We start from the raw sequence: 53,882 nt of genomic DNA on the forward strand, positions 1-53,882 counted from the left end.
ACATGACCATGGCGGTGAGCGGCACCAGCGCGAAGGTGGCGCGAAACAGAAAGTTGACCCGGTACACCAGGGTGTTCTGGATGCCCACTTGGAGCACCTGCCAGTACTTGCCCATCGGCGGGGATATTAGCGCGTTCGCCGCCGACCCCCAAAGCGGAAATCCACCTGCTTTGCGGTGTTTTCCCAGGGCAGTGCCGAGACAAGCAGGGGAGTAAATGTTGCAACTATGCACTGGTCAAGGAGACAGGAGGGGATTAGTTTTAAGGAGTTGGGAATATGAACAAGACGTCCAAGCCGCCGGCGGCGGCAGGTTCGGGTTCGCATTGTCTGTTGCAGGTGGTGGGTGAGGCCATGCAAAAGGATCCCACCATCGAGGCGGTGAAGGTGAATCGGGCCGATCACACGCTGGCGGTGGCGGGGATGGGCCAGGCCCCCAGCGAAGCCGCGGCGCGGCGGCTGACGGAGGAAGTGCAGCGGCTCCAGGAGCAGGAGGGCGATGCTTGTTGCCTGTTGCAAGAGCGGAGCGCCGATTGTCAGCAGTGTCGGGAGCCCCAGCCCGTGCTGCCGCCGCACCTGAAGGTGGAGCACCGCCCCGAGGAGACGATCGTGGCGCGGGTGACGTGTCCCACGGCGCCGCGGTTTTGGCGGTGGCGGCAATGGCCGCTGCCGCGGCTGGTGCCGCGGGAGGTGGAGCTGGCCGAGGAGATTGATGAATCGGAATGGCGGGGGCAGATGGTGGCGGCGGTGCTCTGCGGGCTGCTGGCGCTGGGGGGATACTTGATCCAGAGCCAGGGCTGGGCGGGTTCCTCCAGCGAGGCCGTGGGGGTGCTGCTGTACCTGCTGGCGTATGTGGCGGGCTCCTGGTTTAACGCGCACGAGGTATGGGAGCGGCTGCAAAAAGGGGTGCTGGATGTGCATTTTCTGATGCTCGCGGTGGCGGTGGGCAGCGCGGCCATTGGCCACTGGGGGGAGGGCGCGACGCTGCTGTTTCTTTTTTCCTTCTCCGGGGCGCTGGAGCATTACGCTCTGGGCCGCACGCAGCGGGAGATTCGCAGCCTGTTTCGCACCGCGCCGAAAACGGCGGTGGTGCTGGATGCCCAAGGGCGGGAGCAGACGGTGCCGGTGGAGCAATTGCAGGCCGGGCAGCGGCTGCTCATCAAACCTGGCGAGCAATTTCCGGTGGATGCCGAGGTGATCAAAGGCAGCACGGCGGCCGATGAATCCAATTTGACGGGCGAGGCCACGCCGGTGCCCAAGGCGGTGGGGGACACCGTGCTGGCGGGCACGCTGAATTTGTGGGGCGGGGTGGAGGTGACGGTGTTGCGGCCGGCCAGCCAGAGCGCGTTGCAAAAAATCATTGAACTGATCCAGCAGGCGCAACATCTCAAGGCGCCCTCGCAGCGGTTCACGGACAAATTCGGGACCGGTTACACCTATGCCGTGCTGGGGCTGTGTTTGGTGATGTTTTTCGTGTGGTGGCTGGGCCTGGGGCTGCCGCCCTTCAAGTCCGCCGGGGAAACGCGCAGCGCCTTTTACCGGGCGATGACGCTGCTGGTGGTGGCCTCGCCGTGCGCGCTGGTGTTGTCCATCCCCTCGGCGGTGCTGGCGGCCATTGCGTGGGCGGCGCGGCGGGGCATTCTGTTCCGGGGCGGCGCGGCGGTGGAGAATCTGGCGGGCATTCAGGTGGTGGCGCTGGACAAGACGGGCACTTTGACCACGGGGGAGCTGCGGGTGGATCGCATTGAGAGTTTTCCGCCCGGCCGCGAGGCGGAGGTGGCGCAACTGGCGTATTCGTTGGAGCGTCTCTCGCATCATCCGCTGGCGCGGGCGATCACGGCGCACGGCAAGCGGATGCAATTGCAGCCGCTGGAGCTGGAGGACTTCACCTCGCACACCGGGCTGGGGCTGCAGGCGCGGTTGAACGGTGTCGAGGTGCGGCTGGGCCGGCGCGAATGGCTGGCGGAGGGGCCGGCGGGCGCCATTGTGGCGCAGGCGCCACCCACCGACACCAGTCATTCGGAGGTGTGGGTTTGCCGGGATGGGCTGGTGGGGCGGATTTTGTTGCGGGACGACGTGCGTCCGGCGGCGCGGGAGGTGATTCGCCAGTTGCGGGCGGAGGGATTGCAGACGGTGGTATTGACGGGGGACCGGCAGGCGGCGGCGCGGCAGTTGCAGGAGGAGCTGGGTTTGGACGATGTGCGGGCCGAATTGAAGCCGGAGCAGAAAGTGGCGGCGATCGTGGAGCTGACCCGGCAGGGGCGGCGGGTGGCGATGGTGGGGGACGGGGTGAACGACGCGCCGAGCCTGGCGGCGGCGGATGTGGGCGTGGCGATGGGGGCGCGCGGTTCAGACGCCGCGCTGGAGCAGGCGGAGGTGGTGTTGATGCATGACCGGCTGGAGAATTTCCACACGGCTTATCAACTGAGCCGGCGGGCGCGGCAGGTGATCCGGCAAAATCTTATTATTTCGCTGGGGACGGTGGTGGTGCTGGTGGTGTGCGCGATATGGGGCACGATACCGCTGACGGTGGGCGTGGTGGGGCACGAGGGCAGCACGGTGATCGTGGTGCTCAACAGCCTGCGGTTGCTGCTGCAGCGCCAGCCCGGGGGCGCCGGTTTCGCCGGTCTAGAGCGGGCGCCGGGGAGGCGGGACGGGAGACGGTGAGCCTTACAACTGGAAGGCCTCGCGCAGGAGGGCCAGGCTGCGGGGCACGCCTTCATCCGCGGGGGCCTTGCCCTCGAATTCAATGGACACATAGCCGTGGTAGTGGACTTCGGCGAGAATGGCGGCGATGCGCCGGTAATCCAAATCCAGGGTGTACCACTCGCCGCCGCCGAAGTAAGTTTTGGCCTGGACAAAGACGGTGCGCGGGGCGATCTGGCGCAGTTTGTCGTAGGGGTCTTCGAGGAAGTTGCCGGTGTCCATGAGCGCGCCCAGCCAGGGAGAATCGAATTGCTGGAGGAGTCGCAACTGGCCGGCGGGGGTGCTGGTGAGGCCCCAGTGGTTTTCCAGGGCGAGGATGACGCCGTGCTGTTCGGCCTTGGGAAGGCACTGGGCGATGCACTCGGCGCACCATTTGAAGCCCTCCTCCTCGGTGTGGCCGGGAAGGATTGGCTCCACGCCCCGGGCCTTCATCAGGGCGTCAAAGTCCTGGATGGTGTTCCAGCGGCCGCTGTTGAGGCGGATGCAGGGCACGCCCAGCTCGGCGGCGATTTCAAGGCATTTGTGGGTGTGCTCCACCTGCTGCTTGAGGAAGGCGGGATCGGGGTCCACGAAATCCTGGTGAATGGAGAGCGCGATGAGCGCCACGCCATGCCGGAAGGCGTGGCGTTTGAGACGGCGCAAATAGGCGCGGTGCGCGGCGGTGAGCGGCTCGCGCTCGGGGATGTCCATCTGGCGGTGCAGGATGTCCACCGCCGGGGCGCCGAGGGCGCCGGCCTTTTCAATCACTGTTTCAATGGGGACCTTGGGCGTGCGAAAATGCCAGTAAGAATAACTGGAGATGCCCAGCTTGACTTTGGGGGCGGGGGGGGTGGGCGCGGCCGCGCGGGCGGCGGCGGTGGGGAGGGCGGCAGCGGCGGCCGCGAGGGCCGCGTGTTGCAGGAAGTTGCGGCGAGCCATGCCATGGGGAGCAGGGGTCATGTTCATGGGGGCATCTTATACCTGGGGCGGCGCTGAAGCAAATCTCCCGTTGTCCCGTCGAACGAGTTGAGGCAGTGTTAACCGGCAATGAATGGACAGGCGGACACCGTCGGTGGGTTGCGCCCCGTGGCCAGCCGCGCGCTGGCGATGGCGGCGGTGGTGTCGCTTTTGGTGCATCTGGTGCTGTATGGGGGCTACCGCATGGTGAAGGCGTGGCATTGGACGGGCTACGAGAAAGTCATGGCTGCTCTGACGCCCAAACCCTCCAACCTGCCGGCCGTGCTGATGAAATGGCTCATGCCCACGCCCAAACCGGAAGACAAGAAAACCACCCCCCGGCTGGAGGCGCGGGAGCTGGCCATCATCCTTCCCCGGCCGCCGCCGCAGGTGTTCGTGCCGGTGGATCCGCTGGCGGCCACGGCGGAGGAGCCGCCGAATGCGCGGTACTACAGCGATAAAAATTCGCGCGCGGCGAATCCCGAGATCAAGAGAGAATCCGACCAGCCCAACATTGACGGCCGGCAGACGCGCATCCCGCGGGCGGTGGACACCGAGCCCACGCGCCTGCAGCCGCAGCCGCAGCAGAATGTGCAGCCGCGGCCGCCGGACCGGCAGCCGGCGGAGGAGGCGCCGGAGGCCGAGCAGGCGCAACCATTGCAGCCGGCCACCGCGCCACCCTCCGAGCCGCGGCCGCCGGCGGAGCGCCAGCCGCCGGGGAATCTGGCCATGGCCCGGCCCACGGAGCGGGTGCTCCCCGCCGCGCCGCCCCGCCCGCCCGCCGAGCCGGGGCCGGAGCGGCCGGCCACGCCGCCGGCGCGGGCGCGCACGCTGGTGGAGGCGCGGGCGCGGATGCAGGACAACACGATTGCCGGACAGAAGATGAAACAGGAGGGCGGGGTGAAAAACCGGCTGTCCCTTTCAGCTCTGGATGCCCGGGCGACGCCCTTTGGGGCGTATGATGCGATGATCGTGGCGGCGGTGCAGCAGCGGTGGTACGACCTGCTGGAGCGGTCCCGGTATTCCGGGGATCGGCGGGGGATGGTGGTGGTGGATTTCCAACTGCACGCCTCGGGCCGGGTGAGCGATGTGGAGCTGGTGGAAAGCACGGTGGGGGATTTTTTGGCGTCCTTGTGCCAGATGGCCATCACGGATCCGGCGCCATATGCGAAGTGGCCGCCGGAAATGCAGCGGCTGTTTCAAGGAGGGGTGCGGAAGGTGCGATTCACCTTTTATTATGATTAGGGCAATTTGCTTGCGGCCACTGGCGCTTACCCTTAAGTAACAGGTGGGCGCGGGGGGCGGCGGGACGTCCTGCGCGGCCAGTTTGGAGATTCATGGAACTGATCTTTTTGGGATTGTTGTTGTTGACCTCGCTGGTGGGGGGGACGGTCATCGTTGAACGCGGGCTGGCCCTGCGGCGGAGCCGCGTGGTGCCGGCCGAGGTGGTGGCGGCGCTGCAGAACTGCCACGGCCCCCAAGATTTGGGGATGCTGTTGAAGATCTGCCAGCAAAAGCCCTCAAGCCTCAGCCGGCTGGTACAGGTGGCCGCGCAGCATCTGGAATGGCCCAAGGACGAAAACGCGGAGGCGGTGCAGACGCAGGCGCGGCAGGAGATTGTGGGGTTGGAGCGGGGGCTGGTGATTCTGGAAATCACCGTGGGCATAGCGCCGCTGCTGGGGCTGGTGGGGACGGTGTTTGGGTTGATGAGCCTCTTTGGGACGCTGGGCAGCAGTGAAATCATCCAGAGCACCGAGCTGGCCAAGGGCATTTCGGTCATTCTGACGGCCACGCTGCTGGGGCTGTTGATCGCCATTCCAGCGCTGATTGCGTGGAGTTACTACAATGCCAAAATCCAGGCCATGGCCGTGGAGATGGAAAGTTTGTGCACCGAGTTTTTGCGGCGGCAATACCTGCGCCGCGGTCCGGGTTGAGGCGTCATGCAATTCATCACCCATCGCCGCCGACACGCGCCCACGATCATCATCGTGGCGCTGATTGACATTTTGATCGTTCTGCTGATTTTCCTGATTGTGACCACCACGTTCAAAAACCAGCAGCCCTCGCTGCGGCTGACGCTGCCGGAATCCCGGCAGGCGCAGGCGGGGGTGTCGGAGTCCGGGACGGTGTTGCTGGTGGAGGTGGACAAGCAGGCGCCCTATTTGCGGTACAACGGGATGGCGGTGACCCTGGATCAGTTGCGCAAGGAGTTTGCCAGCCAGGCCGCGCGCCAGCCGCCGCCGGGGGTGGCGATTCGCGCGGATGCACTGGCGCCCTTCGAGCAGATCGTGCGCGTAATGGATGCGGCGCGTGAGGCGCGCCTGACCAATCTGAGCGCCCACGTGCGCAGCCCCTGAGGCCGGAGGTTAGAGGGGGGCCTGGTGCAGGATGGTCTTGGCCGTGTTCAACCACGGCATGGGAGGCGGGGCGTGGGTGTCCTCGAGCATCACCAGCGCCAGGAGCTCGCCATCGTGGCGCAGGGCGGAGGCGGTCAGGCGCAGATGGAGCTCCCGCACATGCCCATGGGCGCCCAGCAGTGCATGATGATTGCGCTGCACCACGGGCCGGCCGGCGAGCACCTCCTCCACGCTTTGCCTGACGGCGCATTTGGCACAGGCGGGCGCATGGCCGCAGCCCTCGGGATGCTCCCCGGCATGGACGCAGTGGAAGGCATCGCCATTCTGGCGGTAAAGCATGGCTTTGCGCTCGGTGCCGCTGAGGGTGGCGGCGGCGCGGTTGAGGTGAAGGATGCGCAGGCGCTCGTCCATGATCAGCAGGGCGTGGGGGAAACCCTCGAAGACTTCGCGGAAGAGGTCTGAGCGTACAAAAACCGGTTGCGACACTGGATTCATGTGGCCACTGGTTTATGGTTACGCTGCAATGTAACACAGCCGGAGACGAACTGCCAAATGGCCGGCCTTGCAGGGGCGTGGGGTCAGGGTTGCAGCCGGGCGCGGAAGAACTCGCGGGCCTGGCGGGGGGCATCATCCACCACCAGGACGGTGCCGGAGGGGTCCAGCAATTCCACGGCCGGGCCGTTGGTCCAGGTGCGCAGGTCAAGGGAACGCTCAATCAGGATGCGCTGGTCGGTTTCGCCCGCCATGAGAAACAGCCGCCGCACGGTGGCATTGGTGGGGGCGGTGACGGTGAAACGCACAAAGACGGGCGGGTTGGTGCGCGGGACAATTTGTGCCCGGAGGAGGGCGCCTTCGACGCCGGCGACGACGAGCTGGCCGGCCTGGGTGGCGGCGCCGAAAAGGGATTTCTGGGTGAGGGTGCCGACGTTGATCCAGGCGTGTCCGTTGGTGCTGGCCAGCACGGTGCCCTGGTTGCCGACGACATACCAGATGCCGCCGACGCGGGTGACATCATTCAACCAGGTGGTGACGCCGGTGGCCTGGGGGGTCCAGTTCAGGCCATTGGTGCTGAACAGGAGCAGCCCGCCCTGGCCCACGGCGGCGAGCCGGTCTTCCACCCAGCGGACGCGAAAAATCCAATTGGTCCGGCCGGTGGGCTGGGCGCTCCATTGAATGCCATCGGCGCTGGTCAACAGCGTGCCGCGATCGCCCACCACCACCCAGCCGCCAGGGTACGCCGCGGCGCCGGAGAGAAAGTGGGGGACGGGGGTGGCACGCTGTTGCCAGGTTTGGCCGCCATCGGGGCTGTGAAAGAGGACGCCGTTGCCGCCGGCCACGATGATTTCCTGGCCGCGGAGAGCGACGGCCTGCAGATCGTTGGTGGTCAAACGCTGGGGCAGTTCCCGCCAGAAAATGCCCAGGGTGGTGGCCGTGTTGGTCACCAGCCGCCCCTGCAGGTTGGTGGCCAGGATGTTGGTCAGGTAACCTTCGCTGAGGAGGACGGCGCCCTGGTTTCCGACGGCCACCAGGCGGTTGGAGGAGCCGGCGACGCCCAGCAGGATGGCGTTGGTGGCCGTGGGGGGCACGGCTTCCAGGCTCCATTGCACGCCGTCGCTGCTGGTGAGGATGGTGGCGCGGTCGCCCACGGCGGTGTAAATCTCGCCAGCCCGGCACAAATCCCACAACCAGTGGCGCGGCCCCGGGAAACGGTGAATCCAGCGCAGGGGCTGGTTGGCCTCGGCCACGCCCTCCACCATCATGCCCGAGCGGCCGGCCACGAGGTAGAGCGTGCCATCATGCACGGCGGAGTAATAAGTCCAGGCTGGCGCGGCATTGGATTTTCCGGGGCTGGTTTCATCGGTCCACGCGGCGAGGCCGCGCCGGTGCCGTAATTGACCCTGGCCGGCCGCCAGGAGCTCATTGGTGACGCCGGCAAGGGCAAACCAGGTGTTGGTGACGCCGGGCGAGGAGGCCACCTGCCATGAGGAGCCGTTGGCGCTGGTCAGCAGGACGCCCTGCTCGCCGGCGGCCACAAAGGTGTCATTGAGGAAGGCCACGCGGTTCAGGTGCTGGGTGACGCCGCTGGTTTCTCTTTTCCAGAGCCGGCCATTGTTGCTGGTGAGGATGGCGCCGTTTTCGCCGACCGCGACAAAGAGGTTTTTGCCGAAGGTGACGTGCCGGAGCCAGCCGGTGAAGCCGGCGGGGGGCGATTGCCGTGTCCAGGTGGCGCCGTCGCTGCTGAGGTACAAGGCGGCGTTGTCACCCACCAGCACCACGCCGTTGCCGGAAGCGGCGGCGCCCATGAGCCAGTCGGAGGTGCCAAGGTCCACGAGGCGGAAGTCGGCCAGGGAGTCGGCGTAGATGACCGTGCCGTTTTCGCCGGCGGCGATGAGGCGGTTGTTGAAGAAAGTGACAGCCAGCAGGGCCTTGTCGGTGCGGGTGTATTGCGGTTCCCAATAGACGAGGTCTTCGCTGGTGTAGAGCTGGCCGCGTTCGCCCACCTGCACGGTGAGGCCGAGGCCATAGGCCATGTCATAAACATGCGCGCCATGCGGCTGGGGCAGGGACCACCGCCAACGGGGGGCGAAGGGATCAGCGGCCCGGAGCGCAGGAGCTCCGGTTGTCAGGCACAGCAGCAACGCCGCCCTGCCCAGCCAGCGCATCAGCCGGCGGCAAAGTTCGCGCGAGCGGGTTGAACACCCGCAGGTTGCCCACGGGAGGGACAGCATAAACTGGGGCGGGACCAGGGCCTGCCACTGCCCTCAATTTAATGGAGGCCGGGTGATTACGCCAACGGCAAATGACGGCTGGTGGGAGAGGTGGGCAACGGCGTGGTGGGGAGGGCAAGCACAAACACCGTGCCGGCGGGGGAGGTGGAGACCAGCTCCAGGCGCGCGCCGAGGTGATTGGCCAGTTGTTTGCTGATGGCCAGGCCGATGCCCATGCCGCCGGGTTTGGTGGACACGCAGGGGGCAAAGACTTGGGGGCGCAGGTTTTCCGGCAGGCCGGGGCCTTGATCGCGCACTTCACACAGGACCTCTCCGCCCTGGCCGCGGAGGCGCAGCTCGACGAGCTGGCCGGGGGCGCTGGCCTGGATGGCGTTGCGCAAGAGGTTTTCCAGGATGAGGGCCACCAGGGCGGCCTCCCGGCTGGAGAGGCGGGCGTCCACGTCGTTGCGCAGGTGGAGTTTGACCTGGCCGGTGGTGAGCAGGGACTCCAGGCGGCAGCGGAGCAATTCCACCAGTTCTTGGAGGCGGGTCTCGCCCGCGGGGGAGACTTCGGCGTCCTGCTGCAGGAGGCGGGCGGTTTGCTGGATCATGTCCTGCAACTGGCGGGTGGTCTCCAGGGCGGCCTGCCAGGCGGGTTCACGGGAGGGATGTTTGCCGAGGGCGCCGCTGAGGAGGAGGTTGTGCAAGCCGTAGAGGGGACTCTTCAGGCCGTGGATCAAGTGGGCCGCCACGGCGCCGACAGCGGAAGTCTTGGCGGCGAGGGTCAGTTCCTGATTGGCGCGGGCGAGGCGTTCGGTCAAGGCCAGCAGGGTTTGATGCTGTTTTTGCAGGTGGCGCAGGGCGGTGCCTAGGCCGCCCAGGATCATCAGGGCGCCCACGGCCAGCACGACGGCGGTCTGGCTGGCCAGATGGCGGTCCTGCGCGCGGTATTTTTGCTGCAACGGGCGGCCATCGAGGTAGAACTGGGCCACGCCCAGCAGGACGGGCCGGTCCGGTTCAGCCAGGGGGATGAAAATCTCCAACAGAGGCGCCGGGGCGGGGCTGGCTGGAGTGTCGTTTTGCGGGATGAACAATGCTTCCAGGCGGGCGGCGTCGTAATAGCGGCTGAGAAATTGCAGGCGTTGGAGGGAGGCTAGCTCCTGCTCGGTGAGGCGGGTTTCCCGCACCGAAGGGGGAAAGGAGACGACAAACTGGCCGTTGGTGTCGAAGAGGCGGACGGCGAGCACGCCCTTGAGCTGGGAGGCGCGGAGCAGGACGGCCGCCTGTTCCGCTGGATCGGTCAGGGGGACGGGCGGTGGCTGGCCGGGGGTAAGGTTCTCGCGGTGCTCCATCCACACCACCGCCTGCAGAATCTCGGCGTCACGAGCGACCAACTGCTGGCGGAGGGATTGGCGCAACTGCCAGGTGACCAGCAGGGTGGCGGCGGCGAAAACGAGGAACACCGCGCCGGAAAGCAACCAGGCAAAATACCCGCGCTCCCACGCGCCGTTGCGCGGGCTGCTGACATTAACCGTTGGCTGGGTTGCGCTATGGTTATCGGCCTCGCCCCTCACCTTTGGCCTCATCCACTATTTTCCCCAAGTCGGCCTGCAGTTCACGTTTCATGTCCTGGGCGCGGTCCCTTTGTTCCTTCAGCAATTCGCGTTGGATTTCCCGCCAGCGTTCAAGACTTTCGCGCAGTTGTTCCCGCAGTTGTTCCCGCTGTTCGGGGGTGGCGGTTTGGTAGGCGCGGCGCACGGCTTCCTGTTCGCGCAGGAATTGCTCCCGTGCGGCCTGAAAGGCGGCGATCATTTCTTTGATGTCCGCCGGTTGGGTTTTGTCGGGACGCCCCTTGCGCTCGGGTTTTTCGGCGGGATTTTGCGGGGTGTTGCGGGGGATGACCACCGGCCGTTCCTGGAGCAATTTTTTCTCCTGGCCGGGGGGCACTTCGGGCGCGGCGGCGGGCACTCGTCCCTGACACAGGACGATAGCCGCAATCACCCACACGGCCATGCTGGAACCAGATTTCATGTTATCTTATGTGGCAGGCAGATGCGTTAGCAAAAGTTTCACTAATGCTAAAAGCAGTCTGAGTACCACATCCCCACCCACCAACCTAATTTCTTGGACATGCCCACGCAAGCCTTTCGTATCATTTTTTCAGCCCTATGAGACAGGGTAATGTGGAGCCATGGAGCCGCGATGGGCCGGACTTCATGCGGCCAGGACTGGGCCAGCCGGGGTCGAATCGGGCGATGGAGCCAGTGAACTCCCCCATGGCGGTTAAACAACCGGGGGAAAGTCACGGGCGGGCAAGGCATCCTTCGGCATCGCGGATATCGGACGTGTATCATTCCAAGACAAATCCAGCCACAAGCGGGACAGAGAAGGTCCGCGAGGTGCATATTTGCATTTTTTAGAAGACTGGCGGGAAGTTAAGTGAGGATTGAGAGCCAGGTGGAGGAGAAAGGAGTTTATTTGTAACCCATTGTTAAACAACAGGATATGAGTTTTTTGTGGCAAATTAAAAATCATTAGAGAAATATAACTTGACTTGGCATACTCATTGCTCTATTGAGGATAGGTACGTAGTTACCTAAAATCCTAGAGTCACAATGACCGCCAGCAGACCCATAGGTAGTTACCGCAAGCCTTTTTCGGCAGCCTTTACCTTGGCGGAGGTGTTGATTGCGATGTCCATATCGGTGCTCATCATGGGGAGCATTGTATATGGTTATCTGGGGACGGCCACGCGGGCGGAGTGGAATGCCTACTCGCTGGCGGCGCAGAGTTTGGCGCTGCAGCGGATCGAGCAGGCGCGCTCGTGCAAGTGGGATCCGGAGGCCAGCCCGGCGATTGATCAGTTGGTGGCTTCGAATTTCCCGCCGGAGGTGAACATCCTGGACATTCCGGTGTCGGGGACAAACATAGTGTATGCCACCAATTTCACCACGATCACGGAGGTGAGCAGTGATCCGCCCACCAAGTGCGTGGTGGTGCAGTGTGTGTGGAATTTCAAGGGGCGGCGGAATTACACCAACACGGTGGTGACCTACCGGGCCCCGGACAGTTGAGAGGTGGCTTGCCCATGAAAAGACGTTACTTCCAGCATTCCCTGCCGCGGTGGCGCCGCGCCTTCACGCTCACGGAGCTGATGGTGACGATGTCGCTGGTGATGATTGTGATGGCGGGGGTGATTTATGGGCATGTGGCGGGGTTGAAGTTGTACGGGCTGACCCGCGCCAAGCTGGGGGCCAGTGATGCGGCGCGTTCGGCGTTGAGCCGGCTGCTGGAGGAGATACGCTCGGCGCGGCGGGTGCAGGTGGGCATGGGGAGCGCCACCTCTTTCACGCAGATTGAGGAAGGATTCCCGCAGCGCGGCAATGCGTTGATGATTCATCCCACGCTGAACACCAACACGTGGGTGCGTTATTATGTGGATGCCGCCACGACGCGGCTGTTGCGGATAGACCATGACGATGCGCGGCCGCTGGTGATTGCGGAATACGTCACCAACAATCTGGTGTTCACGGCGCAGGATTATCAGGGCAACGTGCTGAGCAATTATTTCAATAACCGGGTGATTGCGGTGGACCTGCAGTTTTACCAGGTGCAATACCCGATTACGCCGATCGGCACGCCGGGGGCGTATTTTGATTATTATCGGCTGACCACCCGCGCCACGCGGCGCACGCTGGAATAAGGAGGATTTGTGAGACTGCCCCAAGCATCTTTGGTACGTCAGGACGGTTATGCGCTGGTCATGACGATGCTGTTTGGCGGGCTGGCCATGGTGGCGCTGTCGGGCGCCATGGAATGGAGCAGCACCAACTCGCGGTTGACGGCGCGGCACAATCAATACCAGGAGACACTGCTGGCGGCGGAGGCGGCCACGGAGAAGGTGTTGAGCCGGATGATCGTTGATTTCAAGCGGGGGGACGAGGCGCGGGTGTATAACAACCTGGAATTGTACCGGGGGATGGTGCCCAACGCGGCGGAGAATGCCGCCTGGTCGCGGTATTTGTTTGGGGATGTGAACGGGACACCCAACCGGATGACGGTGGAGAACACGCAGGCGTGGGGATTCACGCCGCTGCAGTCGCAATATCAGGGCTTGTACGGGCTGGCGGCCAGTTACCGGGTGCTGTGCAACGCGCGGCGGACGGATGCCTTGAATGACATCACGGTGGCGGTGGAGCAGAACGTGCAGGTGGCCACGATTCCGGTGTTTCAATTTGCGATTTTCTACGGGCTGACGATGGAGATCAGTTGCGGCCAGCCGTTCAATGTGACCGGCCGGGTGCATTCCAACCGGGATTTGTATGTATGCCCGGACAATGCCCTGACGTTCTGGACGGACGTGACCTCGGTGGGCAACATCCGGTGGGGCCGGGCGCCGGGGGACAGCCGGGGCGCGCCCAGCGGGACGGTGACGTATCGCGGGGCGCATGACTCCGGGGTGTCGAGCTTGAATCTGCCCATTGGGACGAACAATTCGCCGGAGGCGGTGCGGGCCATTCTGGAGGTGCCGCCCACGGGCGAGGATCCCAATTCGCTGATGGGCAAGCAACGGTTTTACAACAAAGCCGATCTGATTTTGACGGTGAGCGACACGGTGATCACCAACATCACCGGCGTCACCAGCAACCGGGTGGGGGGTGTGTGGCAGTTCACCACCAACTACTCCTTCACCACCAACATCATCCTGGCGGGCAAGACGGGGCCGTTGTCCCCCGGCGGGGCCGCCACGGTGGGGCCGTCGGTGTTGCAGACCTTTGTTAACGTGGCGCCGAACAATGCGGCCACCAACTCCTTTTACGACTCCCGCGAAGGGAAGCGGGTGCTGCCCATTGATATTGATGTGGGGCGGATGCGGACCAACACGGCGCTGACCTCGGCGCTGGGGCGGGACGTCACCATCATCTACGTGGAGGACAAACGGACGCGCAGTGTCAATCCGAGCACGCAACTGGGGGCGGTGCGGATGGTCAATGGCCGGACGCTGCCGACGCGCGGGCTGACGGTGGCGACGGACCGGCCGATGTACGTGCTGGGGCATTACAATGCGCCCAACACCTCGAACCTGGGCAGCACCAATACGGTGGGCACCGCGCCGGCGGCATTGCTGGGGGATGCGATCACCGTGCTTTCCACGGCGTGGCGGGATGACCGGAGCACCAGCAGCCTGGACAGCCGGCCGGCGGAGCATACCACGGTGAATGCGGCGTTTCTGGCCGGGATTGTGGAGACCCTCACCTACAACAGTTACAGCGGGGGGGTGGAGAATTTCCCGCGGTTTCTGGAGGACTGGAATCCGAGCAGCGGCAAGCGCACATTTACCTACAACGGTTCCATGGTGGTGTTGTTTCCCAGCCAGTATGCCACCGCGCGATGGGGGTTGTCCGGGGTGTATGATCCTCCGGCGCGGAACTGGGCCTTTGACTTGAATTTTATGGACGCCAAGAAGCTGCCACCGGGGACTCCTTCTGTGAGCACATTGATTCGCGGCTCATGGAAACTGGCCACGCCCAAGCGGCCAGGCTCTGCAGGATAAACCACACGACGATTCAACTGACCTCAGCCCTCGATATGAAAAAGTTTTATGCGCTGCTGGGCGCCGCGCTGGGAGCGGCAGTGTTGGCTCTCCCGGCGGCGGAGCCTGGCCCGGCGTTCCAGATTGTGACGGAGCAGACGGTCTGCCCGGAGTACGGCACGGTGATGTACCGGCGGGCCTTGTTGTGCGAAGGATTGCGGCTGGCATTTCAGCCGCCGGCCGGATGGAAAGCCTCGGCCGATGCCGGGCAGCGGGTGCTCTTATTGGAGTCCCCCACCGCGGATGCGCAGATTCGGCTGCGGCTGGTGCTGCCGCGGCGGGAAAACACCAATGCGCCGGCGGTGCTGCCGCCCGCGCCGGAGCTGAAGGCGGTGGTGGCGGGGATTGCCGCCGGGGCGGAAATCACGGCCGAGGGGGAATATCCGGCCGCCGGCCGGGTGGGCAAGAGCCTCGATTTCAATTTTGTGCAGGGGGCGCGCCGTTATCAGGGCCGGGTGGTGTGGGTGACGCTGCCGGAATGTCATTTGGAGCTGGTGTTGACGACGTCCAACAACCTGGCAAAAAAACATCCCTTTTTCATTGAGTTGTTGAATTCGCTGGAGGTCAGAAAACTGCAGGAACTCTCCCAGGTTAGCCGGTGATCGGCGCCTATCGGGGGCGGCGGGCGGAGTGCCGCTGAACTCCGGGGCAGCAAGGCCCCGGGCCAGGGAGGGGGGGGAGCGCAGGGTTTCCCGGGGTCAGCCGGGGGGCTGGCAAATTTCGTCGAGTTTGCCCAGCAAATCGCGCATTTGATACGGCTTGTTAAGGAAGCCGTGAATGGGGAAACCGGCGGCTTTTTTACGGGTTTCCTGGGCATCGTAGCCGCTGGAGAGCAGGATCCGGAGATTGGGATTGATTTTGCGCAGCTCGCGGCTGGTGGTCAGTCCGTCCATTTGGGGCATGGTAAGGTCCACGACGGCACACTGGATTTCCTGGGCATGGGTGGTCATTTGTTGGATGGCGGTGGGGCCGTCGGCAGCCATGAGGACACGGTAGCCGCCGCGTTGGATCAGGCGGGCGGCGGTGGCGAGCACGCTGGGCTCATCGTCCACAACCAAGATGGTGCCCTTGGGGGCAGGGGCCGGTTTGGTTGCCGGCACAGGCGCCGGGGTGGGGGCGGCTTCCAGGGGTGCCGGGCGGCTGCCGCGGCTGACGGGCAGGTACACGCGCACGGTGGCGCCGGCGCCGGGCTGGCTGTCCACGGTGATGGCGCCTTTAAGGCTGCGGACGAGGCCGAGAACGACGGCCATGCCGAGGCCGCGGCCATGGAATTTGGTGGTAAAGAAGGGATCAAAGAGCCGCTCCAGGACCTCAGGGGTCATGCCCTCGCCACTGTCCTGCACCTCCAGAAAGACATAGGGGCCGGGGGGCGGCCGCTCGATGGTGCGGGAGCGGGAGAGGAGGGCATCATCGCAGACGGTTTGACCGGTGCGGATGACGATTTGGCCGGGGCGTTGGCCGATGGCCTCGGCGGCGTTGGTGACGAGGTTGACGGTGATCTGGTGGACCTGGGTGGCGTCGGCCTGGACGAGGGGGAGATCATCCTCCAGCGCAAATTGCACATCAATGTGGCGGCCGATGGAGGCCCGGAGAAACATGGCCTGGTCCCGCATCAGATGGCTCAGATGCACTTCGGACATGGACAAGGGGGCGCGGCCGGTATAGGCGAGCATCTGGCGGGAGAGGGCGGCGGCGCGCTGGGTGGCCTCTTCGGCGTCCTTCAGGCATTGAGGGAGGACGGTGGCATCGGAGAGGCTGTCACGGGCCATGGTGATGTTGCCGAGGATGGCGGTGAGGATGTTGTTGAACTCGTGCGCGATGCCGCCGGCCAGGACGCCGAGGCTTTCAAGTTTTTGGGTTTGCAGGAGTTTGCGCTCCATGTGGAGGCGTTCCTGCTCGGCGAGTTTGCTGGCGGTGACATCACGGAAGGAGCTGAGGACGCGGGGGGAGGTGCTTTCGATGTCCAGCCACGTATGGGCCACGGCGAGCCAGACTTTGCGCCCGTCCCACAAGGTGAGCTCTTTTTCATAGAGGCCTTCCAGGGTGCGCTGGGCATAACGTTCCTGGTATTTTTCCAGCACGCGCGGGCCTATTTCGGGGGCGTATTGTTCGGCCAGGGAGTGATTAATCCATTCACTGCGCGGCTTGCCAAACATCTGGCAGAAGGCCTCGTTGACCATGAGGATGCGGCCCTGGTCATCAGTCAGGCGAAACCCTTCGCGGGCGCTTTCCCAAACGGCGCGGAAGAAGGACTCGGACTCGCGGAGGCGGTCGTGGGCCTGGCGGCGTTCAGTGGCATCCTGGAGCATGGCAAAGGCGCCGGCAAAGCGTCCCTGGCCGTCGAAGACGGGACTGGCGGAGACGTCCATCCAGCGCCAGCCGCCGTTGGCATGGCGGACCCAGCATTCGTAATGGCTGGAGCGTCCGAGGCGGCGCAGCTCCATCTGGCGATCGTGAAAGGGGTGGTCTTCCGGGCGGAGGAAGGATTTGACGGGGCGGCCGAGAATGTCTTCCGGGGTGTAACCGAGCATGTCGGCGATGCGGCGATTGACAAAGACGGTGCGTTCATCGGCATCCATGACCCAGATGCCCTCGTGGGCGGTCTCGACCATGCGGCGGAAGCGCTCCTCGCTCTGGCGGAGGGCCAGTTCGGTGGTGAGACGGGCCTGGTTGGCGAGGGCCAGGGCGACCTGGTCGGCCAGTTGCATGGCAAAGGCCCGTTCATCGGCCTCCCAGGCGCGTGATTCCCCAACGCTCTCACAGCAGAGGATGCCGGCCGTCTGGCCTTCCCGCCGGATGGCCACATCCAGGAGGGAGACGATGCCCAGGGGTTTGAAGTAGGTGTCCACGTAACCGGCCAGGCGGGGGTCGGTGAGGACATCGGGGGCGCAGACGTAGGCCTCGGTGCTCAGGGCCGCGACTTCGGGGGCAAACTCGGCCGGGCCGAAAACCGTTCCGCTGGTGTGGCGGTTGAAGCTGCGTTCATAGAGGTCGTGGCAGCGGAGCTCCCGGCCGGTGGGGTCAAGGAACCAGACACTGACCCGCTCCACTTCGAGCACGGCGGCACCGGTTTCAGTGATCAGGCGGGCGAGGTTTTCGAGGTTGCCCTCGGCCACGGCGGGGTGGGTGGCCAGGCGGCCGATGGCCTGCTGCTGGCGCTGCATGCGCTCGAGGGCGCGGCGCATTTGTTCCTCGGCGTGGCGTTTGTCCTGAAGGTAGCCCCATTCGCGCAAGGCGCGGTGAACCAGATGCGGGAGGTTGGCGAAGGTTTCGGGGGATTTGGCCAGGTAGTCCATGGCGCCGGCCTTGACGGCTTCCACGGCTTCGCGCTCGTTGCCGAAGGCGGTGAGGAGGACGACAGGGACGCGAAAGCCGCACTGGCCCAGGAGTTCATCGCCGAGGCCGTCAGGGAGGCGGCGATCGGCGATGATGAGGTCGGGCAGTTTTTTTTGGATTTGGAGGAGGGCTTCGCTGAGGGTGCTGGCGAAGGCCAGCTCGAAGTCCTCTCCCGCGGTGCGCAGGGCGCGGCGCATCAGCTCCGCATGGGCGGCATCATCTTCAACAATGAGAATACGGCGCGGCATGATGTGAAAGGGTCAAAGGCGGGCTGCCGGGCAGGCTTGGGGATGGCAAAAGCGGGTGGGGATCTCCTGCTGAACGAGGCGGCCCAGGTCAGGTGCAAGCAGTGGCCGCCGGCCGGGGGCGGTTTTGCGGCCAGCCCGAAGACCGGGGTAGTGAACGGACGCCTGTTGGATTGGAAACAAAGCCATAGACGCCTAGGGGGCGCGGGTCTCGGGCCAGGGATAGCGGTTGCAGCCGAGCCAGTAGCGTCCAAAAGTTTCCAGGAGGCCGCGAAAGGCGCCATAATCCAGCGGCTTGGCCAGGTAGCTGTTGGCGTGGCAATCGTAGGCCTGGAAGAGGTCGCGCTCGGCGTCGGACGTGGTCAGCACGACGACGGGGATGAGGTGCAGGTGGGGGTGCTGTTTGACCTGGCGCAGGACTTCGAGGCCATCGAGCTTGGGCAGGCGCAAATCCAGCAAAATTAAATGCGGGGGCGGGGGCGCCTTGGGCGGAGCAAACATGCCGCGGTGAAAGAGGTAGTCCAAGGCGGTCTCCCCATCGCGGAGGTGCACCAGCCGGTGGGCAGGATTGTGGCGGGCAAGATTGCGGCGGACCAGCTCGGCGTGGTCGGCGTTATCCTCCACCAACAGGATGAGGAGTGCTGGCGCTTTCATCACACATGGCTGTGCTGCTAGCAGGCTGCGGGGGCAAGCTTAGGGCTTTGGGGCCCAAAGTAAAGCAAAACCGGCTGCCGTGTCCGCGGCCCTCGCTTTCCACCCAGATGCGGCCGCCATGCATCTCGATGATGCGGCGCACAATGGCCAGACCCAGCCCGGTGCCGGGGCTGTCCTGATCCAGTTTGTTAAACAGGCCGAAGATGGTTTCCTGGTAGGGGCGCGGCACGCCGATGCCGTTGTCTTCCACGAAGAACACCGGCTCGCCGTTGTGAGACTGCCAGCCAACGAGGATGCGGGGGCGGAGTTGGGGGCCCATGAATTTGACGGCGTTTTCCAGGAGGTTGAGGTACACCTCGAAGAGGCGGCGGCGGTCACCCTGGACCACGGGCAAATCGGGCTGGATGAGCACCTCGACGCGCTTTTCGCGCACGGGGCTTTCCAGGAGGTTCAAGGCTTCGCGGGCCACCTGGGCCAGGGGCACTTCGGTGGGCGGGTAAAGAACGCGGCCCACGCGTGAGAGCTCGAGGAGGTCGTTGAGGAGCTCGCTCATTTTGTCTGTGGCGGCCATGACCCGCTGCAGGTCCTCGGCCAGATGCTCATAGCGGCGTTCCTCCAGGGCGCGAAGCAGCTCGCCGGCAAAGCCTTTGATGGTGACGAGGGGGCTTTTGAGGTCATGGGAGACGGTGTAAATGAACCGTTCCATTTCCTCGTTTTTGCGGCGCAGCTCAAGTTCTTGCGCCTTGCGCTGGGTGAGGTCCTCGGCCAGCCCCACGTAACCGCGCAACCGGCCCTGGGCATCGTGCAGGGCGGAGACACACAACCAGACGGGGACGCGGCGTCCGTCGCGGCAAAGATAGGTCCATTCCCGTTCATCAGTCTGGCCGCGCCGGGGCAGGCACCAGAAGACTTCCATGGTGGCCGGCACGGGCTGGCCGGTCAGGGTGGTGAGTTCTTCAGCCCGTTGTTTTAATTCCGCTGGATCGTGGAAAAGCAGCGGGGTACGGCGGCCGACGACTTCCGCGGCGGGGTAGCCGAGCAGGCGTTCGGCGGCGGGGTTGAAGGAGGTGATGGTGCCCTGGGCGTCCACGCTGATGATGGGGTGGGCGGCATTATCCAGGACGGCCTGGAGGAATTCGTTGGTTTTTTGGAGAGCACTTTGATGGCGGTCCAGGGCCAGGCGCATTTGCTCGAAGTGCGCGTCCAGCCGTTCCAATTCGTCCTTGGGAGCGGTTTCGGCGTCGGGTTGCAGGCCCAGTTGGCCGATGATGTGATCCACTTTGGCGGTGAGGGCTTCGACGGGCCGGGCCACGGCGCGGCGGACCTGGCGGGTTTGCCAGTACGTCAACCCCAGCAACAAGGCGCCCATGCCCACCAGACTAAGGGCGTATCCCCGGGCTTCGCGGTCCAGGAGCAGAGGGCGTGAATGAAGATGCAAACGGCCCACTTCCTGGCCGTCCACGCGAATGGCGCGGATCAGTTCCACCTCGCCGTTGGCCAGGTAAATGCCTTCGGTGGCGGAGCAGAGGGGCCGCGGGGGTGCCTGGACGTCCTGGCGGTAAACAGCCAGGAGCTGCCCCTCCGGGTCGGTGACAGTGGCCTCCAGCACCGGTGGGGCGGCCCGCAAGGCGCCCAACAGCTCGGTGATTTGGTTGGTGGCCCGCAGGGTGACGAGCGCGGGCAGGCTGGCGCCCAGGAGTTGGGCATACGGCTCCAGGGCGGCCTCCATCCGGCGCGGGGTGGTGTGGTGGTGCCACCACCACATGCCGGAGCCACTGGTCAACATGACCAGGCTGGCTCCCCACAGCACCAGCGTCAACTTTCGATTAATGCTTAACTTCTGCCCCACACAAGGCTCCCACTATTAGTATATACGATTGCCGGGCTTGAGTTATGCCTGGCCGCCTGCCGCGGAGGCAAAAGGTGTTTTCTTTGCGGCCCATGGCCTGGCCGGGGGGCAGAACACCCCACGGGTGGGCTTGGGTCTCGCAGCTCCCCAAGGCGGACAACATCCTCTGGCCTGTGTTTGCGCATGGCAAACTGCTCTGGCGGAGTCACCTTATCCATCCTCCCCATCCTGGCCGGCTGGGGGGAGGGGAAATCCGATGGCCCCGGCTTTCAGGGTAGCATAAATAAGACCGCTCCCCTTCCGCTGCAAGCTTGAAATTCGGGGCGGGCTTGGGGATGCTATGGCGTTTATGACGAGTGACGGCAATGCAGCGGCCGGGCCGGAGCGCGGTCCGGGCGACTTTATTCGGGAGATTGTGGCGGCCGATGTGGCGGCAGGACGGCACCAGCGGATCGTAACCCGCTTTCCGCCCGAGCCGAATGGGTATCTGCACATTGGCCATGCCAAGTCCATCTGCCTGAACTTTGGGATTGCGCGGGAGTTTGGCGGCGTGTGCCATCTGCGCATGGACGATACCAACCCCACCAAGGAGGAGGTGGAGTATGTGGAATCCATCCAGGCGGATGTGGACTGGCTGATCTCGGGGTGGGCGGATCATGTGTTGGGGTACAAGCGCAAGGGGGACACCTCCGGGCGCTCTGTGCTCAAGCAGACGGCCGAGGAGCCGCAGGCGTTGGAGCCGTTTTATGCTTCGGATTACTTTCAGCAGCTTTACGAGTACGCGCTGATCCTCATCCAAAAAGGTTTGGCTTATGTGTGTGATTTGACGCCGGAAGAGGTGGATGCCTACCGCGGCGCACCGGACCGGCCCGGCCGGGAAAGCCCCTATCGCAACCGGTCGGTGGCGGAAAATCTGGACTTGTTCCAGCGCATGAAGGCCGGGGAATTTCCCGATGGGAGCCGGACGTTGCGGGCCAAGATTGACATGAGCTCGCCCAACATCTGGCTGCGAGATCCGGTGCTGTACCGCATCCGCCATGCCGAGCATCATCATACCGGGGATCAATGGTGCATTTATCCGATGTATGATTATGCGCATTGTCTGAGCGACAGCATCGAGGGGATCACGCATTCCATCTGCACGCTGGAATTTGAGGTGCACCGCCCGTTGTACGACTGGATTTTGGAGCACCTGCCGGTGCCCCAGCCGCGGCCGCGGCAATACGAGTTTGCGCGACTGAATCTCAGTTACACGGTGATGAGCAAGCGCAAGCTGTTGCAACTGGTGCGGGATCGGCTGGTCAACGGCTGGGATGATCCGCGCCTGCCCACGCTGGCCGGGCTGCGGCGGCGCGGCATTACGCCGGCGGCCATTCGCAATTTTTGCCAGATGATTGGCGTCACCAAATACAACGGCCTGACAGATGTGGCGGTGCTGGAGCATGCCATTCGGGATGATCTCAACCGGGTGGCCCTGCGCCGGCTGGGGGTGCTGCGCCCTTTGAAGGTGGTGTTGACCAATTACCCCGCCGGCCAGACGGAGATGGTGGAGGCGGTGAACAATCCCGAAGATCCGGCCGCCGGCACGCGGCAGGTGCCCTTCTCCCGGGAGTTGTACATTGAGCAGGAGGATTTCATGGAAAACCCGCCGCCCAAATATTTCCGGCTCCAGCCGGGCGGCGAGGTGCGGTTGAAGTATGCTTACATCATTAAATGCGAGGAAGTCATCAAGGACGCCCAGGGGCGCGTGGTGGAGCTGCGGTGCACGGCGGATTTGGGCAGCAAGGCCGGCGGCCCCACCGCTGGGCGCAAGGTCAAGGCGGCCATTCACTGGGTGAGCGCCCCGCATGCCGTGCCTGCGGAAATGCGGTTGTATGACCGGCTTTTCACCGTGCCGGAGCCGGACGCAGCCGAGGGTGACTTCAAACAGTACCTGAATCCTGATTCGCTGCAGGTGGTGCAGGCGCAGTTGGAGCCGGCGATGGCCCAGGCCCGGCCGGAGGAGCGGTATCAACTGGAGCGGCTGGCGTATTTCTGCCTGGATGGGGACAGCGCGCCGGGCCGGCTGGTGTTCAACCGCATCATCACGCTCAAAGATACCTGGAGCAAAGAGTTGAAGAAAGGCGCCCGCTGAGGGGCGCCTGCCCGGCTCAGCAGGGGGCCGGGGAATGCGGGCGGCAGCCACGCCCGGCCGGAGGCGGGCGCGCCCCCGACGGGCCGCAAATGCGCGTTGCCCGCCGCCGGACCCGGCATTAGATTGAACGCCGGGTGTTACTGCGGGTCTTAAACATGCCATGACCAAACCGGCTTCCAGGCCCACCGAAACGAAGAAGCGGCGGCTGCCCAGGTCATTCAAGGACCTGACGCCCGCCAAGCACTTCAGCCCGCACAAATTTTTCCATGAAATGGTGTGGAAAGGCTGGCTGACGCGGCGGGTGGGGCATCACAAGCCGCCGGCTTTTCCCAAACTGCAGCCGGGGCAGATGGCGCTGACGTGGATTGGGCATGCCAGTTTTCTGGTGCAGTTTACGGACGTGAACCTGCTGATAGACCCCAATTTTGCCAACTGGCTGTTTGTGCTGAAACGCCTGAAGCGGGCGGGTTTGAAAATCAGCGATTTGCCGCGGGTGGATTTCGTGCTGATCACGCACGCGCATTTTGATCATTTTCACAAGTCCAGCCTGCGCAAGCTGCCTCCCACCAAGGTGGGCATCATGCCGTGGGGGGTGGGCCGGCTGGCGGAGGGGTTGCGGTTTGCGCGGGTGCTGGAGCTGGAATGGTGGGAGAGCTTCTGCAAAAACGATTTGAAGATTACCTTTGTGCCCGCGCGGCACTGGGGGGCGCGGATGCTGGGCGATGATCACCGCGGCTATGGCGGCTTTGTCATTGAACATCAGGGACGCTCTCTTTACCACGCCGGCGACAGCGCCTATTTCGAGGGCTTTACGGAGATTGGAAAACGCTGCCATCCGGAGATTGCGCTGCTGCCCATAGGGGCCTATTACCCGGAATCGTTCCGGCATGTGCACATGGGGCCGGATGACGCACTGCGGGTGTTCAAGGATTTGCGGGCCAAACTGATGATTCCCATGCACTACGGCACCTTCAAACTTTCTTTCGAGAGCATGGACGAGCCGCCCCGCTGGCTTAAGGAGCTGGCCCGCGACAACGGCTTGAGCCGGCACATCAAATTTCTGGAGGAAGGCGTGCCGGAGGTGTTCTAACCCCGCGGGCCAGCGGTGGCCAGAACGCGGAAACGGCCGCCGTGGAGGCCGCGATCGGGGAGGGGTGTGGCGGGAGCCGCTGGTTGACAGGGGGGCTTGCGCCCTTTAGCGTGAGGTCATGAATGTATTGCAAGAGTCCTTGTTGGAGCTGATTCGCCGCACCTCCGCGGAAGTGCCGGAGGATGTGCACCGGGCGATCATGGCGGCGCTGGAGCGGGAAAAACAGGGCACCATTGCCGCCTCGGCCATGCGCATCATTGAGCAGAACATCGAGCTGGCCAAACGCAAGTCGCAGCCGCTGTGCCAGGATACCGGCAGCGTGTTGTTTTATGTGGATTGCCCGGTGGGCTATGACCAGTTGGCGTTTGCCGAGGCGGCGCGGGCGGCGGTCAAGGAGGCCACGAAAAAAGGGTACTTGCGGCAGAACTCCGTGGACGCCATCACCGGCAAGAACGACGGCACCAATTTGGGGCCGGGCGCGCCGACGCTGCACTTTCATCAGCATCGGCAGCCGGAGGTGGTGGTGCGTCTGATGCTCAAGGGCGGTGGCTGCGAGAATGTGGGCGCGCAATACTCGCTGCCCGATGAAAGCATCCAGGCCAACCGGGACCTGGAAGGCTGCAAGCGGGCCGTGCTGGATGCCGTGCTCCAGGCCCAGGGCAAGGGCTGCGGGCCGGGGGTGCTGGGGGTGTGCATTGGCGGGGACCGGGCGACAGGCTATGAGCATTCCAAGCTGCAGTTGCTGCGGAAGCTGGATGATCGCAACCCGGATCCGGTGCTGGACCAGTTTGAGCAGGAGATCCTGGGCATTGCCAACGAGCTGGGGATCGGGCCGATGGGCTTTGGGGGTAAAACGACACTTTTGGGGGTCAAGGCCTGCGCCATCAACCGCGTGCCGGCCTCGTATTTTGTGAGTGTCAGTTACATGTGCTGGGCCTTCCGCCGGCAGGGCGTGAAGCTGGCGGCGGATGGACGGATTGAGCAGTGGCTGTATTGAGCAAATAGAAAGGCAGGCAGGTTTATGATTTCCTTGACGACTCCCCTGGACGAAAAAGCGGTGCGCGCCCTGAAGGTGGGCGACGAGGTGGCTCTCAATGGCGTGTTGTTCACCGGGCGCGACGCCGTGCACAAGTATTTGCACGAGGGCGGGGCGCTGCCGCCGGGGCTGAGCCTGCGCGGCGGCATTATTTATCATTGCGGGCCGGTGGTGATCAAAGACGAGGCAGGCCGCTGGAAGGTGGTGGCTGCGGGGCCGACGACCAGCGCGCGCGAGGAGCCGTACCAATGGCAGATCATGCGGGATCACGGCATCCGCGGTGTCATTGGCAAGGGCGGCATGGGGCCGCGCACGCAGGCCGCCTGCAAAGAATATGGCTGCGTGTATCTGCATGCGGTGGGCGGCGCCGCGCAGGTGCTGGCCGAGCGCATCGTGGGCGTGCGCAACGTGTTTTTCATGGAAAAATTCGGCTCGCCGGAGGCGATTTGGGAGATTGAAGTGCAGGATTTTCCGTGCGTGGTGACCATGGACGCGCACGGGCAATCGCTGCACGAGGCCGTGTTTGCCGAGAGCAAGGCGCGCCTGGCGACGCTGCTGGCGGGCGGCGCCAAATGAGGGCCGGGAAAACCGGTGCAGCCGGCGGACATGCCGGCCAAAATGGCGCCGCTGCGGGATGGGTTCTCCGGCAGAAGCCATTGAGGGGCAGGAGGTTGGCCGGGGGTGGGGCGGGCGGGAACGCTTTAACAAGCTGTGAAACGTGAAATAAAAAAATGTTCAAAAAAAATAAAAAAGCTGTTGACACTGCCTCGGAAGTTTGCGAATTTTATCGCGCACACAGTAAACAACAACATCGTAGCAACATGAGAACAAAAGCACTGTTACTCGCGGCCGCCGTTGCGGCGGGGGGCCTTGCCACCGCAGCCGCCCAGACGGTTTATTCCATTAACACAGTGGGTTACGTGAACATGGTGATCCCGGCGGGATTCTCCATGATTGCCAACCCACTGAACACCACCAACAACACGATCTCAGCCTTGATGCCGTCAGCTCCCGACGGTACGACTGTTTACAAATACACAGGAACTGGCTTTGCAATTTCGGTGATTGACGACACTGGCGAGTGGAGCAATCCGAATCTGACGCTCAATCCGGGGGAAGGGTGCTTCATACGTTCACCAAGACAGTTCACGAATACTTTTGTGGGTGAGGTGATGCAGGGTCGGCTGACCAACAGCTATCCGGCTGGATTCTCGATTCGCGCCTCGCAGGTGCCGCAACAGGGCACGGCTTCTGAGTTGGGTTTTGTTCCTCCCGAGGGCACGGCTATTTACAAGCTCCGCGCTGGTGGCAGTGGATATGACATCTTCATTACCGACGACGTCGGTTGGGTGGTGGAACCCACATTCAGGGTTGGTGAATCCTTCTGGCTGCGGAGTTCTACTCCCGGAGCTTGGGTTCGTCAGTTCAGTGTCAATCCCTAAGCACCTTTAATCGAAGTTTAGAAGTCACAAAACCTTAGAACAAAACAATACTATGAAAAAACTGCTAGCAACGGCAATGGTGGCCATAACGGCCGTGGGTGCATGGGCACAGGGGACTGTAAACTTCGCCAATTATTTTACAGTTTCGACCCCTCAAATCCTAGCAATTACTTACGATGTTGACGGGGTAACGCGGCTGAATAACGCCTATGCAGCCGATTTGTTTTATGGTGCTCCCGGGTCCGATCCGAGCACGTGGCAGTCAGCCGGGGTGGTATCTGTCTATCGGACAGGCACTGCAGCGGGTCGCTTGACACCCATGGAAGTATCGCTTCCGGGCGTTCCGGGTGGCTCTTTGATTGAAGTGCAACTGCGTGCTTGGCGTTTGTCGGACGGTGCTTCCTGGCAGGCGGCTTGGGCTAGCGCCAGTGTGAGCAAACCGAGCGTTCTCAGCCCCATTAACGCGCCCTCAGTGGTCGTTCGCACCGGCAATCCCAACGCCGTTCCGCCGGGCGTGCCTGCCGACCTGATTGACGTCAATACGGGCTTGGCTCTTGCTAGTCACAGCCTCGTGCAGGTCGTTCCTGAGCCTTCGACCATCCTGTTGGGCTTGGCCGGGCTGGGTGGCTTGCTGTATCTGCGCCGGCGCAAGGCCTAAGAGTTACAGGACTTAAAGTTCTCACCAAGAGCCGCTCGCAATGAGCGGCTCTTTTTTTATTGCACGGTCTTTTCAGGGGATCGCTGATCTGCAGAACGGAGACGTTTTTCTATTTGGGCCTGGCTCTGCGCTGGCACCCGTGGATTCCTGCATTGCTTTGCGTTCCAAAAACCCCTAACACATGGGGCATGGAAACCGGTGGCGATGTGCGTTTGGACAAATGGCTGTGGGCCGTCCGCGTCTATAAAACGCGCACGCTGGCGGCCGAGGCCTGCCGGGCCGGCCATGTAAAATCGGAGGGCATCGTGCTTAAGCCGGCCCATTCTGTTCGGCCGGGGATGGTGTTGTCAGTGCAGCAGGGGGAGATCACGCGCACTTTGCGCGTGTTGGCATTGCTGGGGCGCCGTGTCGGAGCTGCCGTCGCGCGCCAGTATGTGGAGGATTTGACGCCGCCCGAAGAATACCAAAAACGACGCCAGCCGGAGCAACAGCCGATCTTGATTTGGCCCAAGGGCATGGGCCGGCCCACCAAGAAGCAGCGGCGGCAACTGCGCGGGCTGTTGCCGGATGTTTAAGGTGCGCAGGTTGCGGGACACCGCCCGCCGGGCAACCCGAGCCTGCCGAGGCCCGCAGCAGGTTCAGCGTTTTAGTATTGCACGGCCCGGGAGCCGCCCTATCGTAACCGTATGCAATTCCTTCGAGTCGCAGGGGCTGCCTTGCTCGCATGCGTCGGCGTCGTACCCTTACATCCGCTTATGGCACAAACCAACCTTTCTGCCGGCCAGCGGTGGCTGGCCTCGGCGCCACCGGTGCCTGCCTTTCGGGCACCGGCCACGCTTAAAACTTGGGAAAAACAAAGGCGAGAAATCCGCGCCACCGCCTGGACGGTTTTAGGGGATTTGCCGCCCCGGCCCAAGGTGCCTGCAGTCCAAACCCTGACCAGCGAAGATCGTGGCTATTACACCTTGGAGCGATTTGCCTTCGACAACGGCGCGGGCGATACCGTACCCGGCTATCTGCTGCTGCCCAAAGGCGGGCCGGCGCGCAAACCGGCCATCCTGTATTGTCATTGGCACGGCGGGCATTACGACGTGGGCAAGGAGGAGCTGTTTCGTACCAATGCCCTGCCGGAGCCGCCCGGGCCGGCTCTGGTGCGCGAGGGCTTCGTGGTGCTGGCCATTGACGCTTATTGCTTTGGCGAACGCAACGGGCGAGGTCCCGGCGGCCCCGCTGAGCGCGGCGGTGCAGGGGAGTTGTCCGCCAGCAAATTCAATTTGTGGTACGGCCGCTCGCTGTGGGGGATGATGGTGCGCGACGACTTGATGGCGCTGGACTATTTGTGCTCCCGGCCCGAAGTGGATGCGGCGCGGGTGGGCGTGACCGGCATCAGCATGGGGGCCACGCGCACCTGGTGGATCATGGCCCTGGATGATCGCCCCAAAACCGGCGTGGCGGTGGCCTGTCTGACCCGCTATCAGGATCTCATTGCTGCCGAAGGCCTCAAATACCACGGCATCTATTACTACGTGCCCGGCCTGTTAAGACACTTCGACACCGAGGCCATCGTGGCCCTGGCCGCACCCCGGCCCATGTTGTTCATGACCGGGGACAAGGATGCCGGGTCGCCGGTAACGGGTATCCGGGCGATTGAGGCCGCCGTGCGCCCCATTTACCGTCTTTACCGGGCTGAGGCTGATTTTGAAAACCAGATCCTTGCCGGCTTGGGCCACGTGTACACCCCGGCCATGTGGGAAAAAACCCGCCGATGGTTCAGGGAGAGGCTCTGAGGGAAGAACAATCTCCTACTCCGCCTGGTCAAAGCACAGCCTTTTGTTCCGGGCATGGGCCGGGCAGCCAACCAGCGCAAAAGAAGCACCCCTTGCACGCGCTCATCTTGGGTCTCGGGGAGCGCACGCGGGATGCGGGCGGTTCCCAAGAACGAAGAGAAAATGCAGCGGGGGAAATGCAAAGTGCAAAGTGAAAAATGCAAAACGGGAGAGTCGCAGGCGGATGTGTAAAAATGGTGAGTATCCGTCTTAGTGGTTAATACCTTCCGGAGGGAGTTGGCTTGGGCGGGGCTGGGGTTGGCGCGCTTGACGAATTGCCTTGCGGTGGGGCGCCGGGTTTGGGGAAAGTTCGGGCGCAAAGGGAAGATGGGCGAGAGCATAAGAATCCTGGTGGCGAGCGATTTTCACTACGCCGGCCCCACCGAGCGCCGCCGGCGCGGTTACGAAAGCCGGGGGCTGGAGCCGTGGTGGATGCGGTGGTATGTGCGGGCGTATTACCGTTGGGTGTGGATGGCCGATTTGACGGCGCATTATGTGCAGTTGGAGCAGTTTTTGCATCTGGCGCCGCCGGCGGACTGGCTGATCGTCAACGGCGATTATTCGTGTGATTCGGCATTTTTGGGGGTGATGGAGGAGGGGGCTTTCGAGAGTGCCTCGCAATGCCTGGGGCGTTTGCGCGCCCACGCCGGGGAGCGGTTTGCGGCGACGATTGGGGATCACGAGCTGGGCAAGCGGCGGCTGGGCGGGGATTTGGGCGGGTTGCGGGCGGAGAGTTTCCGGCGGGCGGTGGGGGGGCTGAAATTGCAGCCGTATTGGGAGGTGCGCCTGGGGCGTTATGTGTTGATGGGGATTACGTCCACGCTGCTGGCGCTGCCGGTGTACGGGCGCGAGGGTTTGGCGGAGGAGATGCCGCAATGGGAGGCGTGGCGGGCGGAGCATGGGGAGGCCATTCGGGCGGGATTCCGGGGTTTGCATGCCGGGGAGCGGGTGGTGTTGTTCTGCCACGATCCGACAGCGCTGCCGTATTTGTTGGAGGAGCCGGCGGTGGCGGCACGGTTAAATCAAATTGAGCAGACCGTCATCGGCCATCTCCACACGCCGGTGGTGTTCAAGGCCAGCGGCTGGCTGGCGGGGATGCCGGAGCTGCGGCGTCTTGGGAATGTGCCGCGCCGCTTGAGCGCGGCGCTGCGGCGGGCGCGAGACTGGCGGCCGTTCAAGGTGGTGTTGTGTCCTTCGATTGCCGGGACGCAGTTGTTCAAGGATGGTGGATTTCTGACCATCACGTTGCATGCGCGGGGCGAGGCGCCATTGCACATTCAGCGGCATCGGCTCCCGTGGCTTACGGCGTGAGGGGGACGGAGAGCAGCGGGCGGGTGGTCAAGTTGGTGGGGGGAGCGACGGCGCCGGGTTCGATGATTTGTTGCTCGATGGCGGGGGGGAGGTTGGGGCGTGGGCGCAGGGTGTAGCGGACCCGGCGGGTTTCCAAGGGCAGGCCGGCTGCATCTTTTTTCAGGATCAATTCACCATTGGCGGTGAATTCCTCACTGACACCTCCGCGCCAGCGGGTCCAGCCTGTCAATTTGCCTTGGGGGTCATAGTGGTATTCGTCCCGCCAGGAGCGGACGGGCACGATCATGGGGTCGGCGTAGTTGCCCGGCTCAAACTCGCCGGAGTAGGTGACGGAGCGGATGCGGCCTTCGGCGTCATAGATGCGCTCCTGGTTATCCGGGCAGTACCAGGTGATGAAGGCGGGGGCGGAGAAGTGCACGCCGTTGTCGGCAAAAACGCCGATGTCCACGCGGTTGGCGGCCATGCCGGGGGGGCCGGGGATGGGGAAGCGCGGGTGCCATTCGACCTGGATTTCGGCCCGGCTGCCGGTGTCGTCCAGGGGACGGATACGGACTTTGCGGGGGTCGCCCTGCAGGAGCACCCAATGAAAGCGCAGGGGGCGCTGGCTGACATCGCGGCTGCCGGAGGCATTGACGCGGAGGGCGCGGCGCAACTGGGTGGAGCGCATCACGCGGGCGATGGCGGCGGCGGTGGTGAAAAGCTCCTCACTGTCCACGGGTTCAAAGAAATCGCGGCCTGGAAGGGGTCGGTCCTCACTTTCCACACGCAGGATGATGACGGGTGGCAGGGTGTCGGGGCGCAGCTCATGGGCCAGCGAGACCATGCGTTTGGGGTCGAGGTGCCGGGCATCGAAGACGGGCGGATGGGCCTTGCCGCTGAGGTAATCTTCGCGGTGGCTCACCGTGGTGAGGCTGCGCCGCAAAATGTATTGGATGGTGGGGGCAATGAGGGCGCGGGAGGTGAGGGCTTGTTTGACCTCGGGACGGAAGGCGGCCAGGGTGGCGGCCACGGCCTGGAGGAAGGGTTGGTCTGAGCCGCTGGAGCCCAGGGAGGTGATGACATAAGGGGTGTTGGCCGGGAAGACGTCGCCATAGCCGCCCTGGCGGCCGTCGGGGAGCTTGCCGTTGTGTCCCGGCTGATAATCCTGGTGGCTGGGGTAAAAGTAGATTTGGTTGCCGAAGTATTGCATGGGCAGCAGGCTCAGGGGGCCGGGGGAGGTGTAGGCGGCGCGGGTCATGCTGCGCCAGAAGGGGCCGATGACCGAGGCCACGGAGGCGTTGCCGATGACCACGCCACCCTGCAGGACGAGCTGGGCGGTGATGCCCCAGTGCAGCTCCAGCGCTTTGGCCTCGGGCGCGTATTCCACATACGTCAACTGGGGAAACAAATCGCGGGGCAGGTTGGAATGGTCGCCGTCGCGGTTGTCGTACAAATCCCCGGCGTGGCCGGCGGCGGTGCCGTCGGCCCACCATTGGCGGAGGAGGTCGCCCGCCTCGTGTTTCCACTGAGTAACGGGGAGGTTGGTAACGGCGGCAGGATCGAGCTTGAAATCGGCGCGGAAAAGGCCGGATTGGGCGGCGATGGTGTTGGCATCGCTCACCCAGGCCACGCCGTTGGACGGTGCGGCGGGGGCGGGGCGGTACCAGGCCAGGAGGGGGCGGGTGCGGCGGGCGCGATCCAATACGGTTTGGAAGCGGGGGGCGCGGCGGATGTTTTCCCAGTCCGGGTCGCGCTCGATGTGGGCCGCATCGTTGAAGCCGCGCTCGACGGCGGCTTCGAGCAGGGCAAAGGCTTCATTGGTCTGGCCCGCCCGGGCGCGCAGGCAGCCCAGATTGTAAAAACCGTGGGAATAGAAGGGCAAATCGTTGGTGAGCTGGCGGCAGAGTTTTTCGGCGCGCTCGAAATCCTCCTTTTGCAGGGCCTGGGCGAGCTGGCGCTCCACGGGTGCGGCCTTTTGGCGCAAGACACCCATGAGACTTAGGACGCCCGGGGGCAGGCCGGGCGGCAGGCCGGCTTCGCCGGGGGCGGTCCAAGCGGCGGCGGTCGCCATGAGGAAAATCAGGGCGAAGAGCGCAGGCCGCGGGACGGTATGCAAGGCATGACGCGACATTACCGAAAGCTTACCGAAGAAATGGGGTGCCGCCAACTTTCTTCGCTGTAGAAGGCTGCGCGCGGGGCGATGGGGTGGGTGTATTCTACGGTCGCTGCTGGATGCTGGAGGGGGCCGTGCGGGTGGGTTGCCGGCGGGGCGGTTTCTCCATTTGGCAAGGGGGTGATTCCGCGTCATGTTAAGTCCATGGCCAAGACGTATTCGACGATGTTGGAGCTGGGGACGCCGGCGCCGGATTTTCGGTTGCCGGATCCGGTGGGGCGGGTTTATACGCTGAGCGATTTTGCCGGGGCGCCAGTGCTGCTGGTCATGTTTTTATGTAATCATTGCCCCTATGTAAAACATATCCGGCGGGAGCTGGCGGCGCTGGTGCGGGAGTTTCAGCCGCGCGGGGTGGCGGCGGTGGGCATCAATGCCAACGATGTCCAGGCCTATCCCGAGGACAGCCCGGCGCGGATGGCGGAGGAAGTGCAGGCGGTGGGTTACACGTTTCCCTACCTGTTTGATGAAACCCAGGCGGTGGCCAAGGCGTATCGGGCGGCGTGCACGCCGGATTTCTTTGTGTTTGACCGTCAGCGGCGGCTGTTTTACCGGGGGCAGTTTGACGACAGCCGGCCGCGGGTGGAGCAGCCGTTACCGGTGACGGGGAGGGATTTGCGGGTGGCGCTGGAGGCGGCCCTGGCGGGGCAGGCCCCGCCGGCAGTGCAGAAGCCCAGCCTGGGGTGCAACATTAAATGGAAGCCGGGCAACGAGCCTGATTATTTCAAAGTTTGAGGGTGGGCCGGGCGGGATTTGGGGCTGGAGGATGGCAGGGGGGAAGCGCCGCCGTTAAGAGGGGGCGTGGGGGCGCGGGGGAATAACATTGACAGGCGGGACGGCGTACGGGATTTTTTGCGTCTTTCAATATGGGAAAAGCAGCGTCCAAACAGCGGGGCCGCAGCAGGGTGAGCGGGGCGGAGCCACCGGTGTCGGTGGTGACCGGGGGGGCGGGATTTCTGGGGTCGCATCTGGTGGATTACCTTCTGGCCAAAGGTCATAAAGTAATCGCCATTGATAATCTGGTAACCGGGACGGTGGAAAATATTGCCCACTTGGCGGGGCATGAGCGGTTTCGGTTCATCAAGCAGGACGTGACCGAGTACCTGTTTTTGCATGAGCCGGTGGATTATGTCTGGCATTTTGCCTCGCCGGCCAGTCCGGTGGACTATTTGGAGCTGCCGATCCAGACGTTGAAGGTGGGGTCGTTGGGGACGCACAAGGCGCTGGGGCTGGCGAAGGCCAAAGGGGCACGCTTCCTGCTGGCCAGCACTTCGGAAATCTATGGCGATCCGCTGGTGCATCCCCAGACGGAAGACTATTGGGGCAATGTGAACCCCGTGGGGTTGCGGGGGTGTTATGACGAGAGCAAGCGTTTCGCCGAGGCCATGACCATGGCGTATCACCGGGAGCATGGGGTGGAGACGCGGATAGTGCGGATTTTCAACACGTATGGCCCGCGGATGCGGATGAACGACGGGCGGGTGGTGCCGGCGTTCATCAGCCAGGCGTTGCAAGGCAAACCGCTGACGGTGTTTGGGCAGGGGACGCAGACGCGGAGCTTTTGCTATTGCAGTGACTTGATCGAGGGCATTTACCGGCTGATGATGAGCGAGCATGCGGAGCCGGTGAACATTGGCAATCCGCATGAGATTACGGTATTGGAATTTGCGCGGGAGATCCTGCGGCTGACCGGCTCGCGGAGCCGGCTGGTGTTCAAGCCGCTGCCGGCGGATGACCCGAAGCAGCGGCAGCCGGACATCACGCGGGCGCGGCGGTGGCTGGGGTGGGAGCCGCGGGTGAATTTGCGCGAGGGATTGGAAAAAACCATTTCCTATTTTCGGGGAAAAGTGTAAAAAGAACGGTGCATGGCATGAGACAATGGGGTGCGGCCCGGCCGTGGAGGCACGGCGTGGGGCCGGCTGTTTGTCATTGACCATGGGGCAAAATTGCATTAACGACTGCGAGCCTTGGCCGTTGGGGACGGGCAGGCGGTGGCCCGGCAGATGCCGGGTGGCGTGATGGAATGCTGAAAGCAAAATCATTTCTCGCAATTGATTGCGGGGCGAACACACTCAAACTGGCCGAGTTTGACTTGAACGAAGAGGGCGGCCTGCGCCTGCGGCAGTTTGCGACGGCCAATTTGGGGTTGCAAGGCTCGCAGGAATCCACCCGCGAGACGGCGACGCTGACGGCCCTGCAGGAGCTGCTGGGGAGCGGCAAGTTCACCGCCAAGCACGTCAACCTGTGCGCGCCCGGTTTTCACGTGTTTTCCCGCTTCGTCAAGCTGCCGCCGGTGGACGCGGCGAAGGTGGAGCAGATTGTCAAATACGAGGCGCAGCAGAACGTGCCATTCCCGCTGGAGGAGGTGGTTTGGGACTACCAGATTCTGGGCACGACAGGGAGCGGGGAGCTGGAGGTGCTGCTGGTGGCGCTGAAGACGGACATTGCGGAGGGGCTGCACCGGATCATCGAGAGCGCGGGGCTGCGGCTGCAGGTGGTGGACGTGTCGCCGGCGGCGCTGATCAACGCGTTCCGCTTCAATTACAGTGATCTGGCCGGCTGCACGATGCTGCTGGACATTGGGGCGCGCACGAGCAACCTGCTGTTTTTCGAGAAGGGGAAGGTGTTTGCCCGCAGCATCAACATTGGCGGCAACATGATTACGCAGGAGTTTGCCAATGAATTCCGGCTGCGATTTGACGAGGCGGAGCGGCTGAAGGTGGAGAAGGGCTTTGTGAGTCTGGGCGGCGCCTATGAGGAGCCGGAGGATCCGCAGGCGGCGGCGATCAGCAAGATTGCGCGGCAGGTGATGACCCGCCTGCACATCCAGATGAACCAGACCATCAATTACTACAAGCAGAATCAGGGCGGGTCGGCGCCGGACCGGCTGCTGTTGTCGGGGGGGGTCTCGGTGATGCCGTATGTGGCGCAGTTTTTTGCCGAGAAACTGAATCTGCGGGAGCCGGGGCAGGTGGATTACTTCAACCCGTTGCGCAACATTGCCATTGATCCGGGGGTGAACCTGGAGGAGCTGCAAAAGGTGGCGCACACCATGGGCGAGCAGGTGGGGTTGGGCCTGCGGAATTTGGCGCACTGCCCGGTGGAGATGAATTTGATGCCGCGCAGCTCGCAGGCGATGGAGGAGTTCAGCCGCAAGAAACCGTTTATTCTGGCGGCGCTGTTCAGTCTGGCGCTGGTGTTTCTGGCGGTGGGGGTGCTGCAGCAGAAGATAGTGGATGTCAAGCGCGACACGATTGACAAGCTGACGGTGGACATCCAGCCCTTGAGCGCGGCGCAGAACAACATCGAGCAGGAGAAGCGGGTGCTGCGCGAGCTGGTGGAGGATGCGGACATCATGAAGGGCTGGCTGGAGATGCGGACGTACTGGGCGGATTTGCTGGGGGTGTTGCGGGAGTGTCTGGTGGCCACCGAGGCGGCGACGCGGCAGGCGCTCAAGCAAGACACGGGCATCTGGATCGAGGACATTTCGCTGGGGGACACCTCCACCGGGCATCAGACGACGCTGGCCGCGCCGGTGGGCGGGCCGCGGCGGCGGGGGTTGCGGTCGTGGGAATCCATCGTGGGCGGGCAGCCGACACCGGTGGCGCCGATACATGATCCGGTGACGGGGGAGGTGCTGAACAAGGAGGCGGTGATGGCCAGCATGTCCAACGCGGTGCCGGCGGAGGTGAGCATCACGCATTTGACGCTGAAAATCCGGGCGGTGGACATGACGCCGGTGGATCCGGCGGGCAACACGACGGTGGCCTACGAATTTCTGAAGCAGTTGCAGAATCATCCGCAATGGTTTGACACCAACCCGGCCGCCACCAACGCGACGGCCTTCAAGAGCACCATCACCGTGTCCAGCAACACCTTTCAGACCGAGCTGCTGGTCAAGCTGAAACGCCCGATTCCCTTCTGAGTATGCAGTGGGTCAAACGCAATCTGTTTTTTGTGATTGGCGCGGCGGTGGCCGTGGTGTTGATCGTCCTGGCGGTGGTGAATTTGATTGGCAAACTCAACCGGGACCGGCTGGCCACCGAGGAGCTGGAGCAGCAGTGGCACACGCTCAAGGGGTACTACGACATGAATCCCTTCCCCAGCCAGGAAAACCTGAACGCGATGCGGGGGGATGTGAACCGGCTGCGGAGGTTCATGGCGGACGGGCGGCCCTTGTTCACGCCGGTGAAGGCCACGTTGTACAACAATCCGCAGCAGTTCAAGACGGCGCTGGACAATATGGTGGCGCAGCTCAACGCCAGCGCCAAAAAGGCCGGGGTGATATTGCCGCCCCAGTTTTATTATGGATTCCAAGGGCAGGCCCACCAGTTGAATTTCTCGCTGGGCGGCATGCGCACGATGTCGCATCAGATGGCCGAGATTCAAAAGTTTTGCGAGATTTTGTTCGAGGCCAAGATCAACCGGCTGGAAAGTGTGGCCCGGGCGCGGGCGGGAGTGGACGATGACAATCCCGCCGTTTCGACGGCGGAATTGACGGATGAAAACATCCGCACCAACCGGCTGGGGGCCGTCTATCCGTACCGGCTGACGTTCCGTTGTTTCAGTGGCGAGCTGGCGGCGGTGATGGAGGGTTTTGCCAATTCCCCGCATGGATTTTTGGTCAAGGCCGTGGAAGTGGAGGCAGTGCCGCTGGATGCGCCGCCGGTGTTTGATCCGGGGATGATCCCGCCCCCGGGCAGTCCGCCGCCGGGATTCCCGCCGCCGGGCATCCGGCCGCCGCGCACCTTTCTGCCGCCGCGCACGCTGCCGGGCGGTGGCGGAGGTGGGGGTGCAGTGCCGCCGGGTTATCAACCCCAGCCAGGGGGTGGCCGCCAGCCGGGCGGGCAGTTTCCGCCGGATGGAGGGGGCCGCGGGCCGGGGGGCCGTGGCGGGGGAGGCGGCGGGCGGGGTGGCCGTGGGGCGGTGGAGCCGGGGGGGATGAAGGATTTGCTGGAATTGCACCAGCCGCAGGCGGTGCTGGCGGCGGCGGGTTTTCCGGGGGGCTTTCCGGGCATGGCCGGCGCGGGGGGGGGACGCACCAACCGTCCGGGGCTGGTGACGATTCTGAATGAGAAACCCTTCCGGGTGACGTTGTACATCGAGTCCATCGTGTTGTATGGGGCGCCTGCGGCGCGGAATTGAGGGCTGACGCATGGAATTTCTCAAGAAGCACTACGAAAAGATCATCTTCAGCGCCGTGCTGGTGGGGCTGGCGGCGGTGGTGGCCTACATGCTGTTTCGGATTGAAGGGGAGCGCAAGTTTTTGGAGGACAAGCGGGCGGGCATTCAAGCCAAGAAACGGGCCTACACACCGTTGAATCTGGCGGCGTATGAGGCGGCGTTGACGCGGGCCAAGCAGCCCACCAAGCTGACCTTGAGCGGGCCGCACAACGTCTTGAATCCGGTGCTCTGGCAGGAGCGGCCGGATGGCACGCGCATCAAGGTGGTGACGGGCACCGAGGTGGGGCCGGGGGCGGCGGTGGTGGCGAGCATCACGCCGTTGCGCACGATCATCAGCCTGGAAGGGGTGTCGGGCACGTCGTACCATGTGGGGGTGGTGCGGGAGGCGTCGTTGATTCCGGCCGAGCGCAAGATGGTCAAGCGCTACATCTCCACCAACTCGCCCAAGACCGACTTCTTCACGCTGAAGGAGGTCAAGGGGCCGGCGGACAATCCGGAGGCGCTGGTGCTGGAGCTGACGGAGCGCTTGTCGGAGACGCGGGAGACGGTGACCATTGCCAAGGATCGTCCGTTCATGCGGAATGATGCCTACATGGCCGATCTGAAATACGATGTGGAAGGGCTGAGCTTCAACAAATTGCGGGACGGCGACACCGTTTCCTTTGGCGGGGAGGATTATTCTGTTGAAATCAAGCCGGACGCGGTGATACTGTCCGCCAAATCGTCCACCAAACGAACGATTCTGAAATACGGGAAAGCGAATTAAACGTAACTGTTTATGGTTGTGGCTGCCTTAAGAAATGGATTCATGAGGACGGCGCTGGCCGCGTCGGTGATGGGTGTGGTGTGGCTGGCTGCTGATGCGGGGAGGGTGTGCGCCCAGACCGCCGCGGATCAGGCGGTGGTGGAGGAAGCGGTGCGCCGCCAGGAGCAGGCCATCCTCATGCGCAAGAAGCTGGCCGACGCCCAGGCGGCCCAACAGCGCAAGGACTGGAACACGGCGGTCAAACTGTATGAGGACGCGCTGGATCTTTGCAAGCGCATCGGGCCGACGGTGGACGCGGAAAACACGCAGGTGGTCAACGGGCTGGTGGCCTGCCGCATCGAGCTGGCCAAGGAGGCCCAGAAGTGGGGCCGGTACGGCGATGCCGAGGCGCAGTTGACGCGGGCCTTCACCGTGGCGCCGCGGCATCCGCAACTGCCCAAGCTGATGGAGGAAAACCAGCGGTTGCTGGCCGAGCACCGGCGCACCTCGCCGAGCAAGGAAATCACCGACAAGGTGCTGCCGGAGATCGAGAAACTGCGCGAGCAGGTGGACATCATGGTGCAGGACGGCAAGCTGCTGTACGAAGTGGGCCGGTTGGATGAAGCCGAGGCCCGGCTGCGCGAGGCGGCCCGGCTGGACCCGGAGAACAAGGCGGCCTTCCATTACCTGCGCCTGGTGGCGGAGGCCAAGTTTGCGCGGGCCTCGCGGGTGCGCGAGTACGACAGCGCCAATAATTTTGTGGAGGTGGAAAACAAGTGGATCAGCCCGATGGCGCGGGTGAACACGTTGCCGGTGCCCAATCCCTATGCGCGCGACACCCGGGTGCACACCTCCAAGGGGCGGCAGATGATCAAGGAGAAACTGGAGAAAATCCGGCTGGAAGAGGTTTTCTATGACGGGCTGCGGCTGGAGGATGTGGTCAAGAATCTTTCCGACGAGGCCAAGAAACGGGACCCGGACAAGAAGGGGGTCAATTTCTTCCTGAGCGAGAATGTGGATCCGCCGCCGCCGCCCAGTGCGGCGCCGGCGGCGATTGATCCGGCGACAGGGCAGCCGATTGCCGTGCCGGCGGAGCCGCAGGAGCCGGTGAACATCCGGGACATCCAGATCCGGATCAATCCGGCGTTGACGGACATGAAGTTGATTGACGTGCTGGAGGTGTTGCAGAAGGCGGCGATGCCCAAGATCAAGTACAGCATTGAAGATTATGCGGTGGTGATTTCACTGCGGGTCAACGAGCCGGAGACGCTGTACACGCGGGTGTTCAAGGTGGATGCCAACACGTTCTACCAAGGCTTGCAGGGGGTCATGAGCATGAGCTTTGGCGTGGGCGGCGGCGGTGGCGGTTACGGTGGTTATGGTGGTTATGGCCGGGGCGGTTATGGTGGCTATGGTGGCCGCGGGGGTGGCTACGGCGGGTACGGTGGCTATGGTGGCCGAGGTGGGTATGGAGGCTATGGCGGTTATGGCGGTGGTTATGGCGGCTGTGGCGGCGGCTACGGTGGCGGCGGGGAATCCACCTACGCGGCGGTGGACATTGCCGGCGGCGGTGGCCGCGGGGGCGGCGGGGCCGGGCAGGCGGGCGGTGGCGGCGGGGGCATTCCCTGGTTGACGGCCACCAACTCGACGGCGTTGGGCGGCACGGTGCGGGCGTTCTTTGAGGCGCACGGGTTGACGATGGATCCGCCCAAGGCGTTTTTCTTCAATGACCGCACGGGTTTGTTGATGGTGCGGGCCAGCCTGCAGGATCTGGACATTGTGGAGCAGGCGATTGAAGTGCTCAACATGGCGCCGCAGCAGTTGACCATCGAGGCGCGTATTGCGGAGTTTACGCAGGATGACAGCCGGGCGCTGGGCTTTGACTGGTGGCTGGGCAACGTGCGCATGAACAGCGGCAAGATTGACGCCACCACCGGCACCATGCCTTCGTTGGGGCCGACACCGGGCCAGCCGGTGCCGGGCCTGCCGGGCGGCAATGGTGTGTTCCCCGGGCCGGGGCCGGCCGGGACGACGCTGACGGGGCCGGGGGCGCAGCCGCCGGCGGCGACGGATAACAAGCTGACAGGCGGTTTGACGCCGGTGGGGCTGCCGCTGGCCACGTTTACGGGCATTTTGACTGATCCGCAGTTCCGGGTGGTCTTGCGCGCCATTGAGAACCGCAGCGGCGTGGACTTGCTGGCCTGCCCGAAGATCACCACGCTGAGCGGGCGTCAAGCGCAGATCAAGGCGGTGGACATTAAATACGTGGTGACGGATTTGGGCCTGGATCAAACCAGCGGCGGCGGTTACTACGGCGGAGTGGGCGGCGTGGGCGGTGTGGGCACGGGCGGCGGCATTGGCTCCATTGTGCAGCCCATCACCGAGCCGATGGAAGTGGGTCCCACCCTTGACGTGGTGCCGTCGGTCTCGGCGGACGGTTACACCATTCAGCTCACGTTGATCCCCACTTTGAAGGAGTTTCTGGGGTACGACGACCCGGGTGCGTTTGTGGCCACCATTCAATCGGTGGGCGGGGCGGGGGCGGCGGCGCCGATCATTACGCCCACCCCGCTGCCGAAGTTCCGCCTGCGCCAGGTGGTGACCTCATGCGTGGTGTGGGACGGCCAGACGGTGGTGCTGGGCGGTCTCATTTCCGAGGATGTGCAGAAGATCAAGGACAAGGTGCCGGTGCTGGGAGATTTGCCGCTCTTCGGGCGGTTCTTCCGCAATGAGTCGTCCAAGACGACGAAGAAAAACCTGGCGATTTTTGTGACGCCCACCTTGATTGATCCGGCGGGCAACCGGCTGCACTCGGACGAGGAAATGCCGTTTGCGGCCAACAACATCCCGCCGCAGAAGCCGCTGGTGCCGGTGACGCCGGCGACGCCCGCCCCGTCGGGGGTGCCGGCGGTGCGGCCGTAAAGGCCGGTTTTTTGGGCCAGCCCCGCAACCTTGCTGCGGGGCTTTTTAATTGGCGCGGCGCGGGACTGCCGTATGTTGCCCAAACACAAACGCCTGTTGCTGGTGGATGGCCATGCTTTTGCCTACCGCGCCTTTCACGCCATCCGCCATCTGAGCGCGCCGGATGGCACGCCCACCAACGCCATTTTTGGCTTCATCAAAACCTTGGGCAAGCTCCAGTCCCAATGGCAGCCGGAATTTTTTCAGGTGGCCTGGGATGGCGGCATGGCGGCCGAGCGGTTGGAGGCGCTGCCGGAGTACAAGGCCCAGCGCCCGCCGATGCCCGAGCCGTTGAGCCGGCAGATGGAGGGCATCCAACAGTGGCTGGAGGCCTCCGGCTTGTCGAGCTTCTGCCAGGAGGGTGTGGAGGCGGATGATTGGATAGCCACCGCGGCGCGGCAGGCGGTGGAGCAGGGGGCGGCGGTCATCATTGCCAGCCCGGACAAGGACTTCATGCAACTGGTTGGCCCCCAGGTGGCGCTGTGGAATCCCAATGATGAGGCGGAGACCTTGTGGACGCCGGAGCGGGTGGTGGAAAAGACGGGGGTGCAACCGGCCCAAGTGGTGGACTGGCTGAGCCTGATAGGGGACAGCGTGGACAACATCGGGGGTGTGGTGGGGGTGGGGCCGAAGACTGCTGCCAAATTATTGCAGCAATTTGGCACGATAAATGCGATTTACGAGCACCTGAACGACCTGAACAACGACACCCTGCGCGCGGCCCTGCGGGCGGCCGAGGCGGTGGTGCGCCGTAATCAACGGCTGATCCGGCTTAATGACCGGCTGCCGGGGCGGGTGGAATTGGAAGCCCTGCGGCCCGGGCGGCGGGATGTGCGCCGCCTGCGTGAACTTTACGCGCGCTGGGGCTTCCATTCGCTTCTGCGGGAGCTGGGGGCAGGCGGGCAGGCGCAGGGGGAGCTGTTTTGAAGGGGCAGGCGTTGGGCAAAAAAGGTGCCGGGCGGGGCACAATAAGATTTGCAAAAGCACGCTGGATTGGTAGAAGGAAAGAACGATATGTCAGCAATGGTACGCGTGTGTGAAAGGCTCGCACTGGCGGGCCTGACGGTGTGGTGTGCCGTCGTGGCCTGGGGCCAAAGTTCCTATGGGCCGGCAGGACCGGAGTACGCTCCGGTGGGTGCGCTGGCGGGCGACCAGGTGATGCCCGCGGTGGCGCTGGGAGGCAACGGCGGCTATCTGGTCTGGCAGGACAACATGACCGATGGCCAGGACACGGCCATCGTGGCGCAACGCCTGGGGCCGGGCGCCGTGGGTATTTACGGTTCTTTTCGCGTGAATCAACAGGGGGCGCGGGAGCAAAGCCGGCCGCGGGTGGCGCTGTTGAAGGACGGCGGGGCGGTGGTGGTATGGCAGGGCAACCAGAGCGGCTCGTGGGATGTGTATGCCACTTTTATTGCCACCAATGGCACGTTGATTACCAGCGATGTGCTGGTGAACACCACCACGGCGGCGGATCAAATCAATCCGGCGGTGGCGGTGCTGGCTGATGGGAATGTGGTCATTACCTGGGGCAGTTTTGATCAGGATGGCAGTTACCAGGGCGTTTATGCCCGGCGTTTCAGCCCCACTGGCGCGCCCCTGGGGGGCGAATTCAAGGTGAGCACCAGCTCTTACCTGAATCAGCGCACCCCGGCGGTGGCGGCTCTGACGGGCGGCAATTTTGTGGTGGTCTGGGTTTCCGAGCACCAGACTTCGGGCGACAACGTGCGGGCGGGCATTTTTGGGCAGCTTTTCACGGCTCAAGGCGTGCCGGTGGGCGGGGAGGTGGCTCTCAGCACCACGACCAACATCTGCGCCAATCCGGCCATTGCGCCGCTGGCCAATGGCGGTTACATCGTCGTGTGGGGGCAGCGCTCGGCCCAATTACGGGATGCCGATTTTTACGCGCCGGAGAACAGTTGGGACGTGTTTGGGCTGACCTTTAACGCGCTGGGCAAGGCCGTGCAGCGCAATCCCTTCCGCATCAACACCTTCACCTACGGAGATCAATACGTGCCTTCGGTGGCCACGGTGGGGGATGAGGCGCTGGTGGTCTGGACGAGTTTGGGGCAGGACGGCTCGCGCGAGGGGGTTTATGGGCAGTTTGTGGGGGCGGCGGGGGCGTTGTTGGGCGGAGAAATCCGGTTCAATGACTTGACGCTCAATCAGCAGTTGCATCCGGTGGCGGCGAGCAACGGGCGGGATCAGTTTCTGGTGGTCTGGACCACCTATGTGAACCTGAGCACGAGCTTTGATTTGCGGGCGCGGCGGTATGATGCGGTGCAGGCGCCGCTGGTGGCGCCGCCGGCGCCATACATTACGGCGCTGAGCCAGAGCCGGTTGAGTGTGGCCTGGCCGGCCCTTGAAGGCATGCCGGTGACCGCGTATGAGCTGTATGTGGACGGGTCCACCACGCCCGTGGTGGTGACCAGCAACCTGTACACGCTCATCAACCTGGCGCCGGCCAGCCAGCACACCGTGCGGCTGGCGTACCGGCTGGCCGATGGGCGGGTTTCCCCGCCGTCCACCCTGGCCACCGGGGTGACGTGGGGGGCGGATGAGAATTATGATGGATTGCCGGATGACTGGCAGGCCCGGTACTGGGGGCCGAATCCGGCCGCCTGGCCCGGGGGGCAGGTGGACAGCGATGGGGATGGGGTATCGAATTTGCAGGAATTTTTGGCCGGCACGGATCCGCGGGATCCGCAGAGCGTGCTCAAACTGAGCATCAGCTCCTCGCCGCAGGGGTACCGGCTGAATTGGAACACGCAGCCCGGCCAGGTGTATCAGGTGCAGATGGCGGATCGTCTGGGGGCGTGGAGTGACTATGGCGCGCCAAGGCTGGCGGCCACGAATACGGACTCGGTGGCGGTTTCGGGGCCGGGATCGAGCGCGTTTTACCGGGTGTTGCGGCTGCGTTGAGGCCAAGATTTGGAAGCACAGGTTATGAAACGATTGAGTGCAATTGGGTTGGCGGTGGGGCTGGCGATGATGACGGCCTCCCCTGCCCGCGCCTTCTCCCTGTTGGGCATTTGGGACACTTGGCAGACCGGGCCCATTGGGTATCAACTGGCGGGTGACATTGGCGGTCCGATGGGACTGGGGGAGGGGTATCGGTGGAATGTGCCGGTCATCACCTACGCCTTTGACCGCAGTTTTTTGCTGTACTTTGGCCAGCGGGGCGTGGACGAGGTGGAGAAGGCGATTGCCATCCTGAATGCACTGCCTCCGGTCTCCAATTTAAGCTCGAATCTGGCGGAGTTTCCCTTGGATTCCAAGCGGGTGAACTATCAGGCGCAGGCCTTGTACATGTATGATTTGAAGTCCGCGGCGCTGGAGACGCTGGTGGAGATTTTGGGGCTGGCGGAGCCGGAGCGCTATGCCTTTTGTTTGCGGGCCCGGCAGCTTCAGACGGTGGGCAACACCACCGTCACCAACTACTTGGTGATTCAGCGCAATTTTGACCCGGTGACGTGGGTGCCCACGCGGCTGGTGAATGGCACGGCCTATTCCTATCAGGTGTTGGAGCCGCTGACCCCGGGGAATTATGCGGATGCCATCGAGTTTGTGACGGATCCGCTGGCGCTATCTTACACGGCGGTGGCTTCAAAGAGTGCCACCTTGGGACAATACTATACGGGGTTGACCCGCGATGATGTGGGGGGATTGCGCTATCTCTATCGTTACCACAACTTTGCGGTGGAGAACTTGGCGGCGGGGGTGACCAATTCGTTTGGCGCGGGCACCGGCGGGGGGTACATGATTTGGTGGCCGACCAATGCCACCTTGCAAACCAATTTCTGGGGCGGCACCGGGACCAACACCATACAAACCACCGGCCTGCGGCCGGGCATAGAGAAGATCACCTTCCGGCGGGTGGACTATGACTCGTTGCTGGGGCAGCAATTGGTGCCGTACACCCATTATTACACCGATCTGGTGATTACCAACTATGTGGCTTACCCGCAGTATGTGGCCCGGACGGTGACCACGCCCGACATTTTGTTCACGGCGGCCGACCTGGGGGTGTCTGCTGGTGTGCCCGCGCCGGTGTTGATTGATCGGACAGTGACCTTCACCTCCAATGACGCGTTGAACGGCTCCACGGTACAGGCCGGTCCCGGCACGCTGTCCGGACCGGCGGCCATTTCGTTCACCACGTTGCTGCCGGCGTTTTTGAACGACGACACTTTCTTTGATGAGGCCAGCGCCAGCCGGACGGGGGTATGGGGCGCGTTTGATGGCACCACCAACGCGCCGGTGGTTTTTCCGAGCATCTTGAGCATTCAATACATCGAGCAACAGGTGCAGTCACGTTAACCTTTTTGGGTCATGCGCAGAAGTTTCGTCACCATGAAGTCGCGCGCCGCCGGGCTGCTGGCAGGCGTGATGGTTGCCAGCCAGCTTTGGGGCCAGCAGGCGGTGTTTGAGAACAACAGCGACACCACCTATCTCACCGTCAGCCCCCAGGTGGCGGCCACCACCTTTATCAACAGCGCGCTGTTTGCCGTGGGGGCCGCCACTGGTTACAGTGCTTATGATTTGCCCTTCGACACGCTGTACACGCTTTATTTCACCAATAAATCCAGCGGGCGAATGGAGGGATATCCGGGTTTCCGGCTGGACTTCAGCACCAACACCAGCGCGGCGGTGATTGAGCGGTTTCCGGCGGCGGTGATTCACAATCAGGGCAAAATTTATGCGTCCACGCGGTTGGAGCTCTGGGCCACCAACATTGTCAGCCCCGGCTCGTTGAGCGTGGGCATCGAGGGCCTGCTGCGCGTGGTGGGCCGGAACGTCAATCTATCCCGCAGCTTCATCCGGGTGGGAGGGGATCCCGAGTATTTGGAAACGGATTCGACTCTCAGTCTCGCCAACGGTTACATCAACCCCCGGGGGGTCACCGATGCCTACTGGGGGGTGGGGCGGGATGGCACGCTGAGCGGGAGCAACGGCACGGCGTTGAATCTGCCCTTCCTGCGGCAGTTGAATTTTGCCACGCCCTCGGCGGGGACGCCCAGTCATCAGGTATTGCAGTTGTCGCCGCTGGGCCGCAACCGGCTGCTAACCAATTCCGTCAGCCTGCCTTCTTTCTTGGGCAGCTCCTATGGACAATACGATGCCTTTGTGCTGAGCAATCGGGTGGGCTTGACCAGCGCGGTGATTCAGGCGGTGTTTATCCCCACCAACAACCTGGCCTGGGCCAACGGTATTGTGCCCACGGTGCGTTTCATGGGCGGAGTCGGGCAGAGTGCTCCGGCGGTGGAGCTGCGCGCGACGTATTTTGATCCGGTGGCGCAAGCCAGCCGGCAGTTGACGTTGTATCTGGCGGATTACTCGATGCAACTGACGAATTTCGCCCTGCAGACAGGCTATGACCGCAAGGCGTATCTGGCGGACGGCACCCTTTCGCCCACCGGGACGCGGCGGCCGAACAATTACGAGCTGACTTATGAGCCGCCGTTGGTGTGGAGTGTTTCCACCGGGCCTAATCTGGCCTACAGCAACGTGACGTTTTATCCGCCGGGCGCCATGACCAACCGGGCGACCTATCGTTATGCAGCTTACAGCGCCTTGATTAATGCCACCAACGACGGACTGGGCCTGGGGAGGCTCATGCCCCTGCGATATACCAATCCCACCAATGCCACCGGGCGGCTGGAGATTCAGGCGGACACACTGGATTTGCGGCAGGCGCGCATCCACGCGGACAATGTGGTGAGCATTGTGGCGTCCAATCTGGTGGGCAACACGCTGTCCTCGGTGGACGCGCCCATCCTGAAGTATGACATTGGCACGACGCAGAGCGTGTTGCGCATTTCGAATCTGGTGTCGAGTGCGTACAATCGCTTATGGGGGCAGATTTCGGTGTGGAGCGCGGTGTGGTCGGTGAATTACACCAATCAGAACCTGGCCGGCAACTGGGAGACCAACGAGCTGGAGTATCATGTGATGTTTGTGGACTTTGAGTTTTATCCCAGCATTCCGGTGGATTTGTGGGAGCTGACGGCGCGGGCCACGAATGTGGTGATTGCCGATGCGGTGACGGCCAGCTCCGCGCTCAAAGTGGATGCGGAATCCCTGACGGTGACCGGCGATGCGCTGCGGCAGGCCTCGCTGGTGCTGCCCGCGCTTACGGCGTGGGGGCCGGAGGCGTTCCCGCGGTTGAAGCACCTGACCAATGACGGCAACATTTTGATTTCGCAAGCGGCGGATTTTTCGACGCGCCTGCCGACGAATAATATCTACGGCCAGCCCACGGTGGTGGAGGTGCCGTATTTGAACTTCATCAACCGGGGCAATCTCACAGGGGCATCGCATCGGGTCTATGCCACCAACCTGGTGAACAGCGGCACCTTGATGGCCTCGGCGGGGGGCATTCAGCTTCGACTGACCAACGGGACCCTGGCGGGGGGCTGGATGAGTTCGCGCGCGGATGTGGACATTCAGGCGGCGAATTTAACGGCTGTTGGCTCGGCGATGAGCGCCGGGGGTGCATTGCTGTTGGATGTGACCAACTCGCTCACCGACGGCGGGCCGGGGGCGTTGAATGACTGGAGCGTAAGCGGCGGTTTCACGCTTTTACGGCGGCCGCGGACGGCCAGTCTGCTGGGCACACGGATCACCTCCCACGCGGCCTTCAACACGCTGGTGCGGCATGTATGGGCCGGGCGCAACCTGGGGGCCACGCCGGCCGGCTTTACGAACAATGCGGCGCTGGGGCAACTGGTGCTGGACGGGGCGGATTTGGCGTTGTTCGAGTTTGCCGGCGCGGGCACCAATGATGCGTTGTATGTGGATTATCTGGAGTTTCGCGGGTTTGCCACGAACGTGGCGACGGCGCTGCAGATTGCGCCCAACCTGACGATTTATTTTGCCAACGCCAACCTGTCGCCGGACAAGCTGAACGGGGCGCTGGGCGGGCGGCTGCAATGGGTGTATCAGTACACCGGGGCGTTCAGCTCCACCAATCTGGTGGTGGATGGACGCACCATCACGCTCAATGCGGCGCTGCTGCAGAGCATGTTCTCGGATTTGGACGCGGACGGCATCCCGAACAAGCTGGATCCCACGCCGTTTTTGAGCGGGCGGGATTTGGACTTCCGGGTGGCGTTTGTGCGCACGCCGGCGCTGCAGGCGCAGCTCTCCTGGATGGCCATCCGGTATTCCACCAGCCTGGTGGAGTACACGACAAATTTGACGTCCGGGCCGTGGCTGCCGCTGACCTCCATAACGCAAGGGGCGCAAAACGGGCGGCTGACGGTGCTGGATCCGGTGCGGCCGGGGGCGCCGCGGTATTACCGGGTGCGGGTGGAGCCGTACATTGGATTGATACAACCTTGAGCCGGGGCGAGGATCGGCCATGTCATGAGGCGCATGTTAAGCAGTTTCGTCAAGGCAGCCGTGGGCGGGGCGTTGTGGGCCGGGCTGGCGGGGGTGTCCTTGTGGGGGCAGTCGGCCAACCTGCTGGTGACCATGAGCGGCAGCCCCAACGCGTTGGTGTTGGGGGGCAATGTCACCTATACCATGGTGGTTTCCAACATCGGCCCCAATACGGCCAGCGATGTGCGGCTGACGAATTTTCTGCCGGCGGGTTTTACCTTCGTCAGCGCCAATGCTTCCGTTTCCGGGGCGGCGATGGTTACCAATGCGGTTATGGGTTTCACCAACAAGCTGTGGCGGTACAACCAGAACGGGCAGGACCTGGGCACGAGCTGGCGGGAGGTGGGGTACGATGATACAAGCTGGCCGACGGGCTACGGGGCCTTTGCCAATGAGAGCGGTTACAGCAACACGTGGCAGGTGCCCACGAATACCTGGCTGCAGTTGGACGCCAATGGCAGCCGGATCCTGACGTATTATTTCCGCACCACCTTCGTGGTAACCAACCTGTTAAACAACCCCTCGCTTTTCCTGCGTTACCAGTTGGATGACGGCATGGTGGTGTATTTGAACGGGGTGGAAATCTGGCGCACCAATCTGCCCACCGGAGAGATTACGTACAGCACCGGGGCCTTGTCGGCGCACACGGAAAATGTGTTGAATTCCACCAACGTGGCGGTGACCAACCTGGTGGCGGGGACCAACCTGCTGGCGGTGGAGGTGCACCAGCAGAGCGCGACCAGCAGCGACATTTATTTCGGGATGTCGGTGGATTTGATTGGGCTGAGCGGCGCGGCCGCCACCTATCAGGTGCAGGGGAGCAATGTCGTCTTCAGCGTGGCCAGTCTGCCGGCCGGGGGGACGATGACCGCCACGGTGGTGGCGCGGGCGGGCACGCTGGGCCAAAACACCGTGCGGGCCACCGGCGGCAGCAGCACGGCGGACCCGGCCCCGGGCAACAACACGGCCACGGTGGTCACGCTGGTGAATCCGCCACCCTCGGCCAATCTGGCGCTGACGCTGACGGACTTTCCGGATCCGATTCAGGTGGGGAATTTGCTGACCTACACGCTGATGGTGTCCAATGCGGGGACGATTTGGGCCACCAACACCTGGTTGACCAATACCCTGCCGTCCGGGGTGGAGTTTGTGTCGGCCACCATTTCCAACGCGGGGCTGGTGACGCAGTATATGACGCTGGTCAGCTTCAGCAATACGTGGGCTTACAACCAGTCCAACGTGGCGTTGGGGGTGGCGTGGAAGGAAATCGCCTACGATTATTCCTCCTGGCCGGTGGGGGAGGCGGTGCTGGCCTATGAGACGGATCCCCTGCCGCTGCCGGTGTTGACCCAGCTCAATCTCACCAATGAACTGGGGCGCATTCCCACGTATTATTTCCGCAGCACTTTTGATTACCAGGGGCCGCCGACGAATTTGCTGCGGTTGCGGCTGCTGGTGGACGATGGGGCGGTGGTGTATTTGAACGGGCAGGAGATTTACCGGACCACCAACATGCCGAGCGGGGCGATCGGCTTTTTGACGCTGGCCACCAGCGCGGCCACGGAAGGGGTGTTGGTGGAGCCGGTGGTGGCGGTGAGCAACCTGCTGGCGGGCACGAATTATCTGGCGGTGGAGGTGCATCAGAACAGCACCAACAGCAGCGATGTGGCGTTTGCCCTGCAGGTGGAGGAGGCGCGGGTTTCCCGCGGGGCTTATGTGGTGCGGGAGCCGGAGGTGATTTTTGAGCTGGGGAATTTGCCGGCCTACAATGCGGCCTTCATCTGGCTGACGGTGCGGCCGAATCAGGCGGGCTTTATCACCAATTATGCCAGTGTGCTGGCGGAGACGTACGACAATAATTTGACCAACAACAGCGCCTGGGTTTCGACGCGCATCTCCGCCACGCCGGTGGGGGCGGATTTGTCTGTCACGGTCACGGACACACCGGATCCGGTGATTCAGGGGCAGCCGTTGACCTATCAAATCACGGTGCGCAACGCCGGGCCGTCGGCGGCGGACAACACGCGGGTGACCAATGTGTTTTATCCGGGCGTGCAACTGGTGAGCCTGGGGCCGGGGTGCGGCATTGAAGGCTCGGCGATTGTGTGTGATTTGGGGCGGGTGGCGAGCAACGGGCAGGCCACGGCGACTTTCGTCGTGCGGCCGAATCAGGTGGGGGTGGTGTCCAACGTCGTGGTGGTCGGGTCGGACGAAGTGGACGCCAACCAGACGAACAACGTGGCGGCCGCGGTGACGGTGGTGGAGACCTCCTATCGGGCGGATTTAAGCCTGACGATGGTGGATGCGCCGGATCCGGTGATTGCGGGGGAAAGGTTCACCAATTTCCTCACCGTGGCCAATGCAGGGTTGTCCAACGCGCCGGCGGTCATCGTGACCAACCGCTGGTTTGGGCCGGCGCAGGTGCAGGCGGTGCGGCTGCCGCCGGGGGCGGTGTATCAGGATTTGGGCGGGGGGGTGCTGGTGTTTCATCTGGGGGTGGTGCCGGTGGGGAGCAACGTGACGGTGGCGGTGGAGGCGCTGGCGTTGAGCGTGGGCGCGGTGACGAATCTGGCCAGCGTGAGCACGCCGATCCTGGATCCCAATCTCGCGAACAATTCAGCCGTGGGGAGCACGCGCATCAATCCCACGCCGGTGGTGGATTTGGTGACGGCGGTGCGGACGGTGCCGGCGGTGCCGTATGGGGGATTCCCCATGCTGTATGAGCTGACGGTGGCGAATGCGGGGACGTTGAACGCCACGGGGGTGATTGTGACCAACTGGCTGCCGCCGGAGGTAACGGTGGTGGGGGTGACCAATGGGCACGGGACGGTGACGAATACCGGCAATGTCTGGGTGTTTGGCCTGGGCAGCCTGCCGATTGGCGGCTCGGCCACGGTGCTGGTGCAGGTGGTGACGCCGCCCTCGGGCACGTTGACCAACCGGGCTTATGCGGTGAGCGCGCAGAATGATTACAATTTGAGCGACAACCTGGCGGTGTTGGAGACGGTGGTGGTACCGGGGACGGCGGCGGATATTGCGCTGCAGATGACGGTAACGCCCAGCAACGCCTATGCGGGACAGGAAGTTTCGTTGCGGCTGACGGTGTTGAATAATGGCCCGCAGACAGCGACGGGCATTGTGATCACCAACTGGCTGCCGCCGCAGGTGCAGTACCTGCGGGGCAATGTGACGGCGGGGTCGTTTATGAGCAGCAGCAACGCCCAGGTCATCATGGTGCCGTCGCTGGCCAATGGAGCCTCCATGAATGCTGTTATCGTGGTCAAACCGCTGGGCAATGGCGGGCTGCTGACCAACCGGACGGTGGCTGTGACGGCCACGGCGGATCCGACGCCCAATGAGGTGGCCACGGTGTTGCGGGTGGCCCCGGCGGCCGATGTGCGGGTGGGGGTGACCGCGCCCACGGAGCTGGTGGCGGCCGGGTCGGTGGTGACCTACAGCGTGGCAGCTCAAAATGCCGGGCCTTCAACGGCGTCCAATGCCACCGTGTTTTGTTACCTGCCGGTGGGGGCGCAATTTCAAGGGGCATTTCCCAGCCAGGGCAGCACCGCGGTTTCCAACGGGGTGGTGTTGTGGGCGGTGGGCAATCTGGCGGCGGGCCAGACGGCCAGCCTGGAGGTGGACTTTTTGCCGGGCGGGGGCACGCTGGCGGTGGGCACGGTGGGCATCACGGCGCCGGCGTATGATCCGGTGACGACGAACAACACCGTGACGGTGATCACGCCCATTTTGCAGGGGGTGGGCGGCGGCGAGCTGGTCATTACCCCCACCACCAATATCAATTCGCTGGTGGCCGCGCTGACGGGGGGCGCCACGGGCATTCAGGTCAAGCGGGCGGTCCTGCAGGCGCATCGCCGCGGGCAGCGAATGACGACGGGGTTGTTCACTTCGGCCAACATCTTTGGCAGCGGGCAGGCGTTGTCGGGGGTGGCGTTGAGCACCGGCAATGTGGCCGATTACGGCAGCGGGCCGAATACCGATACCGGGCGGACGACGGCTTATGGGGTGCAGGCCACGGAGGAGCAGGAGCGGCTGCTGGATCCGATCACCGCCTCGGAGGAGGAATCCTATACGCATTATGATGTCACGCAGTTGGATGTCTATTTTGAGTTCCTGCCGGGTTATGACCGGGTGACGTTCAAGGTCATGTTTGGCTCGGAGGAATTCCCGGAGTATGTGGAATCGCCGTGGATTGACGGCTTTGGCATTTATCTGGATGGAGAGAACATCGCGTTTGCGGGCGGGATGCCGGTGAACATCCGGCATCCGGCGATGAAAGCCGTGGCGGGGACCGAGCTGGACGGGGTCATCATGATTGGGGAGACCAACCCGGTGATGGTGTTTACCGCGCCGGTGAATCCGGAGCTGACGGAACACCGGCTGACGTTCATTGTGGCCGACACCAGCGACGAGTTGTTGGATACCACCGTATATGTGGCGGGTCTGGGCGGCTCGCTGGGGGCGGTGGCGGATGTGGGGATTAGCGGGACGGTGGCGCCGGACACGGCGCTGGTGGGGCAGCCGTTCACTTACACGTTGCAGGTGACCAATGCCGGGCCGGAGGTGGCCTCCAACACGGTGGTGCGGGCGATGCTGCCGCAGGCCTTCAGCAACCTCACCCTGAGCGTGTCCACGGGCACTTATACCGTGGCGGGCGGTTGGCTGACGTGGCAGGTGGGCCACCTGGCCCGGCGGGGCAGCGCCCAGGCCACGTTGCGGGCGGTCTCGACGATGGAGGCACGGCTGACACTGGCCTTCAGCGTGCGCTCGGCGATGAGCGATTTGAACGTGAGCAACAATGTGGTGCGGCTTTCCAGCTCGGCGGTGATGCCGGGCAGTTATTTCAATCCGGCGGAGATTATCATTCGGGATGGCGCAGCGGCGCTGCCGTATCCCTCCACCATCCAGGTGTCTGGGCTGACGGGGGTGGTGGACAAGGTGTACGTGACGTTGTTGGATGTGCATCACACCTTCCCGGCGGATATTCAGGCGCTGCTGGTCTCGCCGGAGGGGCGGCAGGTTTTGTTGATGGCCGGGGCGGGCGGCGGCTACGACGCGGAGGGATTGTCGCTGCAATTTGCGGATGACGCGCCGGCGGCGCTGCCGTTGGATCAGCCGTTAAATACGGGAGCCTACCGGCCGGGCAATCTGGCGCCCACCAACCGTTTCCCCGGCACGGGCTTTATTGTGCAACCGCAATTTGCCACCTCGCTTGCGGCTTTGCGCCGGGGCAACCCGAACGGGAATTGGTCCTTGTTCATATATGACAGCCAGGGCGGCGATAGCGGGGTGATCGCGGGCGGTTGGAATTTGCGCATCTTCACCGCGCCCGAGTTGAGCCTGGCGATTGCGGGGAGCAACCTGGTGATTTCCTGGCACGACCTGCCAGGGTACACCCTGGAGGGCACGGCGGCGCTGACGGCGAATCCGCAATGGGTGCCGGTGACGGCGACGCCGGTGGTGCGCGAGGGGCGGCGGGTGGTGACCCTGCCGTTGAGCAGCGGATTGAAGTTTTTCCGGCTGCGCCAGCCCTGAGGCCGGCGCAGCGGGGCGAGCAAGTAGTTGTA

The 53,882-nt window shown here is 63.6% G+C and carries 36 protein-coding genes and 1 pseudogene (1 of these 37 cut by a window edge); 27 read left to right on the forward strand and 10 right to left on the reverse strand.

Annotated features, from left to right (window positions below):
- A protein-coding gene (locus N3J91_07185) for an ABC-2 family transporter protein (protein MCX8156213.1) crosses the window boundary here: on the reverse strand, window positions 1-115 show its 5' end (the start). Its footprint begins 689 nt before the window's first position; the window shows 115 of its 804 coding nt (coding positions 1-115); its start codon is at window positions 113-115; its stop codon lies off the left edge, out of view.
- A gap of 161 nt (window positions 116-276) precedes the next feature.
- Between N3J91_07185 and N3J91_07190 the strand changes: the two genes are divergently transcribed.
- A complete protein-coding gene (locus N3J91_07190; protein MCX8156214.1) occupies window positions 277-2,664 on the forward strand; it encodes a heavy metal translocating P-type ATPase in 2,388 nt (795 codons plus the stop codon).
- 3 nt (window positions 2,665-2,667) lie between these two features.
- Here the strand turns inward: N3J91_07190 and N3J91_07195 are convergent, their stop codons facing one another.
- Window positions 2,668-3,648, reverse strand: a complete 981-nt coding sequence (locus N3J91_07195) for a sugar phosphate isomerase/epimerase (GenBank protein MCX8156215.1) — start codon at window positions 3,646-3,648, stop codon at window positions 2,668-2,670.
- An 81-nt stretch (window positions 3,649-3,729) separates the two neighbouring features.
- On the opposite strand from N3J91_07195, the gene N3J91_07200 reads away from it, so the two are divergent.
- The 3 genes from N3J91_07200 to N3J91_07210 all read left to right on the forward strand — a co-directional run bounded on the left by N3J91_07200 (window position 3,730) and on the right by N3J91_07210 (window position 5,996).
- Window positions 3,730-4,884, forward strand: coding sequence for a hypothetical protein (locus N3J91_07200; protein MCX8156216.1), 1,155 nt, complete (start codon window positions 3,730-3,732; stop codon window positions 4,882-4,884).
- Between the two features lie 92 nt (window positions 4,885-4,976).
- Entirely contained in the window at window positions 4,977-5,573 is a 597-nt protein-coding gene (locus N3J91_07205; GenBank protein ID MCX8156217.1) for a MotA/TolQ/ExbB proton channel family protein, read from the forward strand.
- A 6-nt stretch (window positions 5,574-5,579) separates the two neighbouring features.
- Window positions 5,580-5,996: a biopolymer transporter ExbD gene (locus N3J91_07210; protein MCX8156218.1), complete on the forward strand. Its 417-nt coding sequence runs from the start codon at window positions 5,580-5,582 to the stop codon at window positions 5,994-5,996.
- Between the two features lie 9 nt (window positions 5,997-6,005).
- Here N3J91_07210 and N3J91_07215 read toward each other — a convergent pair whose 3' ends face one another.
- The 4 genes from N3J91_07215 to N3J91_07230 all read right to left on the reverse strand — a co-directional run bounded on the left by N3J91_07215 (window position 6,006) and on the right by N3J91_07230 (window position 10,735).
- A complete protein-coding gene (locus N3J91_07215; GenBank protein ID MCX8156219.1) occupies window positions 6,006-6,491 on the reverse strand; it encodes a PAS domain-containing protein in 486 nt (161 codons plus the stop codon).
- 83 nt (window positions 6,492-6,574) lie between these two features.
- Complete coding sequence (locus N3J91_07220; protein ID MCX8156220.1) at window positions 6,575-8,527, reverse strand: hypothetical protein; 1,953 nt, start codon at window positions 8,525-8,527, stop codon at window positions 6,575-6,577.
- A 254-nt stretch (window positions 8,528-8,781) separates the two neighbouring features.
- Window positions 8,782-9,165 (reverse strand): ATP-binding protein, encoded by a 384-nt coding sequence (locus N3J91_07225; protein ID MCX8156221.1) that lies wholly within the window; start codon window positions 9,163-9,165, stop codon window positions 8,782-8,784.
- A 1,093-nt stretch (window positions 9,166-10,258) separates the two neighbouring features.
- Window positions 10,259-10,735: an MICOS complex subunit MIC60 gene (locus tag N3J91_07230; protein ID MCX8156222.1), complete on the reverse strand. Its 477-nt coding sequence runs from the start codon at window positions 10,733-10,735 to the stop codon at window positions 10,259-10,261.
- A gap of 584 nt (window positions 10,736-11,319) precedes the next feature.
- On the opposite strand from N3J91_07230, the gene N3J91_07235 reads away from it, so the two are divergent.
- From N3J91_07235 to N3J91_07250, 4 genes are read left to right on the forward strand one after another with little or no spacing between them, the layout of a single operon-like run.
- Window positions 11,320-11,778, forward strand: coding sequence for a hypothetical protein (locus N3J91_07235; GenBank protein MCX8156223.1), 459 nt, complete (start codon window positions 11,320-11,322; stop codon window positions 11,776-11,778).
- Between the two features lie 14 nt (window positions 11,779-11,792).
- Window positions 11,793-12,407, forward strand: coding sequence for a prepilin-type N-terminal cleavage/methylation domain-containing protein (locus N3J91_07240; GenBank protein MCX8156224.1), 615 nt, complete (start codon window positions 11,793-11,795; stop codon window positions 12,405-12,407).
- Window positions 12,408-12,416: 9 nt separating this feature from the next.
- The gene (locus tag N3J91_07245; GenBank protein ID MCX8156225.1) at window positions 12,417-14,258 is read left to right on the forward strand and encodes a hypothetical protein; all 1,842 of its coding nucleotides are present in this window, start codon (window positions 12,417-12,419) and stop codon (window positions 14,256-14,258) included.
- A gap of 35 nt (window positions 14,259-14,293) precedes the next feature.
- On the forward strand, window positions 14,294-14,899 hold the full coding sequence (locus N3J91_07250; protein MCX8156226.1) for a hypothetical protein: 606 nt from the start codon (window positions 14,294-14,296) through the stop codon (window positions 14,897-14,899).
- 96 nt (window positions 14,900-14,995) lie between these two features.
- Here N3J91_07250 and N3J91_07255 read toward each other — a convergent pair whose 3' ends face one another.
- The 3 genes from N3J91_07255 to N3J91_07265 all read right to left on the reverse strand — a co-directional run bounded on the left by N3J91_07255 (window position 14,996) and on the right by N3J91_07265 (window position 20,342).
- A complete protein-coding gene (locus N3J91_07255) occupies window positions 14,996-17,881 on the reverse strand; it encodes a PAS domain S-box protein (GenBank protein MCX8156227.1) in 2,886 nt (961 codons plus the stop codon).
- Between the two features lie 192 nt (window positions 17,882-18,073).
- Window positions 18,074-18,532, reverse strand: a complete 459-nt coding sequence (locus N3J91_07260) for a response regulator (protein ID MCX8156228.1) — start codon at window positions 18,530-18,532, stop codon at window positions 18,074-18,076.
- Complete coding sequence (locus N3J91_07265) at window positions 18,492-20,342, reverse strand: PAS domain S-box protein (GenBank protein ID MCX8156229.1); 1,851 nt, start codon at window positions 20,340-20,342, stop codon at window positions 18,492-18,494. The genes N3J91_07260 and N3J91_07265 overlap by 41 nt, the downstream gene beginning before the upstream one ends.
- Window positions 20,343-20,730: 388 nt before the next feature.
- On the opposite strand from N3J91_07265, the gene N3J91_07270 reads away from it, so the two are divergent.
- The 8 genes and pseudogenes from N3J91_07270 (at window position 20,731) to N3J91_07305 (ending at window position 29,878) form a co-directional block, all read left to right on the forward strand.
- Window positions 20,731-22,515, forward strand: a complete 1,785-nt coding sequence (locus N3J91_07270) for a glutamine--tRNA ligase/YqeY domain fusion protein (protein MCX8156230.1) — start codon at window positions 20,731-20,733, stop codon at window positions 22,513-22,515.
- A gap of 160 nt (window positions 22,516-22,675) precedes the next feature.
- Entirely contained in the window at window positions 22,676-23,605 is a 930-nt protein-coding gene (locus N3J91_07275; GenBank protein MCX8156231.1) for an MBL fold metallo-hydrolase, read from the forward strand.
- A 118-nt stretch (window positions 23,606-23,723) separates the two neighbouring features.
- A pseudogene (locus N3J91_07280) lies at window positions 23,724-25,217 on the forward strand (fumarate hydratase).
- Window positions 25,218-25,372: 155 nt separating this feature from the next.
- Window positions 25,373-26,083 (forward strand): hypothetical protein, encoded by a 711-nt coding sequence (locus N3J91_07285; GenBank protein ID MCX8156232.1) that lies wholly within the window; start codon window positions 25,373-25,375, stop codon window positions 26,081-26,083.
- A gap of 52 nt (window positions 26,084-26,135) precedes the next feature.
- Window positions 26,136-26,741: a PEP-CTERM sorting domain-containing protein gene (locus N3J91_07290; GenBank protein MCX8156233.1), complete on the forward strand. Its 606-nt coding sequence runs from the start codon at window positions 26,136-26,138 to the stop codon at window positions 26,739-26,741.
- Between the two features lie 188 nt (window positions 26,742-26,929).
- Window positions 26,930-27,316 (forward strand): RNA-binding S4 domain-containing protein, encoded by a 387-nt coding sequence (locus N3J91_07295; GenBank protein ID MCX8156234.1) that lies wholly within the window; start codon window positions 26,930-26,932, stop codon window positions 27,314-27,316.
- A gap of 180 nt (window positions 27,317-27,496) precedes the next feature.
- Window positions 27,497-28,528 carry a dienelactone hydrolase gene (locus N3J91_07300; GenBank protein MCX8156235.1) on the forward strand — a complete coding sequence of 344 codons (1,032 nt, stop codon included), beginning with the start codon at window positions 27,497-27,499 and terminating at the stop codon, window positions 28,526-28,528.
- A 366-nt stretch (window positions 28,529-28,894) separates the two neighbouring features.
- Entirely contained in the window at window positions 28,895-29,878 is a 984-nt protein-coding gene (locus N3J91_07305) for a metallophosphoesterase (protein MCX8156236.1), read from the forward strand.
- Here the strand turns inward: N3J91_07305 and N3J91_07310 are convergent.
- Entirely contained in the window at window positions 29,868-31,988 is a 2,121-nt protein-coding gene (locus tag N3J91_07310) for a hypothetical protein (GenBank protein MCX8156237.1), read from the reverse strand. The two genes, N3J91_07305 and N3J91_07310, sit on opposite strands and share 11 nt — an antisense overlap.
- A 186-nt stretch (window positions 31,989-32,174) precedes the next feature.
- Here N3J91_07310 and N3J91_07315 point away from each other — a divergent pair, with 186 nt between their 5' ends.
- The 11 genes from N3J91_07315 to N3J91_07365 all read left to right on the forward strand — a co-directional run bounded on the left by N3J91_07315 (window position 32,175) and on the right by N3J91_07365 (window position 53,850).
- Window positions 32,175-32,762: a thioredoxin family protein gene (locus tag N3J91_07315; protein ID MCX8156238.1), complete on the forward strand. Its 588-nt coding sequence runs from the start codon at window positions 32,175-32,177 to the stop codon at window positions 32,760-32,762.
- Window positions 32,763-32,893: 131 nt separating this feature from the next.
- The gene (locus N3J91_07320) at window positions 32,894-33,880 is read left to right on the forward strand and encodes an SDR family oxidoreductase (protein MCX8156239.1); all 987 of its coding nucleotides are present in this window, start codon (window positions 32,894-32,896) and stop codon (window positions 33,878-33,880) included.
- Between the two features lie 170 nt (window positions 33,881-34,050).
- Window positions 34,051-35,952: a pilus assembly protein PilM gene (locus N3J91_07325; protein MCX8156240.1), complete on the forward strand. Its 1,902-nt coding sequence runs from the start codon at window positions 34,051-34,053 to the stop codon at window positions 35,950-35,952.
- 2 nt (window positions 35,953-35,954) lie between these two features.
- Window positions 35,955-37,172, forward strand: a complete 1,218-nt coding sequence (locus N3J91_07330; GenBank protein MCX8156241.1) for an Amuc_1100 family pilus-like protein — start codon at window positions 35,955-35,957, stop codon at window positions 37,170-37,172.
- Between the two features lie 10 nt (window positions 37,173-37,182).
- Window positions 37,183-37,977 (forward strand): hypothetical protein, encoded by a 795-nt coding sequence (locus tag N3J91_07335; protein MCX8156242.1) that lies wholly within the window; start codon window positions 37,183-37,185, stop codon window positions 37,975-37,977.
- A gap of 42 nt (window positions 37,978-38,019) precedes the next feature.
- On the forward strand, window positions 38,020-40,878 hold the full coding sequence (locus N3J91_07340) for a hypothetical protein (protein ID MCX8156243.1): 2,859 nt from the start codon (window positions 38,020-38,022) through the stop codon (window positions 40,876-40,878).
- Between the two features lie 72 nt (window positions 40,879-40,950).
- On the forward strand, window positions 40,951-41,844 hold the full coding sequence (locus N3J91_07345; protein ID MCX8156244.1) for a 5'-3' exonuclease: 894 nt from the start codon (window positions 40,951-40,953) through the stop codon (window positions 41,842-41,844).
- A gap of 87 nt (window positions 41,845-41,931) precedes the next feature.
- On the forward strand, window positions 41,932-43,836 hold the full coding sequence (locus N3J91_07350; protein ID MCX8156245.1) for a fibronectin type III domain-containing protein: 1,905 nt from the start codon (window positions 41,932-41,934) through the stop codon (window positions 43,834-43,836).
- A gap of 24 nt (window positions 43,837-43,860) precedes the next feature.
- Window positions 43,861-45,234 (forward strand): hypothetical protein, encoded by a 1,374-nt coding sequence (locus N3J91_07355; protein MCX8156246.1) that lies wholly within the window; start codon window positions 43,861-43,863, stop codon window positions 45,232-45,234.
- Between the two features lie 12 nt (window positions 45,235-45,246).
- A complete protein-coding gene (locus N3J91_07360) occupies window positions 45,247-48,258 on the forward strand; it encodes a hypothetical protein (GenBank protein ID MCX8156247.1) in 3,012 nt (1,003 codons plus the stop codon).
- A gap of 24 nt (window positions 48,259-48,282) precedes the next feature.
- Window positions 48,283-53,850, forward strand: a complete 5,568-nt coding sequence (locus N3J91_07365) for a DUF11 domain-containing protein (GenBank protein MCX8156248.1) — start codon at window positions 48,283-48,285, stop codon at window positions 53,848-53,850.
- Window positions 53,851-53,882 lie beyond the last annotated feature (32 nt).

The sequence above is a fragment of the Verrucomicrobiia bacterium genome (assembly GCA_026414565.1).
In the GTDB taxonomy this organism is placed as follows: domain Bacteria; phylum Verrucomicrobiota; class Verrucomicrobiia; order Limisphaerales; family Fontisphaeraceae; genus Fontisphaera.

Coding starts and splice junctions, on each gene's coding strand:
- N3J91_07190 (MCX8156214.1), top strand. CDS start 277: ATGAACAAGACGTCCAAGCCGCCGGCGGCGGCAGGTTCGGGTTCGCAT.
- N3J91_07195 (MCX8156215.1), bottom strand. CDS start 3,648: ATGAACATGACCCCTGCTCCCCATGGCATGGCTCGCCGCAACTTCCTG.
- N3J91_07200 (MCX8156216.1), top strand. CDS start 3,730: ATGAATGGACAGGCGGACACCGTCGGTGGGTTGCGCCCCGTGGCCAGC.
- N3J91_07205 (MCX8156217.1), top strand. CDS start 4,977: ATGGAACTGATCTTTTTGGGATTGTTGTTGTTGACCTCGCTGGTGGGG.
- N3J91_07210 (MCX8156218.1), top strand. CDS start 5,580: ATGCAATTCATCACCCATCGCCGCCGACACGCGCCCACGATCATCATC.
- N3J91_07215 (MCX8156219.1), bottom strand. CDS start 6,491: ATGAATCCAGTGTCGCAACCGGTTTTTGTACGCTCAGACCTCTTCCGC.
- N3J91_07220 (MCX8156220.1), bottom strand. CDS start 8,527: ATGGCCTATGGCCTCGGCCTCACCGTGCAGGTGGGCGAACGCGGCCAG.
- N3J91_07230 (MCX8156222.1), bottom strand. CDS start 10,735: ATGAAATCTGGTTCCAGCATGGCCGTGTGGGTGATTGCGGCTATCGTC.
- N3J91_07235 (MCX8156223.1), top strand. CDS start 11,320: ATGACCGCCAGCAGACCCATAGGTAGTTACCGCAAGCCTTTTTCGGCA.
- N3J91_07240 (MCX8156224.1), top strand. CDS start 11,793: ATGAAAAGACGTTACTTCCAGCATTCCCTGCCGCGGTGGCGCCGCGCC.
- N3J91_07250 (MCX8156226.1), top strand. CDS start 14,294: ATGAAAAAGTTTTATGCGCTGCTGGGCGCCGCGCTGGGAGCGGCAGTG.
- N3J91_07255 (MCX8156227.1), bottom strand. CDS start 17,881: ATGCCGCGCCGTATTCTCATTGTTGAAGATGATGCCGCCCATGCGGAG.
- N3J91_07260 (MCX8156228.1), bottom strand. CDS start 18,532: ATGAAAGCGCCAGCACTCCTCATCCTGTTGGTGGAGGATAACGCCGAC.
- N3J91_07270 (MCX8156230.1), top strand. CDS start 20,731: ATGACGAGTGACGGCAATGCAGCGGCCGGGCCGGAGCGCGGTCCGGGC.
- N3J91_07275 (MCX8156231.1), top strand. CDS start 22,676: ATGACCAAACCGGCTTCCAGGCCCACCGAAACGAAGAAGCGGCGGCTG.
- N3J91_07285 (MCX8156232.1), top strand. CDS start 25,373: ATGTTCAAAAAAAATAAAAAAGCTGTTGACACTGCCTCGGAAGTTTGC.
- N3J91_07290 (MCX8156233.1), top strand. CDS start 26,136: ATGAAAAAACTGCTAGCAACGGCAATGGTGGCCATAACGGCCGTGGGT.
- N3J91_07295 (MCX8156234.1), top strand. CDS start 26,930: ATGGAAACCGGTGGCGATGTGCGTTTGGACAAATGGCTGTGGGCCGTC.
- N3J91_07300 (MCX8156235.1), top strand. CDS start 27,497: ATGGCACAAACCAACCTTTCTGCCGGCCAGCGGTGGCTGGCCTCGGCG.
- N3J91_07305 (MCX8156236.1), top strand. CDS start 28,895: ATGGGCGAGAGCATAAGAATCCTGGTGGCGAGCGATTTTCACTACGCC.
- N3J91_07310 (MCX8156237.1), bottom strand. CDS start 31,988: ATGTCGCGTCATGCCTTGCATACCGTCCCGCGGCCTGCGCTCTTCGCC.
- N3J91_07315 (MCX8156238.1), top strand. CDS start 32,175: ATGGCCAAGACGTATTCGACGATGTTGGAGCTGGGGACGCCGGCGCCG.
- N3J91_07320 (MCX8156239.1), top strand. CDS start 32,894: ATGGGAAAAGCAGCGTCCAAACAGCGGGGCCGCAGCAGGGTGAGCGGG.
- N3J91_07325 (MCX8156240.1), top strand. CDS start 34,051: ATGCTGAAAGCAAAATCATTTCTCGCAATTGATTGCGGGGCGAACACA.
- N3J91_07330 (MCX8156241.1), top strand. CDS start 35,955: ATGCAGTGGGTCAAACGCAATCTGTTTTTTGTGATTGGCGCGGCGGTG.
- N3J91_07335 (MCX8156242.1), top strand. CDS start 37,183: ATGGAATTTCTCAAGAAGCACTACGAAAAGATCATCTTCAGCGCCGTG.
- N3J91_07340 (MCX8156243.1), top strand. CDS start 38,020: ATGAGGACGGCGCTGGCCGCGTCGGTGATGGGTGTGGTGTGGCTGGCT.
- N3J91_07345 (MCX8156244.1), top strand. CDS start 40,951: ATGTTGCCCAAACACAAACGCCTGTTGCTGGTGGATGGCCATGCTTTT.
- N3J91_07350 (MCX8156245.1), top strand. CDS start 41,932: ATGTCAGCAATGGTACGCGTGTGTGAAAGGCTCGCACTGGCGGGCCTG.
- N3J91_07355 (MCX8156246.1), top strand. CDS start 43,861: ATGAAACGATTGAGTGCAATTGGGTTGGCGGTGGGGCTGGCGATGATG.
- N3J91_07360 (MCX8156247.1), top strand. CDS start 45,247: ATGCGCAGAAGTTTCGTCACCATGAAGTCGCGCGCCGCCGGGCTGCTG.
- N3J91_07365 (MCX8156248.1), top strand. CDS start 48,283: ATGAGGCGCATGTTAAGCAGTTTCGTCAAGGCAGCCGTGGGCGGGGCG.